This window comes from Leucobacter massiliensis (genome assembly GCF_002982315.1).
Lineage (GTDB): Bacteria > Actinomycetota > Actinomycetes > Actinomycetales > Microbacteriaceae > Leucobacter > Leucobacter massiliensis.
The window spans coordinates 283,878-341,548 of record NZ_MWZD01000017.1 but is presented as its reverse complement, the minus strand read 5'-3'; the positions used below and the strand labels follow the sequence as shown (position 1 = coordinate 341,548).

Sequence of the window (57,671 nt, the reverse complement as noted above, 5' to 3'; positions counted from 1 at the left end):
GCGTCACCCGCGACGAAGGCGTAGTCGTACGCCTTGTGCTGGTTGCTCGTCATGTACATCTTGTCGCTCTCGCCGTGGTTCACGAACACGTGCCACCGCCGGCCGTAGCGCATCATCTGGAAGTTGCGCGTGTTCTGGTTCACGTAGAGGATCACCTCGAGCGGCTGCTCCTCGAGCACCCGCTCGATGTCGGTGACCTTCTGCACGAAGGCGACGTCGAGTCCGCTCTCACGGCTCAGGCGGAGCGCACCGGCCGCATTGCGCGCCAGCACGAGCACCGGCAGTTCGCGTGAGAGCTCGCGCAGCGGCGCATACCACTGCCGCATCTGATAGATGTTCACGTCGCTGTCGGCGAAGTAGACGCCGACGCGGTAGCGGCCCTCCGGGAGGGGCCCGCGTTCCTCCAGCAGGGATCGCAGCTCGAAATAGGATCGTCTTCCCTTGAGCACCCGTCGCGTCAGGCGCACCGCCCGCTTCGCATCCTTCGCCAGTTGCATCCCCCCAGGGTAGCCCGCCGCAGCTGTGGGAGACTTGCTTATGGAGCGTCGTTTACGCGTTTTTAGAGATACTTTCCTGATTCAGCTCATGTATCAGCCCGCTGCCGGCCCAGCCGCCGGTCAGCTACGTGATGCCGGTCCTCAACGAGGAACCGTTCCTGGAGTCCGCGGTGCGCACCATCCTGGCTCAGGACTACGCCGGCGAGAAGGAGCTCGTGCTCGCCCTCGGCCCCTCGCGGGACCGCAGCGACGACATCGCGCGAAGACTCGCCGCCGAGGATCCGCGGGTGCGGCTCGTGCCCCACCCCGAGCGAGACATTCCGGCGGGGCTCAACCCCGCGGGGGCCGCGAGCCGCCACCCCATCGTGGTCAGGGTCGATGCGCACTCCGAGCTCACCCCCGACTACACGCGGCTCGGGATCGCCGCGCTCCAGCGCGAGGGGGCCGCGAACGTGGGCGGCATCATGCGCGCCGCCGGCCGCGGACCCGTGCAGCGGGCGATCGCTCGCGGCTACAACAGCCCCTTCGGGCTGGGTGGGGGGGCGTACCACGGCGACGGCCGCGCGGGCCCGGCGGAGTCCGCCTACCTCGGCATCTTCCGGCGGGAGGCCCTCGACGCGGTCGGCGGCTACGACCCGGCGATCCTGCGTGGCGAAGACTGGGAGCTGAACCTGCGATTGCGCCGGGCCGGCTACACCGTGTGGTTCGAGCCCGCACTGGGCGTGACCTACTGGCCGCGCGCCTCGCTCGGGGACCTCGCTCGCCAGTTCTTCGCCACCGGCACCTGGCGCGCCGTGCTCGTCCGCCGCTACGGCCGCGAGAACCCCTGGCGGTTCTTCGTGCCCGGGGCGCTCGTGCTCGGGATCGCGACGAGCCTGGTGGCGCTCGCGCTCGGCGCTCTCGGGTTCCTTCCGCTGGCCTCCGGCTGGGCCGTGCTGCTCGCGCCGCTCGCGCTGTACGCGCTCGGGATCGCGGTGGCCGTGCTCCGGATCCCCGGGCAGCGGGGGGCGCGGGACCGCGTCCTCACCGCCGCGGCGCTCGTCACGATGCACCTGAGCTGGGGCTCCGGTTTCCTCCGGGGGATCCTGCTGGGCGGCGGCCGGGTCGTCGACCGCTCGCGGATCTGAGCGGCGCGCGGCTCCCCGGCGGCAGGATCGCCCGCCCGGGCCGTCGCGCTTCCCGCACCTACTCGCGGGGCAGAGCACCCCGCTCCGCGAGTACCTCGACCACGCGCTCGGCGGCGTGGCCGTCGTCGTGGGGCGCATAGCGGGCGCGCCATTCCGCGGCGCGGCCGGCGCAGGCGCGGAGCCACTCGGCCTCGGCGCCCTCGGAGGCGAGTTCGTGCGCGCGCGCGACGAGGGCTTCGCGTTGCGTCAGGAGCGGCCCGGGAGCCTCCCGCTCGAAGTCGAGGGTGAAACCGCGTTCCCGATCGCGGTAGGCGGCCAGATCGGGCACGAAGAACGCCATCGGCACGCGCGCCACGGCGGCGTCGAACATGATCGAGGAGTAGTCGGTGACCAGGAGATCCGCGGCGAGGATGACGTCGTTGACGTCCGGGTGACGAGAGGCGTCGATCACGCGCGCTCCGCCGTAGGCACCGAAGGCGTGCGTGCGCGTGTGACCGCGGGCCACGACGACCCACTCGTCCCCCAGCTCCTCGGCGAGGCGGCGGACGTCGAGCTCGTCCACGAGCGTCAGGCCGCCGTCGCGCCACGTCGGCGCGTAGGCGAGGACCCGCGCGTCTGCGTCGATCCCGAGCGCCGCACGCGCAGCCCGGACGGCGACCGGGTTCGGCCGGTCCCCCGCCACGGAGCGGGCGAGCCGGTCGTCACGGGGGTAGCCGAGCTCGAGGATCTCCCCGCGATAGGCGTAGCTGCTGCGGAACTGGCCGCTCGAGTGGTCGTTCTGCGACAGCAGGAGGCTCCACCTGCGACTCTCGCGGCGGATCGCGATGCGCGTGCGCAGGCCGACATCGGGCCTGCCGAGAGCGAGGTGCTTGAGCATGGTGCCGTGCCACGTCTGCAGGACCGTCTGCCCCCGTGCCCTGCGAAAGCCGAAACGCAGCCAGTCGTTGACGACGAGGAGGCGGGCGGTGCGGCGCGCCGCAAGCCACTCGCGCCCGCCGACGAGCAGGGGGATCGCTCCCGGCGGGACCTGCTGCGTCTCGCTCGTGACGCTCCAGTAGCGCGTGACGCCGGGGAAGCGGCCGGCGATCTCCCGGTCGATGGCGAGCGGATTGCAGCCGATCTGGCGCCCGTAGAAACTCTCGAAGAAGACCGCTCCGGGGACGACGAGCTCGCGCGCGGGCCTCCGCAGCCGCCGGATCTCGGCGAGCACCCGTTCGGCCGCCCCTCCCTCGGGGTGCGCGTGGTAGCGGGCCGCCAGAGCTCGGGCTTCCGCCCCGGCGAGGCGCGCCTCCCGGGATCCCGGTGCGAGCTCGACGATCCGTGCCGCCACGGCTCCCCAGTCGCGCAGCACGCGCCCGGCGCTCGTCACTTCGAGGGGCTCGTAAAGGCCGCGGCTCGCACCGTAGCGTTCAAGGTCGGGGGCGAACCAGACGATCGGCCGGCCGAGCAGCGCGAAGTCCAGCGCGATCGATGAGTAGTCGGTGATCACCGCGTCGACGCCTCCCAGCAGCGGCGTCGGGTCGCGCAGGAGATCGCTGCCGAGGGCGTGGATGCGATCGCCCAGGAGCCCGTCGCTCGTGCCTCGCCCGAGCGGGTGACGGCGCACGAGCAGGTGGGCGCCGCTCTGTTCGAGTGCGGCACGCAGCAGCTCCGCCTCCGCCTCGTCGGGTACGGCCGGGTCGGGTTCGCCGTCGCGCCACGTCGGGGCGTACAGCAGCAGGGTGGCGTCAGCGGGGATCTCGGTGCCCGCCTCCGCCAGGATCCGGCGCAACTCCCCCCGGGCGCGCTCAGCGAGCATCGGCTCGCGCGCCTGGGCCGCGAGCGCGTCGTCGCGCGGATCGCCGAGCACGCGCACCTTGCCCGGTACGACGCGGAAGGCGGAGCGGAGGCGCTCCGCGGCGATCGGCGAGCCTGCCACGAAGAGGTCGACCTCGCGGGATCCCGCAAGGTACATGCGCCGGAGGACGGCGCGGATGGGCGCCGGTGCGCGCAGCTCCGTGGTGACGGGCGAGTCGAGGTGGAGCCGCTTGAGGGGCGCACCATGCCAGAGCTGCACCACCGTGGCGCCGGTGACGCCGAAGCGGTTGACGTCGCCGAGTCCGTGCGTGACCACGATCTGCCCGGCACGCAGCGTCGCCCAGAAGCCGGCGCGAGATCGCCGGTGCACCGGCTCGAAGCCTTCGGCGCGGGCGGCATCCGCCTCGGCCTCGTCGGCGACGAGCCACACAATGGCGGCCTCGGGATCGTCGCGGCGCAGGACACGCGCGACGGCGAGGGCGCCTTCCCCCACGCCCACTCCGCTCCCGAACGCCCAGCGACGGGGGTCCCTGGGGACGAACCAGGACAGCAGGGCGGCGAGCAGGTAACGGGGAATGGCGAGGAGCTTGCTGAGGTTTCCACTCGCGAAGGTGAATCCTGGGCTGCTCACCCCACCACTGTAAGCCATTTCGGCAGCGGTCCCGCCGCGGCAGAGGGGACTCGCGAGCGGTGTGAATCCGGCGCGGAGCTCCGTGCGACGGCGGGCGCCGCGGATGCCCCGAGGGGTCCGCGGCGCCCGCGCGCGAAGGGGTCAGCGGCTTCTGAGACTCACCACTCCAGCGTGCCGAGCGTGGCCTCCGTCTGCCCGGCCCTGCCGTCGCGGCTGTAGTCGATCGTCACCTTGCTGTCGCCGGGATGCAGGCGGATCAGCGCGGAGACCGAGGTGCCGTCGACTGCGGGGACCCCGTCGACCGCGGTGATCACGTCGCCCGCGCGCAGGCCGGCCTTGTCGGCCGCGCCGCCTCGGGTCACGTCGACCAGCAGGCCGCCGGCCACGTTCGCGTCAGCGTCCGTATCCTGCGAGGAATCGCCGACCGAGGCACCGAGCAGCCCGTGCGAGGGCTGCTCCCCTGCGATGATCTGCTCGGCAACGCGGCTCGCGAGGTTCGACGGGATGGCGAAGCCGAGGCCGACGCTGCCCGCCGTCTCCCCCGAGGCCGCCGTCGAGGCGATGGCGACGTTGATCCCGATCAACTCGCCGTTGCCGTTGAGGAGCGCGCCTCCGGAGTTGCCGGGGTTGATCGAGGCGTCGGTCTGGATGACGGGGAGGGTGACGGTGCCGCCCGTGCTCTGCTGAGGCTGCTGCTGCTCGTCGGGCAGGCCGAAGCGGAAGTCCCAGGGGAACCCGTTGCCGCCGTCGCCTCCTTCGCCTCCGTCGCCGCCCTGGCCACCGTCGTCGGGTGTGGAGGGGTTCTGTGGGATGAGCGGGCTGCCCACGGAAATGCCGCGGTTGAGCGCGCTCACGACGCCGCTGGTGACCGTGTTGGGCAGGTTGAGCGGCGCACCGATCGCGACCGTCAGGTCTCCCACGTCGAGCTTGTCGGAGTCGGCGACCTTGATGGGCGTCAGCCCATCCGCGTCGATCTTGACCACGGCGAGGTCGGCGTACGGGTCGACACCGACGAGCTCGCCGTCGAAGATGCGGCCGTCGCTCAGCTTGACGCGTATGGTCGCGCCCTCCTCGGCTGCCCCGTCGAGGGTGACCACGTGCGCATTCGTGACGATGTATCCGTCCTCGCTGAAGATCACACCAGAGCCGGAACCCGCTGCGGAGCTGCTCGACACCTCAAGCGTGACGACGCTCGGTGTGGCGACCGCGGCGACCCCGGAGATCGCCGTCGCGTTCTCGGCGTTGTTGAGCGTGATCGACCCTCCGCCACCCGCGGCGTTGCTCTGGGGTCCGATGTTGGAGGCCACGACCGCAGCGACCCCGCCACCGACCACCCCGCCGATCAGGGCACCGGCCGCGAGGCCGGCGAGGAGCGCGCCTGCACGGCTCTTCGGCTGGGCCTGGTGACGATGGTCCTGCTCATGCGCGCCGGCGCCGAGGCCGTGGGGAACGGTGTGCGGGTGCTCCGCTCCGAGCGGCTGCTGGGACGCAGAGGCGAACTGGTGCTGCGGGAGGTGCGAGCCGGAGTCGTGCCCTGGCGCCTGCTGCTGCGGATGGCCGTGCGGCGCCGGCTGCGAAACCGGGTACGGCTGCTGTTCCGTCTGCGGATACCCGGAGTGCTGGGCCGGGTCGGGGTGGTGGGGCTGCTGGGCGGCGGCCGGCCTGGTGAGATCGTGCGCCGCGCCCGCGCCGGGGAGCGGAACCGTGGGCTGCGTCGGCTGCTGACCTGGAACCGCGGCCTGCGGCCAGGTGCCGTCCGTGCTCTGGGGCGCGGCACCCCCGGCCGCGGGCGGGAACGACGCGGTGGCGTCGGCGCCGCCCGCGGACGCGGAGGCGCCCTGCGAGCCCTGCTGGTCGTATTCGGGGGTGTTGGTCATCGGAGACTCCCTTCCTGTACGTCCAGCATGAACCCTCAGCCTATGAATTCGGTTTGCGGGTGCTGCATTCCCACTGCACGTCTGCGCTTCCCGATTGATCATCTCGTCGCTTCGCCTGTCACCGGTCACGCTCCTCGCCGGAGAGGCGAAACTCCGCCTTCGCTCGCAAAGCTCGGGCGTGGCACGGACAGAGCTGAGGCCCCGGCCGCGGGGCGGCCGGGGCCTCAGCTCATGCTTGCTCACCTAGACGAAGTCTTTGGCGTCGGCGCACTCGCGCACGGTGTCCGCGGCGTGGCGGCGGCGTGTTACGAGCAGCACCGTGGCTGCGCCTGCGGTCAGCAGTGCGATGCCTGCGAGCATCGGTGCGGCCAGGCCGCTCCCGCCGGTGGTGGCCAGGGGCTGACGGGACGGGACGGGCGGAATCGGCTCCGGGGTGGCCTGGGCGTCGTCCTCGTTGGACCGCACCTCAGGGTTTTCCGGGTCGCCCGGGTTGCCGGTCGCGACGGCGACGTTGACCAGGGCGTCGAGGTTGCCCTGGTCTTCAAGGCTCGGCGTGTAGCTCGCGGTGCAGCTCACCGAGGCGCCCGGAGCGAGCGCCTGCGTCTCCTCGGCGGGGCAGGCGATCTCACTGATGGTGCCGGACCCGTTGAAGGACACCTCCTCGACCGTGACGTTGTACTCAGTCACGGTGCCGGTGTTCGTCACGGTGAAGGTGTACGTGAGCGTGTCACCGGCCTGGTACGTGGGCTGGTCGATGCTCTTCTCGAGGACGAGCTGCGATTCCCAGACGGTCGGCACCTCGGCGGGGTCTTCGTTGGAGTCCACTGGCGTGTCGCCGGGGTCTGTGCCGTGGGCGATCGCGAGGTTGTCGATCCCTCCGGCGTCCACGTCCGCCTGCGTCGCCGTGTAGGTGGCGGTGCATACAGTCGACTCGCCGGGGGCGAGAACCACGTCGGCCGGGCACGCGACCGGGCTCATCTCGCCAGCGCCGGTGAAGTCGAGCTCCTCCACGCTGACCTCGTCGACCGTGACGTTGCCGTCGTTGGTGACTGTGAAGGAGTAGTTCAGCACATCGCCGACGCGGTAGCTGTCGCGGTCAACGGTCTTGTCGAGGGCGAGGCGCGGGGTCTGGATGCCGGGCACTTCGACCTCGCTGGGTGGCGTCTCCACCGGCGGCCCGTCCGGCGGGGTGCCGCTTGCGGTTGCCGCGTTCGTGATCTCGCCGCGGTCGAGGTCCGCCTGCTGCACCGTGTAGCTGGCAGTGCACTCGGTGGACTCGGCCGGTGCGAGGACGACGTCGGCGGGGCACGCGACCGGGGTCATCTCGCCGGCGCCCGAGAACTGCGTCTCGGTGACGGCGATGTCGCGCATGGTCAGGTTGCCCACGTTCGTCACGGTGAAGGTGTAGGTGATGACCTCGCCGGGTGCCGTGTATTCGGTCTTGTCGGCGGTCTTCACGAGTTGCAGCGCCGGTGCGTGCGGTGCGACCGCGACCGCAGACGACGGGTCAGAGGTCACGTCCGGATGCCGGACCGCGTCGCCGTGCGCGACTGCCGTGTTGTCGATCGTGCCCCGGTCCACGTCCTCCTGCGACGCCGGCGTGTAGGTGGCGGTGCACACGGTCGCCTCGCCCGGTGGGAGCACGAGATCGGCGGGGCACGCGAGCGCGAAGAGGCTGCCCGATCCGTTCCACGCGGCCTCCTCGACCGCGATGTTCGTGAGCGTGAGATTCCCCGTGTTCTTCACCGTGAAGCGGTATTCCAGGGTCTGGTCCTTCTCGAAGCTCGTCGACGATGACCAGCCGGGGCTCCCGGCTGCGGGGTTCGCGATCTCTTTCAGCAGGGAGATCACGGGCCGGTCGGCCGCGGGGATCTCCACGTCATCCGGTCGCGAGGCGACGGGGTCCTCGCCGGGCGGAGTGCCCGTTGCGAGGGCCGCGTTGGTGATCGTGCCCCGCTCCACGTCTGCCTGCTGCACCGTGTAGGTGGCGGTGCAGTCCATCCAGGCGCCCGCGCCGAGCGTCGTCGCCGGGCACACCACCGGCGACAGCTCGCCGGCGCCCGAGAACTCGGTCTCGGTCACCGCGACGTTCTCAAGATCGAGGTTCCCGGTGTTCGTCACACGGAAGGTGTACGTCACGACCTCCCCCGCCGCGGAATAGCTGCTGCGGTCCGCGGTCTTCTCCAGCGCGATCGACGGATCACCACCAAACGCCTGCACCTCCGCTTTGGCGTCGACCGCGTTCACCACCCAGTCGTCGATCGACCGGTTATTACCCCACGCCCCGCATCGATCCTCCATCTCGTGGCAGCCTGCGGAGTAGTCGTAGTCCCACCCATGCACGACACCGGACGAGTCCACGCCGTCGCCGGCATCCAGCACGGCCGTGACCGTCGAACGGTTGCTCTTGGACAGGCTGGAATCATCCCACGAAACGGTCTGGTCCCCCGGTTTGTCACCGTTCATGCGCGTGACACGGATGCCGTCACGGCCCTCCACGTCGCGCTGAATGATGTGCATCTCGCCGACCTTGCTGAACAGGATGCGGGCGTTCATCTTCTTTCCCGACACCGGGACCGCCTTCCCGGACTTGTCCTTCCCGTCCCACACGAACGGGTAGGAGCCCGACCCATCGGCGCTCCGGGGGAAGGAGAGGTCGCCGGGATCCCCGTAGGAGTCGTTCCCGTTCGTGTCGATCTGGAGCACGTAGTTGCCCTCGAAACGCGGCGGGATCTTCGCCGTGAACGTCCCGGCGAAGGACCCCGGCTTGGCCTTCACATAGCTGAGCTCCGACTCGTCCTCGAGTCCCTGCTTCGTCAGGGGCGGCGGCGCGACGTACACGGTCTTGCCGGCCATGTTCGCCGTGGCTGGGAGGTCGGCCGCGGGCTGTGCGAAGAAGATGCGGTAGAGGTCGCCGCAGTTCATCGTGGCTTCCTGACCCGAACGGTACTCGACGGACTCATAGGCCGAGATGCAGGAGCCGGCCTCGGTCATGTTCCCGATCGCATCCGCCTGGATCACCGAGTTCATGCCACGGAAGCCCCTGAGCTCCACCCGGTACTGGTAGCCGGTGTCGTTCACCATCCAGAAGTCCAGGTTCGCCTGCGCCGGGTTCTCGCCGTCGGTCTGGCGCGTGTAGTACCGGTTCGTCCACACCCGCCCGTCGACCGCGGTCGACGCGGACGAGCCGGTGCGGGCCTCGATCTCCCAGGAACCCTCCGGGTTGTCGGGGTCTCCGGTGGCGAGGTACACCTGCCACACGCCGTCCTCCGCTGCCGGCCCGTACAGGCGACCTCCGGCGGACCAGGAGTACTCCGTGCCCGTCTGGGACTTGATGTAGTCGGTCTCCTGGTCCGTCTTCACCCACAGGTACTCGCCCGCCTTCACATACGCGAAGAAGGGGCGAGCGCCCTGCCCGAGAATCGACGACGAGGAGTACCCCGTCTCCGCGCGTGCCGGGGTCGCCGCGGTGACGCCGACAGCGGGGATCGTACCGGCCAGCATCAGCCCGGCCAGCAGAGAGGCGGCGAAGCGCCGGCTGCGGCCGCGCTTCGCTCGTGCAGACCGGGGCGGCCCGTCTGCAGTGTGGTGGGTCGATCGCATCGACATCCTCCTTCATGGGGTATCCGTTTGCCTCGGCGAACGACTCCCCTCGGATCGCAGGGAGCCGCTCACCTATGAAGAAGGAGCCCTGCGCGCAGTCACGAAGAACAGCGGCACCTCGGGAACGGAACGCCCGGGGTGCCGCTGAAGAGGAGGGTGTAGCTCAGGGGCGATTCTCAAAGATCTGCGAGGAGGTGACGCACATGAGGCCGTCCCTGAACGTCCGCACGTCGACACCGACGCCAGTGGTATCCCAACTCGAAGTCGTGATGTTGCGAAGATGATCGCTTGAAGCGATCCACCTCTTCACCGCTCCGTTTGCGGCCGAGGCAACCGTGCTGGAACCCGAACCGCAGAAGCGGCCGATGTTCTCCCCGGTGCCCCAGGTGGTGGAGGCGTACTGCTTGCGCCACTCGGTGGTCGAGTGGGTGAAGGTCTCGGTGGCGTTGAGCTGCTGCACCCACGTCCGCGCACCCAACGCGAGGCGGTCGTCCCACACCATCGCCTGCAGCCCCTGCGACACCCGGTACTCGTTGACGAGCCGATGGATCTCCTTCTCGACCGCGGCCGTGTCCAAGCCCAGCACCGTGTACGTGTCGCTGACCATCACCAAGCGCCCGTAGCCCGGCGCGTCAGCTACGGCGATGACCGTGATGGTCGTTCCTTCGTCCCAGAGCGTAAACGTACTCGACGGGCGGTAGAGGTTGCCGACGAAGTCCTCGTCATCGGGGTCGAGACTGCCGCCCGTATCGAGCGCTTTCTGCAGATTGGGAACCCAGTATGTCTTCGGCTGTACCGACCAGGCCCCCGCGTCCACGGACACCGTCTCCGCGGCGCGGATCGACCCGACGATCTTCGGCTTGGTCCCCGTGATCTTCCCGAGCGCGACCGTGACCGGACTGCTCTGCAGCGTGGTCGCCACGTACCCCGGTGCTTGCGCCGTCGCCCGCACCGCGAGCGTCTTCCCGCCGTGCTCGGGAGCGAGCACGAGCGAGGCGCCCGTGCCCACGGTCTTCCCGTCGATCAGCCACGACACGGACGGGGGCACCGCCCACGAGCCCAGCCGAACGGTGACGGTCTTCCCGACCTGCGCCGTCCCCGAGATCGTCGGCCGCGTCCCAGGCGTCGGATCAAGCTGCTTCGGAGCCACCAGGCTCGGCGGCGACGTCATCGACACCGCGACCGCCCCTGGCACGCTCGCCCGCACCCGGACCTGCACCCGCTTCCCCTCGGCCGAGGCATCCAGCACGAGCGAGCGGCCAATCGCCCCCGCAATCGATGCGCCGTCGAGGAACCACTGGTACGTGAACAACACCCCTTCCGGCTGCCAGCCGTCCGTCTGCGCGGTCACGGTCTCCCCCACCGCGGGCGTGCCAGCAATCGTCAGCGAACCGGAATCGATGACCGCCGGCTCACCTGCCAGCCGGTAGAGGAACGCTGCCATCGCCTCACGAGACACCCGCGCCTTCGGCGCGTACTTCGGCTTCCCCGACTTCTGCTTGATCCCGGTAGACAGGCCCTCGGCGTACATCCACGCGATCTCGCGGTAGAACGGATCGCCCCGCCGTAAATCAGCGAATGGCGACACCGCGGGCACGCCGGCGCGAGCGCCTTCGAGGCGGTAGATGAACGCGGCCATCGCCTCGCGCGACACCGTCGCCTTCGGCGCGTACTTCGGCTTCCCCGACGCCTGCTTGATGCCGGTCGACAAGCCCTCCGCGTACATCCACGCGATCTCGTCATAGAACTTATCCCCCGGGCGCACATCCACGAACGGCGACCGAGCAGGACCACGATACGTGGCACCCTCCATCCGGTACAGGAACACAGCCATCGCCTCCCGCGACACGCCGTCCTTCGGCGCATACCGCACCCCCGCGGCCGACTTGATCCCCGTGGACAGGCCCTCCGCATACATCCACGTGATCGGCCGGTAGAACTGATGCGAGCGCGGCACGTCCGCGAACCGCCTGGTCCCCCCGGATACCGGCAAGGTGGCTCCCGCAGTCGCGACACGGGCATCAGCCGCGGACGGCGCTGGAGGGCCTGCGATCGGCGGTGCACCGGGACCGCCCGGGAACAGCCCGCACAGTAACATGACGGCTAAAACTTTGGTTACACCGCGGAGTCCCATTGCTCCTCCTTGCCTGTTTCTGTGAGTATACGACAGCTCCGGGGAGCGTCACGGAACACGGTGCGCACCAGGGCACCTCCTCATCCGGCCCGGCGCCCGCGGTGTCGGCGCCCGAGCGGCCCCGGATCCGCCCCCGATCCGCGGAGCGGATCTCACCTCGCGCTCCCTGCCGCTCGCGTCCGCAAGGTCGCAGCGCCGGCACGGAACTCGCGCCTGAAGCGCGTCAGCGCCCGGGCATGCGACCCCGACTGCGACGGCCGGAAGCCGGGGTCGAGGAGGAACTGGCCCATCAAGCTGGTCGCCGCCGTGTTCGGGCGGGCGCCGCGGGCGATCTTCATCACGGCGACGACCTGCTCGGCCGTGAGCTTCGGGCAGCGACGGTGCGCCGCGATCCGGTCCTCGGCCTCGTACGAGAGGCGCTGCGGCGGGTTCAGCGCAAGCCACCTCAGCAGTTCGTACACCGCCCCGCGCTCCTCCTCGCCCATCGCCTCCGCCAGGACTGCGAACGTCAGCCGAACCACCTCCTCGAGGGGCGTGTACGGCGATTCGCGTTCCGGCACCTCGAATGAGGTCCCCGCGTCCGCCGCCCGCTCCAAGGGGGCGGCCCGCGTCCCCCACTGGCGACGCACCCAGTCGACTGCGCACGCCCACAGGTAGCCGAAGGGGCTCTCGGCAGCAGCCGCCCGCCGCGCCGCACCCTTCTCGCCCCGCCGCCGCGAGGACAGGAGCCGCTCCAGGATCACGTTCGCCGCCTCATCTCGATCCAGCGCATAACCGTAGCTGGCAGCGAGAGCCATGAGCTTGGGCACGAAGAACACGTACAGCTGTTCGATGAACGCGAGCCCCTCCGACTTGCGGAGGAACGCCGCGCCATCCGCCGCGAACTCCGCGAGCGCGGCTCGCTGGCGACGCGCATCGAAGCGGCTGACTCCCGCCGCTCGCGCCGGGAACGGCTCGAACTCGTGCCCGTCACCGGACATCGTCGGCCTCCAGCTCCAGCCCCGTGATGGACTGCTCCGACAGCATCCGTGTCACCTCTCCGCCGACGCGGGACAGCCGGCTCACGGGAATAGGATCCAGCTGGCACTCGCGGACCACCGTCGATGCGAGCGCTCGGGTCAACGCGACGCGTACCGCCCGCAGGGATTCTGCGGCGCCTCGCCCGAGTCTCGCCGCGGCAGCCAGTTCCTCTCCCCAGGAGCCGGCGAACCGCTCGGCGAGTAGCGTCGTCTCCCTCACCGCTTGGTCCAGGATCCTCTCAAGCTCCTGACGTCGCAGCTCCGCCGGATGCAGCGCAGCGCGACGCGCCCGCTCCTGCCGCAGCAGCAAGGCCCTGTGCACCGCATCCACTGGCGCTCCCGGCCTCGTGAGCTTCTCCAGCCCTCGTCGAGCAGCCTCACGCAACTCCTCCGGAACGGACTCCGACTCCGAGAGCGCACGGATTTCCGTGATCTTGTTCAGCGTCTCGATCGACAGGCCCGTCGCTTCCTTCGCCGCCCGCGGCAGCGACACGCGCCCGGCGGGATCCGTGCCCGTCGTCGAGATCCAGTTACTGGAACTTCCAGTAACTGACGACGAATGCGCGGCCGCGCCGATGACACCGCGGGTGAGGAGCCCCCGCGTTCCGCCCTCGGCCTGCCGCCTCCTCGCTCGCGCGCGGAATGCGGGTTCGTAAACGTTCTTCCACGCCTCCTCGAGCTCTACCGGGCTCAGCTGGAGCCGCACTCGGTTCGCTTCCACCTCCAGCAGACGCCGGTCCTCGTCACTCACTCCGTCGAGCACAAGCGCCGAGATGTGCGTCCACCCGGCTTCCTTCGCAGCCTGTAGCCGATGAGCACCGTCGACGAGGACCATGCACGAGTCGACCACGATCGGCTGGAGCTGCAGCTGCCCGCCCAGCGCGTCGAAAGATTCCCTCAACTGACGCACATGCTCGGAGTTCAGCTTCCGCTGCCGCTTCCGCACGATCACCTCATCCACCGAGAGCGGACGCCAGCGCTGACGGAACTCGTGCCGGTTCACCCCCTCGCTCACGCCGCGGCCCCCGGCTGCGCCAGCTCCGCGGCCGCCGCGGCCGGCAGCTGCCTCGCGGTCCACACCAGCCCCTCGGCATCGCCGTGCGCCGCACAGAGGTGCGAGCGATCCGGGTGGGTGCGGCAGGTACAGTCACGCACGCGGTCGGCGTGCGTGCTGCAGTAGCAGCGCAATGAGGCGCAGAGCACGAACGCCCATCCTGCGTCGACCAGGCGAGCCAGTTCCGTCACCTGCTCCTCCCAGCCGCATCCCGCGGGCCTGGGAGTCAGCGGCGCCACCGCAGCGCAGCTCGGTGCGCCGCGTCGCCGTGTCGCGAGTTCGCACCGCACCGCGACCACCTCGCGCCGAACCACGCGCCCCATCAGCGCTCACCCCCGCGCATCACCCGCTCCCCCTCGGCCCGGTGCCACCGCACCGACCGCGCGGACACCGCCCTGACCGGGGCCTTGCCCGCGGCAAGCCGGCGGGCGAGGCCGCCGGCGCGGGCGGAGCGCACCGCGCCCGTGGGCTCGGGGACGGCGCGCGGTCTTCGGGGATCGGTTCTGGACATGGAGTTCCTCCTGAGCGTGCGGATCGTGAACGCGCGATCGCGCGTCACCGTCGATGCTGCGCTTCCGCGCGAGCGTCGCGACACGCCCGCCCACAGCGCTCGGCCGCCCCCGATTCGCACCTCGGCGGGATCCGTGCTACTGTTAATTCTTGTGCCGCGGGGTGGAGCAGTTCGGTAGCTCGCCGGGCTCATAACCCGGAGGTCGTAGGTTCAAATCCTGCCCCCGCAACGAAAAACAGCCCCTGATCAGGTGAAAACCAGGTCAGGGGCTGTTGGCTTTTCTCGTGAAGGTGTCGAAGTACCCGCAAAAGTACCCGCATGATGTTCTGGCGGTAGACAGCGGTAGTCTCAGCGAAGATCGGCGATCCAGCCGCAACGGCGCGAGCTGAGAAGTCGGCGCGGGCCCGGCACGGGTCTGTGACATGTGCCCTGCCCCCGCTTCGCGGGCGCAGGGCACCGTCGTGCCGCCGGTGCTGCGCCGGGTCGGGCATTGAGAGCTCCGCAAAAGGGTGTACGCAGGAATCGGGGCAGTTCGGCGGCGGAGAACCGCAGAATCACGCGGCTAACCGGGCCGCAGGGCTGCCCTAGCGTGCGTACACCCTTTTGCTACTGGGTAACGCAAAAGGGTGTACGCAGGTTCTGCGGCGGATCAGCGGTCAGAAGTGGCGGAGTCACGCGGCAGAACGAGGTCGCGGCGCTGCCGAGAGCGCGTACACCCTTTTGGAGCGCGAGAGGCAAAAGGGTGTACGCACTTTGGTACATGGCTGCGGCGGTCACGCGACTAACTCGCGTGCGTGCGCGTGCGCAGAACGTTGGTAAACCAGGGAAACTGCTCGCCCGGTCGATTGCTCGGGTTTCGGTGGGGCCTGCTGTGCGTACACCCTTTTGCTCGAATCTCGATCTTCTGGCCATCGCCTGAAGTTCCGCGAAAGTGGTACGTGGCACGTTCCTGCGACTGGATATTGGCCGCTCCGGCAGTGCGCCTATTCGTCGTCGTCCTCGGGCGGCGGCTCGTGACCGGTCAGCAGGTCGAACGGGTGCACGCCGATGCTGTCAGCGATCCTGCCGACCGTCGAGAACTGAAGGTTCCGCTGGCCCCGCTCGATGGAGCCGTAGTAGGCCGGACTCAGACCCAGCTCGTTCGCGAGAGCCAGCTGCGAGATGCCGCGCTCCCGACGGTACGCCCGCAGATTCGACGCGAAGATCTGCTTCAGGATCTCTTCGGCCTCGATCTCGGGGTCTTGCTCGGCGGGCATATCCATCAACGCAATCGCGTTTTCCGCTCGAATACGAGACTATTTGAATGGTCTTGACGCGATAAGGTTGGATATGTAGGCGGTCTCGTTCCGCCTCGGCAGAGACGGGAACAACCGCCCGCGCACCTCGCCAGTGCCGGTGTCCTCAGCCCCCTAACGGCCCGACCTGTCGGCGATCACGTCACTACGACAGGAAATGAGGCCCCGTCATGCGCGCCTTGACGAAGAAGTCCATCACGATGAAGGCAGCGGTGGGGGTAGCGCTGCTGATCGCCCTCACCGGCTGCTCGACCCCGAGCGAGCCCGAGCCCAGCGCACCCACCGAGGCAGAAGCCCCGGCACCAAAGGAATGCTCAGGACTCACCGGTCTCGAAGCGCTTGAGAAGTGGGCGAACAAGGTCGAGACCACCCGTGCGTGGGATACCGCAGGCGAGTACAGCGATGTGAGCGGATACGACGAGTGCGCCGAGCTGTCCTACATCGTGCTGCGCCCTGCGGAATGCTGCACCGCGTTCGAGATCACGCCCGTGATGTTCTTCAACCGGGGCCAGTTCATCCCGGCAGCGACCGTAACCGAACGCGCCCAGGCCAGAACACCTGACGCTGTCACGGAGCGCATCGACGACAGCGCCATAGCACTCACCTTCGCAGTGCCAGGAGGCGCGAACACGCCCCCGATCCTCACCACGACTACCTACACCTGGGATGAAGACTCAGGCGCAGTGATCGCCGAAGATCAAGCGCCCGCTACTGAGGAAACAGTGGGCGGCGACGCCAACGGTCACTGGTGCCCTACCGCCGAGAGCAATGATCAGAACGGGTGCGTGACCATCGCCCTGCCGACGGCCACCTACGACAGCGGCGCCACCAAGGAACTCGTTGATCGAGGCGACCTGAACGGCGACGGCGGCATCGCCTACATCGCACCGGGCGCACCGTTCGGCACGTTCTACCCGGCAGGCACCCCCATCGCGCTGCCCGATTACTACGCAGGCACAGACCTGCCTGACCAAGACCGCATTTGGAACGGCCAGACCGCCGTCATGCTGGTGCGCCAGTAGCTCGCGAAAGGAACAGAAGACATGAACACCCAGCCACGAGCACAACTCGAACAGCGAATCGCTGGCCTATTCCACCTGTTGCAGCGCTTCGAGAGCCTGCAACAGCAGAAGGAAGCGGCCTACCAACGTCACGCGCATCTCTACACCCCGTACATCTCGAAGTGGCGCGCCGGAATGTACTGGCTCTGGGTACTGATCGGCACCATCGCACTGACGATCATCGTCACGATGATCTTCTTCGGCGCGATGTCGGCATGGAGCAACGCCTACCAGAGCGACAGCAGCGCCCAGCCGCCTGTCGGTGTGGCCGCGCTCTTCCTCACCCCTCTGCCGGTGGCCTTGATTCTGGCGGGTGTGCTCGTCGCCGTCCGCAATGGGCGAGTGCCCGCGAAGAACGCGCAGATCGAAGCCGCGAACCAGGCTGCCGCGCAGCAGATCGCTCAGCTTGCCGCACCCGAGGTTGGCCCCATCGACGCACAGCTCGCCGCAGCCCGCAAAGAATACCGCGAGAACTACAACGGATGGTTCCCGGAGAAGTACCGCAACTCCGTGGACGTGGGCGCGTGCTGGCACATCGTTCACGATGGCCGCGCATCCACCGTGCAAGAGGCCGTGAACGCGCTCATCGAAGATCAACGCCACCAGGCGATTCTGGACATGCACGCAGCCCAGATCGCTGAGCAGCAGCGGGCCACCCGGGTGGCCCAGGTCAACGGCGTCATCAACGCGAGCATGCAGGGCGCGATGATCGGCACGATGATCGACCAGGGCAACAAGACCCGCGCAGCGATGAACGTACCAGTGACCGTGAGGCTCAAGAAGTGACGCCCGATGCGGCCCCGAGGCGCAAACGCACGCGCTTCTGGGTGCCGCTCATCGCAGCGGCGCTCGTCGCCGGTGGCGGGATCGCCGCCGTTGTCAGCGTGAACACCTACAAGGCCGAGACCGCGCGCCTGTGCGACGTCGCGCTCGAGAACGCCGAGACGGCTCACAACGCTGCCCAGGAGGCGGCTGCATCTGCCACCGATGCGCTGACCGCCGTGGAGAACACCGAGCTACCAGCCGGAGGCACCAGCACCGCCTACGCCGACCGCAAGGCCGTCGAAGAGGTGAAGGCCCAGAAGGCCGAGGGCGACAAGCCCGAGGTCAAGGCCGTGCCCGCTCGCCAGAGCGGCGCGGACTTCGTCAAGGACGTCACCGACGCCAAGGCGGGGCTCGCCGAGGCCGAGGAGGCGCTCGCCGAAGCCTGCGAGACCCGCGACGACGCCGAGCAGGCCACTGCTCAGGCGAAGGCCGTGACCGACGCGGCCAAGGCCCTGGACACCGCGTCCACCGCGCTCACCGAGGACTTCGCCCTCTTCCAGGCCGATGAGGCCGCTCGCCTCGCCGCGGAGAAGAAGGCCGCCGAGGAAGCCGCAGCAGCAGAAGCCGCGCGCCAGGCCGCCGAGCAGGCGGCTGCCGAGGAGGCCGTTCGCCAGGCCGCCGAGCAGCAGAGCTGGGACAGCGGCAACTCCGGCAACAGCGGCAACTGGGGCGGCGACGGCGGGGGCAACCCCGGCGGAGGCGGCGGCAGCAACGGCGGCGGCACGCAGATCGCGCCCCCTCCCGGCCAGAGTGGCGGCGGATGCCCGCCCGACAAGCCCATCTGCTACGGCTGACACCGATCAGATATTTGAGGGCTCAGGAGGTCATCCTGAGCCCTCAAATCTTTCTGGCTGCCGCCGGTGCTGCGCACCGTTGCCCTCAGAAGGGGGGTCACTCCCCGAAGCCGTACTGCTCGGCAGGGGTCTGCGGGCGAGGCTGCTGCCGTTCCTCGCGCATCTCCCTGGCCAGCCGCTCGCGGTCAGTCTCGACCACGAACGGCGCGGGCCTGCGCCGAGGCTTCACAGGCGGCCCGCTGACAGCCTTTGTCGCCTTCGGCGGGGCCGTGCTCACCTCGGGCGCTTCCACAGCCTCAGAAGGGCTCTCGTATGCCGCCACGCGCTCTACCGTCTGCGCCTCGTGCTCTTCCTCGTCTCGCTGGCGGCGGAGTCCCGCGAGCCCACTGCTGAACGACGGTGCCGCCTGCTGCAGCGCGGGGGTCGGTGCGGGCAGAGACTGCGGCTGCGGCTGCGGCTGCGGCTGCGGAGCGATGTTTTGCTCGATACGCGCGAGCGTTGCCGCCGATCCCAACTCGTCGCCGATGCCGTCACGGCCACCGGCGCGAGCGTTGCGCTGCTTGCCGAGCGCGTCGGTGAGCCGGTAGCTGAAGTTCACCGGCACCCCGTCGCCGAAGTCGGTTCCCGTCTTGCTCTTGCGCGTCTTCAGCTCGATGCCGCGAGCGCTGAGCAGATCGCGGTACTCGTCCAGGCTCGTCGCCTCGGCCTGCGCGTCGGCAACCACCGCCCGCAGATGCGCGCGCCAGTCGTTGCCCGCGTGCTGATCCTCAAGCTCGGCAGCGGTCGCGCGGTCGGCCATGCCGACGCGGCGCTCTTCCATTAGCGCCTCGTTGTCGTAGGCCGTGAGCCCGATGGACTGCATGAACTCCTCGTCGGCGAGCACGCTGTCTACCGTGTGCTGCAACCGCCACGCGTTCGTCATCGCGGAGCTGACCGCACGCCCGGCGGCGCGGGCATCCTGCTGCTCGATGAGGCCGTCGGGCTCAGGCTGCTCGCCCTTGCGGGGCTTGCGCCGGTAGATGTGCACCGCGTCGCGGTCGCTGACCGCCGACACGAGGAAGTGCACATGCCACAGGCCACCCACCCCGTCGCGCTGCACCGCGAGCAGGGCAGGGTGACCGGGGTACTGCTTGTTGACAAGGCGCTGCCCGATGCGCAGCGCCTTGAGACCCGCGTCGGGGTCGTCGGGGTCAAGCTCCTCGCGGCTGAACGAGATGTAGCCCATGATGCCCTGGCGCTTGGCACCCTCATTCCCGAACCGGCGGCGGATCGCCGCGAACTGTCCCGGCGCGACCGCCGGGATGATGCCGCCGACACCGCCGACGTAGACGGCGCGGGGCTCTCCCGAACCGTCGTGCGCGGTGCCGCGCACCATGTAGTTGCAGCCGCGACCCGTGCTCGTGGTCGGGCTCATCGCACTCGATGCCATCAGGCAGCCTCGCTCTCGATCATCAGCTCGTGCAGGCCGAGCCACCGGAGCATCTTCTCCGGGTCGCGGCCCAGGTAGAGCCTCGTGTCGCGCAGCGCACGCCGCGTCTGATCGAACACGGCGATCACCTCGTGATCGTGTGCACGCTCCCCAGAGTTGAGGTGCCGCGCGATCTGGTTGAGGTTTGCTCCCACCCGGTCGAGCGCGACCGCGTGCAGCTCGTGCGCTCGTGCGAACCGCTCGAGCGCGTCGCGCACATCGTCGAGCACCGGGGCCGCAGCGACCGCCGCCGCACCGCCGTCGAGCCGACGCAGCATCAGCCGCAGCGCCTTGCTCTGCGTCACGCCCAACGCCTCGGCGACACCGCGCACCAGGCGCATGTCGTCTTCCGTGAGGCGCAGATGCACGTCGTGCACCAACTCCTCGCGCGTCGTCTTCGTCTCTTCACTGTCGTTCATCGTCTCGTCTCCTCGCTCGTCGTCGGCGCACTCCGTGCGGTCACGGGCACCTCACCGCTGCTGTTGCTGGCAGAGTGAGGCGCCCGTGACCCGGCCAGCAACGCATTTGTGGTCGGTTTCGCTGCGCTCACCTCCCACAAATACGGCTGGCAAGGGGCCGGGGCTAAGCCCCGCCCCTTGACCCCAACCCCGGCGTTCGGCATCGGCTCACGCGATCCCGAACGACTCAGCCAACGCGTCGATCAGCGCCGTGCGCTTCATCGACTTCTTGGCCTCGGCACCGTGCTGCGCCGCGTAGGCGGCGCGCAGCACGGCAAGCTCGCGCTCCTCGGCGAGCTGCGCCTCAAGCCTCGCCAGCGCAGCCGCAGCCTCCTCGACGCGCTCAGCGGTGCTCTTCACCGCCGCCCGCACCCTCGGCGAACTCTTCGGCGTCTGGTCACGGTCGGCGGCGTCCAGAGCCGCGTAGTCGATCTCGCTCATCGGTGTACTTCCTTCGTCGTTGTCGTCAGCTCGCACCCGGTCGGGTGCTCGCAGCCGCCACTCGTGGGCAGCTCGGGTCTACATGGGAACGAGGGCATTCAGCTCGGCGTCGTACTGGTTCAAGGTCTCGTCATCGAGCAGCAGGTCTTCGAGCGCTTCGGCGTCGAGCCCGTCATGCTCTGCCTGCATTCGCAGCTCGACCTCGCGGGCGTCCATCAGCTTCCGCAGCTCCTGGCGGCGGTCGAGCTGACGCACGCGCGCGTCGATCCGGGCATCGTGCTCGCGGTCACGCGCTTCGCGCTCACGATCCTCACGAGCGCGCCGCTCAGCCGACTCGGCCAGCGCGCGATCCTCGGTCTCGCGACGCTCACAGGCGCGATGCTCACGGGCCTCGTCATCGACAGGAACGGCGGGCACAGCGGGCCCGTCAGCGGCAGCCTTTCGCGCCTGCTCCCGGCGCTGATACTCGCGCAGCTCCTCGGCCTCCTCGCGCAGCTTGCGGGCATTCTCGCGCACGTTCTCAAGGCCGCTGAACCTGCCCCGATAGGCAGCCCACAGCTTCGGGTAGTCGAGCTGGACATCGTGGAGCGCAATCTCGCCGTCCATGAGTCGCTGGCGCAGACGCTCGACCAGCGCCTCGGTGTCGCTCTTCTCGTCGGCACGCGCCTTGCGCCCGAGCCAGGCATCGACACGTGCCCAGATGCCCTCGGGATCGCTCGCGAAGAACTCCTCGCGGTGGTACCGGGCTTGCAGCATCTCGTCGACGTGCGTCAGGTAGTGGGCGAACGCCTCCACCGCATTGCGCCCCGCCAAGGGCACCACGCGGATCAGCTCGGGAGGGATGCCACCGGCGGCGATGCGGGCTACAGCCTCGCGCTCGGTGAGCTTCGAGCCGCGCGCCGTGCGCAGGTAACCCTGCACATGCCGCTCGGTGTCGTCGCGGTAGTGGCCGGTGAACAGGTGCTCCTCGACCGTGCCGGAGACGCGGAGGGCGGCATGCAGCCGCTCACGCGACACGAAGGCAGAGCGCACCTCGAACTTGTAGGCGCGGTGGCGGCGTCCGCGATAGCGCGAGACCCGCTTCTGTGAGGTATTCTTGGTCATGGATTCTTTCCGACGACCCTCGCCCGGTGCGCTGTCAACGCCCGGATACCGCGAGGGTCGTCTCATTGTTGAGACGGCTCTTGCGGGGGTCAGACGGCAGAGTTCGACCGCACGGCTTGTTCGTCAAGCCAAGCGTCAAGGTCGGAGACCCGGTAGAAGACCCGGCTGCCCGGCTTGCCGTCGCGGGTGAAGCGGGGCCCCTTGCCGAGGTTCCGCCAGTTGGTGAGCGTCTGAGGCTCAAGACCGAGGTAGCGCGCGGCGGCATCGCTCGACACACGCGCGGGGGTCAGCGCGACGACGGTCGCGGTGGAAGTCTTCATGGCCATGTCGGCACCTCATTCAGATGAGGTGCGACCGAGCCCGTTTCCAGATAAACGAGCATTTCCCGGGTGCGTACTCCCGAGTACTTCTGGCCGACCTGGAGGTGATCTCTCACCCTCGGTCACGAGCCGAGTGTCCACAGCCACCCCGCACGCACCGCGCGAGGTATTTACCACCCTACCGGGCCATACCGACGAATGGGCCGATGTCTACTTCGGCGTGTCGTGCAGCTTGGCGTAGGCCGCCAACATCGCGTCCGCGTTCGTGTGGTCGAGGTACGCGCCCCGGTTCGTCTCGGCATCATGCCCGAAGTTCGCAGACCTGATCTCCTCCGGCACACCGAGCGCCGCCGTCACCGTGTTGAGCGTCGCGCGCCAGATATGCGAGCGCCCTGCCTCGGTGCCCATGATCTCGATGCCCAGAGCCTCCGCCACCTCGTCGTAGAGCGCACTCGTCGCACCCGAGCAATTCCGACGATCCCAGACCACCGTCTGATTGGTTGGCGAGCCGATGACGAGAGCGCCGGCGGCCCGGCGCTCATTCAGCCGCTCGACCACACGGGGATCGAGCACCGGCACAGTGCGCGGCTTCTTGTTCTTCGCGATGTGCTTGGGCACGTAGATCAGCATTTTGCCGTCCTTGGTCATACTGACGAGCGACCAGTCGATGCGGTTCGCCTCGCTCTGACGCAGCCCCGTCGTCGCCTGCAACAGCGCGAGATCGATGGTCGCACGGCGCTTCGCCACGGCATCCTCGCGAGTCCAACGGCCGCGACGCGGCTTCTCAACATCCTCAGGGTCGAGCGCGAGCAGGTACTCAAGTACGGCGAGCCACTGCTCGCGGCTGAGCGACTGGCTGCCGCCCCGGCGGTTCGTGTTCTCACGGGCCCCCGTCTTGAGGTCGATGCTCATACCCGCGAGCGGGTTGCTTTCGAGCAGGCCCTCGCGGATGAGCTGCTGCACGACGTACTTGCCGAGCACCGTACGCGCCTGCCTGGCGCTCTCAGAGCCGTGCAGAGCGGCGATCTCCTGCAAGCATGCCTCCAATACGCGGAAACGCGCCCCAGACGCGATGCTGTGGCCCTTGAGCGAGTTCTCGTGCTTGTGGTCGTCGCAGCCGCCGACGAGCTGCTTCAGAGCCAGGCGGTAGCGGGCCAGCGTGTTCGCGTTGGTGTTCTTCTCGACTTCGGGCATCGAGACCTGCGCGATGTAGTCGGCGAGGCCCGAGGTGCCCCTCCACGCGCCGTGCATGCCGCCCGTCTTCAGGAGTTCCTCGGCGGCCTCGCGAGCGCGCTGCCGCACCTGCGCCTTCGTCGCGCCCTGGGCGCGCTTTCCGGCGATCAGACGGCCATCCTTGAGCCGCACGCTCCACTTCATCGTCCATGCCCCACGGTCGTCGTTCCAGACGGGCGTGACGCGATCCACGGAGTGCTGGCCGGGTTCGAGGCGGGTAGAGGGCGCGCGGTGCAGGGTCTTGCTCATGTCTTGAGGGTACTTTATGCAGTGGTTCAAAGCAATATAAGTACCCGCACAAGTACCCGCATAGTCCGGTAGACACGTATCAAACTCCGGTAGACAAAAGTGCCCTCTGTGTAGGTAGATGCCTGTGTTTTCTAAGGCAAGGTGACCTGTTCGAGGATAGGTCAAGAATAGAACAGTCGTAACCCGGAGGTCGTAGGTTCAAATCCTGCCCCCGCAACCACGAGAAGGCCCCTGACCTGGGATTCATCCCAGGCCAGGGGCCTTCGCCTTTCCCTCGGGGCAGCGCGGCGAACGCCCCGCGCTCAGCCGGTGCCCTCCGCGTCCAGCTCCCCCGTCCGTCTCGGACCGCGCCTCTCCGACGCTCGTCTCAGCGCGAAGAGAATCCCCGCCCAGTGCGTTGAGGTCTCATGTGAGCGGAGGAGGCCGGAGCACCTCCCGCACACGCTCGACGGCCCGGCCCCTCGGCGGGACCGGGCCGTCAGAGCGGTTCCGGGTTACTCGGCCGCGAGGGCCGCCTCCAGCGCCTTCCGCAGTCGCTCGTCCGCCTTGCCGTACGCCGCCCAGTCTCCCGACTGCATCGCCGCGTCGCGGTCCTTGATCGCCTGCTGCATCTCGCGCAGCGACTCGTCGAGGGAGGCATCCCCGCCCGAGGAGCCCGCGCCCGAGTCCTTGCTCGGCTCCCCGGCGTCCGAGGGCTGCTCCGCCTCATCGCCCGTCCCTGCGTCGGTCACCGGATCGGAGACCTCCACGCCGCCGTCTCCGGCGTTGGCGCCGGAGTCGCCACCGAAGAGGGAGTCGAGCGCCTCGTCGAGGGTGTCCTCGAAGGCGATCTTGTCACCGAAGGCGACGAGCACCTTCTGCAGGATCGGGAAGCTCGTCCCGGACGAGGCCTGGACATAGACGGGCTGCACGTAGAGCAGGCCGCCGCCCACCGGCAGCGTCAGCAGATTCCCGCTGATGACCTGGCTCTCGCCCTGCCGCAGGATGTTGAGCAGGCGGGAGACCTCGGAGTCGGTCGTGAAGCTGTTCTGCACCTGCCCCGGTCCGGGAATCGGGTCCCCCTTCGGGAGCGTCAGCAGCTTCAGGGTGCCGTACTCCTCCGAGACCTTGCCCGCCTCGGAACCGGCGTTCGAGTTGGCGGCGAGGTACCCCGTGAGGATGTCTCGCGAGCCCTCGCCCTGCTGGTCCGGAATGTAGGTCGAGTAGATCGAGTAGTTGGGCTCCGCATCGGCTCCGGCCGCCAGCGTGAGGTAGTACGGCGGCTGGGCGAGCTTGTCGGCTCCCGCCGCGGCACCCGACACCGGGTCGTCGGGCGTCCGCCAGCGATCCTCCGCCGAGTAGAAGGCGTCCGCGTCGGTCACGTGGTACTGGCCGAGCACCGAGCGCTGCACTTTGAAGAGGTCGCTCGGATACCGCACGTGGCTGAGCAGTTCGCCGCTCATGTCCGAGACGCCCTTGAGCGTCCCCGGGAAGATCTTGCCCCAGGACTGCAGCAGCGGATCCTCCGTGTCCCAGGCGTACAGCGTCACCTTCCCGTCGTAGGCGTCCACGGTCGCCTTCACGGAGTTGCGGATGTAGTTGATCGTGTTGGGCATCGGGTTCGTGCGCCGGTTGTCGGCGTCGACCGTCATGGCGTTCATGTCACCCAGCTGCGAGTAGGGGTAGTTGGCGGAGGTGGTGTATCCGTCGATGATCCACACGATGCGCCCGTCGACCACCGAAGCGTAGGGCGACTCGTCGATGGTGAGGTACGGGGCCACCTTCTGCACGCGCTGGACGGGGTCGCGGTCGTAGAGGATCTGCGAGCCGTCGACCACCGCGCCCGAGAGGAGGATCTCCATGTCCTGGAACTTCAGCGCGTAGATCAGCTTCGCGAAGAGGTTGTCGAGCGACGGCCCGCCCTCGCCGGAGAAGGTGGTCATGTTCTGGCGCCCGGAGGGCTCCTCGACGACCTCGGTCTTCTGCTCGCCGCCGCCGGCCTGCTCGTCGCTCGCGGCCGGGTCGGCGGGTTCCGGATCCTCCGCGGTCGCCTCGGCCGCGCTCTCGGCGTCGGCCGGGAAATCGAGCTCGATCGGCTTGTCGCGCTCACCGCCTACGATCGAGTACTCGGGTGAGTTCGTGCCGAAGTACACGCGCGGCTCGAAGGTGCCGAGCTTGCCGCTCGTCGGGATGCCGTTCTCGAGGAACACGGGCTCGCCGCCGGGTGAGCGCTGGTTGCCGTAGGCGGCGACCAGGCCGTAGCCGTGGGTGTAGACGAGCGTGCGGTTGTACCAGCCGCTCTGGTCGCTGATGTCGATGTCGCGGATCGCCGACACCGTGTCCTCGACGCGGCCGTCGATGTCGTAGCGATCGACGCTGAGCGTCGACGGGAACTGGTAGTACTGCCTGATCTGCTCCAGCTGGGCGAAGGTGGGCGAGACCACCTCAGGGTCGATGATGCGGATGTTCGCCGTCGTCTCGGCATCGTTGCGCAGGGCTCCGGGCTCGGCGTCCGTCTTCGCGTCGTAGCGCTCCGTCTCGACCGCGTCCAGACCGTAGGCCGCGCGCGTCGCCTCGATGTTGCGCTCGATGTACTCGGCCTCGAGGCTCTTCTCATCGGGCTGCACCTGGAACTGCTGAACGGCCCAGGGGTAACCGATGCCGAGCACGATGCTCGACACGAGGAACAGCGCCGTGCCGATCACGGGCAGCCGCCACTTTCCGGTGAAGGCGGTAACGAGGAAGAGCACGGCGACGATGGCCGCGATGCCCGCGAGGATCTGCTTGCCCGGGATCACGGCGTGGACGTCCTGGAAGAGAGCGCCCGTCCACTGGCCGCCGTTCCCCGTGAGGCTCGCATACTGATCGAGCCAGAGGCTCACGGCCTGCAGCAGGAGGTAGACGGTGGCGAGCACGGCGGCCTGGATCCGCGTTGCCTTCGAGACCCGCACGTCACGGCCCGCGAAGGAGATCCCCCCGTAGAGGTAGCTGGTCGCGACGCCGGCGATCAGGGCGAGGAGCACCACCGCGGAGGCGAAGGCGACGATGCCGCGCAGCACCGGCAGATCGAAGAGGAAGAAGGAGATGTCGAGGCCGAACTGGGCGTCCTTCGTGCCCGCCGGGGAGCCGTTGAGCCAGAGCAGCACGGTCTGCCACTGCGTCGCCGTGCTGAAGCCGGCGAAGAGGCCCACCACGATGGGAAGCGCCCACTTCACGAGCCGGCGCAGCGGCTCGAAGAGCTCCTGGTAACGGTCGAGCTGCGCCGTGAGCCGCGCGTAGACGGGGCGTTTGCGATACGCGATGTCGATCGACAGGAAGAGCGGCACCGCCATGCCCAGGAAGCCGATGAGGAACATGGTCCCCGCGGCGATCCACTGCGTGGTGAGCACCGGCAGATAGCCGATCTGGCGGTACCACAGCACCTCGGTCAGCACCGCGGCCACGGCGAGGAAGCCGAGGATCAGCACCACCACGAGGATGACGGTGATGGCGAGCGGCGATAGCCGGCGCCGACGGGCCGGCGCGCTTGCGTTCTGGTCGGTCACGTCTCTGTAGCTCTTCCTGTCCAGAGTGCACCCGTGAGGGTGCCGGGCGAGGTCCGTACCACCCTATCGTCCACCGCTGACAGGAAACCCGGCGCGGCGCCTCCGCCGGACCTCTTGCGGGCGCGGCGCTCGTGTCCCCGTGCACCGACTCCTTCGCGATGGTGTACCGTTCTCGCGAGCGTGTCGCTTGGTCGCGGTGATTTCGGCACACACTCGAGAGAACGGTGCACGCCCACCGCACGGCATCTACGACGCAGCGGCGCAGCGCTCCACGCCCCGCGGCTCCTCCCCCGCATTCACGGCCTCGATCGCCTGCACGGCCTCGTCGAGAGTGGCGACCGGAGCGATCCGCAGGCCCGGCGGCCGCCGATCCGGCAGATCCGCGCAGTTGGCGAGCGGCATGAGGAACAGCTCGCTGCCCGCGCGATCCGCCGCCCACATCTTCTGCGCGAGACCGCCGATGGCGCCGACCTCGCCGGCATCCGTGATCGTCCCGGTGCCGCTCACGGTGTGCCCCTCCAGCAGCTCGCCCGGCGTCAGCCGGTCCAGCACCGCGAGCGCGAAGACCAGCCCCGCGCTCGGCCCGCCGATGCGGGTGAGCGAGAAGTCGACCTCGGCCGGCAGCTCGTAGCGGGCAGCGACCGTGATCCCGAGCATCGGTTCCTCACCCTCGCGGGGGGCACGCGGCGTCAGCTCGAGCTCCTGCGGCTCGCCGTCCCGTTCGATCCCGAGGCGCACGGCCGCTCGGTCTTCCGAGGCCGCGACGCCGCGTCGCAGCTCCGTGAAGTCGGCCAGCTTCCGGCCGTTGAGGCTCACGATCCGGTCCCCCGCTTCCAGCTCGCCTGCGGCCGGACCGCTCTCGGCGACGCCGGCGACCGTCAGCACGGTCCGCACCTCCTGCCCGAGCGCGCGGAACGCCGCCGCCGCTGCCTGCATCTGCGAGGAGTCCATGAGCACGGCGTTCTCGGTGTCCCGCTCTTCCACCGTCACTCCCTCCGGGAAGAACTCGTCGACCGGGGCGATGCGCTGCGTGGGGTCGAGCAGTGCGGGCACGAGCGCGAGCCAGCTCCGCGGCTGCTCCCGGTTGCCGAGGATCGAGACGGTGAGCAGGTTGAGGCTGCCACTGGTCGGGTAGGTCTCCGCTCCCTCGATCGAGATGACGGGGACGCTCTTCCCGTCGTCCTCAGCCTCCCCGAGCGTGTCCACCACCGGCCCCGGCTGCTCGACCACATAGGGCGAGGGGGTCACCGCCGCGAGCAGCAGCGCGCCGGCCACCGCGGTTGCGCCGAGCAGGGTGCGAGTGCGCCGCCGCTCGCCCGAATCCTGATCCACCCGCGACGTCCTTTCCGGCCCGGTGCCGCTGTTCGCAGTGGGCGCAACGGAATCGCCGAGCGACGGTCAATCTAGCAGGCGGATCTGACCGCCGTGCCGTAGCGTGGTGGGCAACGGACGACCGGAGGAACGGGAATGAGCGCGAACGACCGGAACGAGGCGGGCGACCAGGGGCGGGGCGACGACTTCGAGGAGCTGCAGCGCATGCTGCGCAGCATGCTCTCGGGCGGGGGGCCCGGCGCCGGCATGGATCCCGAGCAGTTCGCGAAAGCCGCGGGTCTCCCCATCGACCCGCAGGCGCTGCAGGGGCTCTTCGCCACGCTCCAGGGTGCGATGCAGCACCCCGGCGAGGGGATCGACTGGTCCGCCGCGCGGCGCACCGCCATCGAGGTCGCGGGTGACGGCTCGGCCGGGGCGGACCCGGCGCCGGCCGAGCGTGCCTTCCCCGTGGCGACGCTCTGGCTGGACGAGGCCACGGAGCTCGGAACCACCCCCGACGCTCCGCGCACGATGAGCCGCATCGAGTGGGTGCAGCAGTCCTTCGACACCTGGGTGGGGCTCGCGGAGCCCGTGGCGGAGTCGATCACCCGCGCACTCACGGACGCGCTGCAGACGCAGATGCCCGAGGAACTCAGCGAGGCGATGCGCGGGGCCACCCCGATGCTCCGCAGCGTGGGCGGGGCGCTCTTCGCCGTGCAGCTGGGCACCATCGTCGGGCGGCTCTCCGGCGAAGTGGTCTCTGCGGGCGACATCGGCATCCCGCTGCTCTCGGGTCCCGGCCGCGAGGGCGGGGCCCTGCTCCCCTCCGGCGTCGCGGCCTTCGCGGAGGGCCTCGACCAGGACCCCGAGGCCGTCACCCTCTACCTCGCCGTGCGCGAGCTCGCGCATGCCAGGCTGTTCCGGCACACGAAGTGGCTGCGGCTGCACCTGCTCACCGCCATCACCGAGTACGCGCGCGGGATCCGGATCGATACCGAGCGCATCGAGGAGCTCGCTCGCGAGCTGGATCCCGAGCGCCCCGAGCAGATCCAGGAGCTCATCGCGGGCGGGGCCCTCATCCCGCCGAAGACGGAGGCGCAGGAGTCGGCGCACGCGCGACTGGAGACCATGCTCGCCCTCATCGAGGGCTGGGTGGACGTGGTGACCGCGGACGCCGCGAAGCGGCTGCCCGGCGCCGACGCGATCGCGGAGATGGTGCGCCGGCGACGTGCGACCGGCGGCCCCGCCGAGCACGCCTTCGGCTCGCTCGTGGGCCTGGAGCTGCGGCCGCGGCGGCTGCGCGAGGCGGCGGCGCTCTGGCGTCTCGTGGCGGAGCGCAGCGATGTGACCACGCGCGACGGACTGTGGGCGCACCCGGACCTGCTGCCCACCGCCGAGGAGCTCGACCATCCGGCTCGCCTGCTGGAGCGCCTCGGTCTCGCGGGCACCGCGCCGGACGCGGAGGCCGATGAGTTCGACACGGCGCTGGCTCAGCTGCTCGACGGCGAGCTTCCTCCGCACGAGGGGGGCGACGGCGGCACGGGCGACGGCGGCACGGGAGGCGACGCGCGCTGAGGTGCTGGCGCCGCTGCGGTCCGCGGGTGGGCGATGCGCGGCGCCCCGAGGTGGGTGAGGCTTCGCTCCCAGCCATCGAGAAGCGCGCGTCGAGGGTGGTTTCGCCATTCCCCTGTGCATAACTCCTCCGAAGGCGGAAAGAGCGCGCACACTCGTGCTATGAGCGCGCACCTCACCCGCATCGATCCCGACCTGCCCCTCTGCTGGGAGGACCCGTACACCCTGCGTGTCGGCTTCGAACGCGCGCACACCCGGCTCGTCGATCCGACCGCGCGCGAGCAGCGGCTGCTCGCGCGCCTGCTGCGCGGGATCGAACGCCCCCGGCTGGGCGAGGCGGTGCGCGCGCTCGGCGTGTCCCGTGGCGACGCCCAGCGCCTGTTCCAACAGCTGCGCGAGGTCCTCGTCTCGGAGCCGCCGCCCCGCCCCCGGCCGCTCTCGCGCCGGCTCAACGCGGTGCTCAGCGACGACGGCCGGGAAGTGCCCGGGCTGCGGGACGCGCTGCTCGGCACGGGTCTGTGCGGTCTCGACGGGCACGCCCCGCATGAGCTGGCGATTCACGTCGAGCGCTTCCTCGAACCCCTCGGGCGAGCGCAGCGCTGGCTCATCGCCGGCGTGCCGCACCTGCTCGTCCGCTTCACCGACGGCGCCGTCCACGTCGGCCCGCTCGTCGGGCCGAGAGGCTCACCCTGCCACAGCTGCGTCACGCTCGCGCTGCTGCGGCGCGACCCCGCCTATCCGGTCCTCGCATCGCAGCTCGCCGGCCGCACGCCGAGCAGTGAATCGGGTGCCGCCGCCCACATGGTCGCGGCCTTCGCGGGGCAACTGCTGCGCGCCTGGCAGGCCGGCGACGACACGGCGCACATCATCCGCTACGTGATCCCGGTGCGGCGCGGGCTCGTGAGCGGCGCCCCGCTGGTCGACGTGGTCGCACCCCATCAGGAGTGCGCGTGCACTCTGCCCGACGACGGCACGAGCCCGGCCGCAGCTGCAGCACGTCCCGCTGGCGCACCCTCCCTCAGGGCAGCAGGCCGGCCTCGCTGACGAAACGCGAGGGTCGCCGCGGCGAGCGCGCCCCGCCCTCCACCCCCGAGAGCCGCAGCACATCGCGGGCCCGCGTGAAGGCCACGTAGCAGAGCCGCCGCTCCTCCTCGATGCTCTCCTCGTCATCGGCGTGCGCGATCGGCAGGATGCCCTCGCTCAGGCCGACGACATGCACCAGCGACCACTCGAGTCCCTTCGCCGCGTGGATCGCGCTGAGCGTGACCGCCTCCAGCGTCGGCTCGTGCTGGCTGCGCTGACGAGCCAGCAGCTCCTCGCTGAACTCGCGGATCCCGGTGCCCGGCGGCATCTCGTCGACGAGCGACAGCAGCGCGCCCAGGGCCTCCCAGCGCTCTCGCTCCGCGGGGCCCTCGGGCGCCTTCGCGGTCCACCCGCTGGCCCGCAGCGCATCGCTGACGATCTGGAAGAGCGGACGCGAGTCGGCGACCTTCGCCTCGCCGCGGATGAGCATCACGGCCTTTCGTACATCGGCGCGCTCGAAGAACCGTTGCGCCCCGTGGACGCGCGTCCCGATGCCGCGCCGCGTCAGCGCCTCCTCGAAGCGGGCGGACTGGGCGTTGGTACGGTAGAGGATCGCGATCTCCGATGCGGGCGTTCCGGCGAGCATCGCCGCCGCGACGGAGCCGGCGACCGCCTCGGCCTCGTCCTGCTCGCGGGCGAACCACTGGAAGGAGGGGGCCAGATCCTCCGGGACCGCGCCCTCACGGGTGGCGTGCAGCGTCAGCGCGCCCGGCCGGTCGCGCATGAGTCGGTTGGCGAGGCGCACCACGGGCTCGACGGAGCGGTAGTTGCGCTCGAGACGGATCTGGCGGGCGTGCGGGTACTCTGCACCGAACCGCAGCAGGTAGCTGCTCGAGGCGCCCGCGAAGGAGTAGATGGTCTGACTCGCATCGCCCACCACGCACACGTCGTCCCGCCCGCCGAGCCAGACCCGCAGCAGGGCATGCTGCAGCGGCGAGACGTCCTGGAACTCGTCGACGGTGAAGAAGCGATAGCGCTCCCGCACCTGGAGCGCGGCACGGGGCTCCGACTCGAGCATCCCGGTGAGCAGCACGAGCACGTCCTCGAAGTCGATCTGCCGGCGTTCCTCCAGCAGCGCGGCGTAGCCACGATGCACCTCCACGAGCTGCTCGGCGCTCAGGCCGAGCGGCAAGGGCCGGGAGTCCACGCGCGCCGCATAGGCGTCGATGCCCAGCATCGAGGTCTTGCGCCACTCGATCTCGGAGGCGGTGTCGCGCAGGGCTTCGCCGCTGAGCCGCAGGCCGAGCCCCTCGACCACCTGCGAGAGCGCCGAGACCTTGCCGGGGAGCATCTTCGGAGCCTCGCCGCCCACCAGCTGGGGCCAGAAGTGGTTCAGCTGCGCGAGCGCCGCACCGTGGAAGGTCTGGGCTCGCACGCCCTCAGCGCCGAGCGCGCGCAGACGGCCCTGCAGCTCCCCCGCAGCCTTCCGCGTGAACGTCAACGCAAGCACGCGTTCGGGAGCGTACACCCCGCTCAGCACGCCGTGCGCGATGCGGTGGGTGATCGCGCGTGTCTTCCCGGTGCCCGCGCCCGCCAGCACGACCACCGGCCCGCGCAGCGATTCCGCGATCTCGCGCTGCTCGGGATCGAGGCCAGCGAGGATCGCCGCGGCGTCACTCCCCACGGGGCCCCTCCGCGATCCAGCGCTCGATCATCCACCGCGCGATCGACAGCCGGCCCGGCAGGAGGATCCCCGGGCCGGGGGCCCTGAGCTCCTCGCGCGTGAACCAGCGCAGCTCGGAGATCTCCTCGGGGTCCGGTCGCAGCGCCTCCGGGTCGGTCCCCGGGGCCAGGCGTGCCCGGAAACCGAGCATCAGCGAGCGGGGGAAGGGCCAGGGCTGAGAGGTCACGTACTCGACCTCGCCCAGGCGCACCCCCGACTCCTCGAAGACCTCGCGCACGACGGCCTGCTCCAGCGACTCCCCCGCCTCGACGAAGCCCGCGAGCAGCGAGAAGCGCCCCGTCTCCCAGAGCGCGTTCGAACCGAGCAGCACCCGCTCCTCATGCTCGACGAGGACGATCACCGCGGGGTCGGTGCGGGGGAAGAGCTCGGCCCCGTGCACGTCGCGGCGCGCCCAGCCACCCTGCTCAGGCAGGGTGAGCTCTCCGTCCCGGGGGGAGTAGCGCGCCTGCTCGTGCCAGCGGGCGAGCGCGGAGGCGACGGCCACGAGCTCGCGCTCCGGCTCGTCGAGCTCGGCGCCCACTTCGAGGATGGGACGCCACCGCTCGTTCTCGTCCCCGGCCCCGCGTCCCGGCGCGGCGGGTGCCTCCGTGCCGCGCGCTGCGGGCTCCTCGACGCGCGCGAAGACGGGCTCACCGTCGATCCGTCCCAGGAAGAGGTGCCCGGCCGCACCCGTCTCCGGCTCGGCGGCCACGAACTCGCCCGCCACGGGCAGGAGCGCGAGCCGAGTGCGCTCCGGGCCCTCCGCGACCGGGACCTCGGCGCCCCTGAGGCGCAGGAGCCGCGCCCCCGTCTCCGCCCACGCTGCGCGCAGTCGTTCCGGCTTCGCCCGGGTGGCTGCGTCGCGATCCAGCGTGGTGCTCGCGAAGGGCGGTCGGTCCGGGCTCATTGCTTCTCCTCTCGGGCCACTGCGCGGCGAGCCGACGGCGCGGCGCGGCGCTCGGGGCAGCACGACCGGATCGCCACCGCGTCTGAGCGGCGGTGCGCGTGGCGCGTGCGCGAGTGCCACGCAGCTGCATACCCTGAATACATGGCCAGCATTCCCTTCACTCTAGCCGCGCTCGCGACCTCGGCGGTGCCGGGCCTCGTCGTCTTCGGCGTGCGCGAGCTGCCGGACGAGGAGGACTTCGCCGCGGCGGTGGTGGTGACCGAGGAGGATGAGCTGCTGGTCCGCGTGCCCCGCACGCAGGCCGCCGAGGTGCAGCAGTCGGCGGAGCTGCTCGGCCTCGCCGCCCTCGGTGAGGGACCGCGCAGTCGTCTGCCCTTCGCCGTGCCCCGCACCCTCGGCATGACCCGCGCCGGTGAGACGCGGGCGGTCGTCTCGTCTCATCTCGACGGGGCCCGCTTCGAGGCGGGTGACCTCAGCGAGGATGCGCTGCTCCTGGACCCCCTGGCGACGGCGATCGCGGCCGTCCACGAGTTGCCGGTGACGGTCGCGCAGCAGGGCGGGCTGCCGGTGCGCACGGCCCAGGATCTGCGGCTGCGCGCCACACGGCTCATCGATCGTGCCGCTGCGAGCCGGCTGGTGCCAGAGACGGTGCTGCAGCGGTGGGAACGGGCCGTCGAGACGGCGGAGCTGTGGGATTTCGCGCCGGTGATGGTGCACGGCTCGCTCGATGCGGGGCAGCTGCGCGTTGACGAGGACCGGATCTCCGCAGTGCTCGGCTGGTCGGAGTTGTCGCTGGGTGATCCGGCCGCCGATCTCTCCTGGCTGCTGGGGGCGGGGTCCGAGGTGCTCGAGGTCGTGCTCTCGCGGTACGCGCGCCGGCGGAACGCGGGCCGCCTGGACCATCTGCGTACGCGAGCGGCCCTGTATCACGAGCTCGAGGTGGCGCGGTGGCTGCTCCACGGCACCGACGCCCACGAGCAGGACGTGATCGACGACGCCGTCGCCATGCTGGATCGCATGGTCAACGTGGCGAGCCCGCTGGGTCGCGCCCTGACCGCCGATGTCGCGCACATTCCGCTCGGGGAGGAGCAGGTGTCGGCGCTGCTCGATGAGACGCCCGAGGTGGTCGACCATCTCTCGGACACGGCGGCGTTCGAGGCTCTCGACGAGGATCGCATGTTCGGGGTCGACACGGACTTCGTCGAGCCGCTGAGCGAAGAGCCCGCCCCGGAGGGCGGTGAGCGCACGGCCGCCGGAGCGGCCTCGGGATCGGGGGGATCCGGCGAATCGGAGGACGCCGGGGGCCCGGCCGGGAGCGGCTCGCCGAGCGGGGGCCCGGCCGGGAGCGGCTCGCCGAAGGGGGCCGAGGCCGCCCGTTCCGGGGCGGGAGCGGGTGCTCGGGATGGGCGTGATCCCGAGCCCGCCGAGCACGATCCCTCGGAGCAGCTCACCGCGCCCCTCGATGACGAGGTGCTCCCCCGGTCCGAGGGGCGCTGATCCCGGTGCCCGCGCGCCTCGGCTCCGGGGAGGGGCGCACCCGGCACCCGTACCTGCATGAGCTGGGGCGGCCGCGGGTGCTCGCGCACCGGGGGCTGGTCACCGCGGAGCTCGCCGCACTCGGCGTGGCCGACAACAGCCGCGCCGCCGTGGCGGCCGCGGTCGCGGCGGGCGCCGACGCGGTGGAGACCGACTGCCGGGTGACGGCCGACGGCGAGGTGGTCCTGTTCCATGACGCCGGGCTGGAGCGGGTCGCGGGCCTGCGGGCGCGGGTCGCCGAGACGACGCTGGGCGAGCTGGCGGCGATCATGGCCGACCGTGGCGGGCTGCTCACCCTGCGCAGCGCACTGGAGGACTTCCCGGGGGTGCGCTTCAACGTCGATGTGAAGGCCCCGGCCGCCGCGGAGCCGACGGGCAGGATCGTGGCCCCGGAGGGCCACCGCGTGCTGCTCACGAGCTTCTCCGACGCGAGCCGCGCGAGGGCGCTGCGCGCCGCCCGATCCGCGGGGGCGACGCCGGTGCCGGCGACCTCGCCGGGGCGGAACCGCCTGCTGGGCATCCTGGCTGCGCTCGCGAGCGGTTCGGGTGCGCTCGCCGGCCGGGCGCTCGCCGGCCTGGACGCGCTGCAGATTCCGGAGCGTTCGGGTCCGGTGCCCGTGCTGAGCGGGAGGCTGCTCGCGGTGGCCGCCGGTCACGGCGTCGAGGTGCACGTGTGGACCGTCAACGACCCGGCGCGGATGCGCGAGCTCGTGGGCCGCGGCGTCTCGGGCGTCGTGACCGACCGCGCGGACGTGGCCCGCGCCGAGATGAGCTGATCCTTCCTAGCGCGCGTCTCGGAGGCGCTCGGAGGCCGCGCGCCAGATCCCTTCGAGTTCGGCGAGGCTGCGCGCGGTGCCGCCCCGCAGCTCGATTCCCTCTGCGACGTAGAACAGCGAGACGTCGATCACGGCGGGGTCGATGCCCGCCCACTGCGCGTAGGCGTGCCGGTACAGGTCGAGCTGGAAGAACCGGCTCTCGCGCTCGGCGTCGCTGCGCGGCGAACGCCCGGCTTTCCAGTCGACGATCTCGTAGCGCGCCTGTCCCTCGTGCGCGGCGCTCGCGCCCGAACCGGGGTCTGCGCGCCGTGGCGCCGCTTCCGCCGCGGAGGTACCGGACGCGGCGTCGACGGGGCCGGAGGCGGATCCGGAGGCACTGCCGTCCGCCTCGGCGGGGCCGATCCGGTAGACGGCGTCGAGTTTGCAGACGAGGGTGCGCCCGGCGAAGGGCAGGCTCACCTCCTGCTCCACCGCGATCGGCCGGCGTGCAGCCCATCGGGACCGCTCGAAGTTCTCGATGAGCCGGCGCAGCAGCTGTTCCTCGTCGGCCTCGAGCCGTTCGAACTCGGCCAGCTCGGGGTCTCCGAGTTCGAGTTCGAGGCCGCTGAGCGGAAGCGCGGTGCCGCGGGCGGTGGTGGCGCGGCGCTCGACCCACTCGTGGAAGCGGTTGCCGATGCGGGTGCGACGGTAGGGGCGCTGCGGCACGGGGCGAAGGCGGCGGCGTTCGGCGAGCACCGGGTCTTCGACGAACTCGTGGAAGGAGGAGGCGGTGATGCGCTCGGGCAGTTCGGCCCCGGGGAGCCCATCGCCGGTGGAACCGTGCGCCTCGCCCCGGCTGCGGTCGGGAGCGTCGACACTGGCTTCGCGGCGCTCCGCGAGCAGCAGGCGCACGGTCTCGTCGAGTTCGGGCTCGGTGAGCGGGTCGGTTCCCCGGGATTCGGCCGCGAGCGCTTCGCGGAGTCGCGCGGCGGCGCGCATGACGGCCGGCCGTCTCGTTCCGAGCGGGTCGAGGGGCCACTGCAGGGTGAGTTCGGCGAGCTCGCTGGGGTCGTGCTCGTGCGCGCTCTGCTCGGGGAGCCCGGTGATGAGCCCCGCGTCTCGCAGCTCGGTGAGGAACACGGAGGGCGTTCGGGGGCGGCTGTGGCCCGCCCAGAAGGAGCCGCTCAGCAGGAGCCGGCTCGCGGAGCGGGTGACGGCGACGTAGGCGAGCCTGCGCTCCTCTTCGGCGTGGCGTTCTTTCAGCGCCTCGCGGTACGCGGCGATGCGGTCGCGCAGTTCCTGCTGGGTGGTGGCGATCCGCCAGTTCAGCTCGGGACGTGCGGAGGCGTCGCCGCGGAGTTCGTCGGGGAGTTCGCCGGTGCGCAGCCAGCCGGCGCCGCTGCGCGCGGAGCCCGGGAACTCGCCGGTCACGAGCCGCGGGACGGCGACCAGATCCCACTCGAGACCTTTCGAGCCGTGGGCGGTGATGAGCTGCACGGTGCCCGGGGCGGGGGCGGCGACGTGTTCGGCCGCCTCGTCGGACTCGGTGGCGCGCTCGATCCACTCCAGCACGCTGGCGAGCGTGCCGCGGGTGTCGATCGCGGCGAAGTTCTCGACGAGCTCGGTGAAGAGGTCGAGGTTGGCGTGCGCGGCCGAGCTGCCCGCGTGCTCGCGGGACTCGTTCGCATCGAGTTCGATATCGAGACGCAGCGCCTGCACGGTTGCGCCGATGAGCTCGGCGAGGTCGCCGCCGACCCCCTGCCGCAGCGTCGCGAGCATGCGCCCGGCCTCGCGCAGCCGTTCGCGTCCGATCGTGCTGATGCCGCGGAGCGCGGCGTGATCGAGGCTGCGCATGCCGGCGATCTGGTCGAGCGCGTCGATCAGGGTGAAGCGCCGGTCCGGATCGGGCAGCACGCGGTCCGCCTCGCGGTCGGCCTCGCTGAGCGGCTGCTGCGAGATGTCGCGGCGCTCGAACCAGCGGGCCGCCTCACGCAGGCCGGCGAGATCGGCGACGCCGATGCCGAAACGGGGGCCGGCGAGCAGGCGGATCAGCTCACTTCCTGCGTCCGCGTACCACAGGCAGCGCAGCGTACTGACGACGTCGGTCACCTCGGGCGTGGTGAGGAGGCCGCCGAGTCCGATGATGCGGTTGGGCACTCCTGCTTCGGTGAGCGCGGCGGAGAAGGCGGCCATGGGACCGCGGGTGCGGAAGATGACGGCAGCGGTGGGGGCTTCGCCGTGCTCGGCGAGGTGGGCCTCCCGGGCTTCGCGCATCCACTCGGCGACGGCTGTCCGCTCCTCGTGCACGGTTTCCGGGTAGCACCACTCGACGGTCCCGTCCGCGGCGCTGGGCCGGGGTGCGAGCGCGGGCACCTCGAGGGCGGAATCCGCGGCGAGCGGTCCGGCAATGATGTTCGCTGCGTCGAGTACACGCTGCGGGTTGCGCCAGCTCGTCGAGAGCGTGAGCGTCGCGGGCGGCACGGACGCCGGTGACCACGCTCCCGAAGCGGTGGCACGCGCCGCACGGCCGCCACGGAAGTCGGCGTGGAAGGAGCGCAGTCCTTCGGCGGAGGCGCCGCGCCAGCCGTAGATCGACTGGTGCGGGTCGCCCACGGCCATGACGCTGCCGCCGGCGAAGATGCGGGAGAGGAACCGGGTCTGGCCCACCGAGGTGTCCTGCACCTCGTCGAGCAGCACGGCTCGGTAGCGGCGACGCAGCGCGGGGATCGCGTCGGCGGCTCGTTCGAGCGCGAGGGTGGCGAGGGCGAGCTGGTCGGAGAACTCGATGACGCCGCGGCGCTGCTTCTCGGCGGCGTACTCGCGGGCGAGACGGGTGATGAGGGGGGTTTCCGAGAGACTGGCGACGGCGTCGCGGACGGGGGCGTAGACCTTGCCGCTCGGCGGGCCGTCGAGCTCCTTCTCGTTGTAGGGCAGCCGGCTCACCCGCGCGAACTCTTCGATGACCTGGTCGACGCGGTCGAGCGTGGTGAGGTGGTCTGAGACGGCGTGGTCGAGCCCGAGCACGTGACGCACGAGCTGCGGCAGGCTGAGCTCGCTGTCGGCGAGTTCGGGGTCGCGGCTGGCGAGGATCGTCTCCCGCGCGATACGCCAGGCGGTCGCCTCGTCGATGACGACCGCGCCGGGGGCGATGCCCGCGGCGGCGCCGTACTCCTGCAGTACGCCGGCGGCAAAGGAGTTGTAGGTGCTCACCTCGGGGAGTTCGAGCCCGTCTCCCAGGAGTTCGGTGAGTTGCTGGGACCGTTCGGCTTCAGGCGGGGTGAGCGCCCGCCGTTCGGCGGCGTCGCTCAGCCGCTCGGTGAAGCGGGCGAGCCGAGCGGTGATGCGCTCGCGCAGTTCGCCCGCGGCTTTGCGGGTGAAGGTGAGGCCGAGCACCTCGCTCGGCTCGAGGAGCCCGTTGGCGATGAGCCAGACGACTCGGTTCGCCATCGTCTCCGTCTTGCCGCTGCCGGCACCGGCGACGACGAGCGCGGTGCCGCCGAGGGGATGTTCGATGACGGCGCGCTGCTCGGCGGTGGGGATGAGCGCGGGCTTCGGTGGAACGGCGAGGATCTCCGCGATCCGCGCCGCCGAGAAGACGGGTGCGGACTGCGCGGCGGACACAGGGGCGACGGGAGTCATGCGCGGCTCACCGCCGGGATGATGTGGAGGCGGCACTCGCCGGGCTGGTGCGGGTCTGAGCAGTGGTGCTCGACGCGGGCGGTGAAGCCGGCCGAGGCCATGACCTCGGCGATGCCGTCGACCCGCTCGCGCAGTGATTCGAGCGCCTGCTCCGAGATGGGCTGCTGCACGCGCTCCGCGTAGTCGGAGCTCCCGGTGGCGTCGGGGTGCACGTAGAGCAGCCGGGCTCCGCCGCTGACGGTGCCCGGCGGGAGCTCGGTCCCCTCCGGCAGCGCGAAGGCGGCGCTGGACACGCCCATCTGGTACGCCTGCAGTTGCGCGTGCTCCTCGGCCGCTGCCTTGCTGGGCGGGGTGCGTCCGGTCTTGAGGTCGAGCACGGCGAGCTCGGCGGCGCCGTCCGAGCGCCGGGTCAGTTCGAGCCGGTCGGCCATGCCGCGGAGGACGGCGCGTGCGAGCGGGATCTCGAAGGGCGCCTCGCTGGCGATCAGCTCACGACCCGAGGCTTCGAAGGCACGCAGATAGGCGGCGAGGCTCTCGGTCATGGCGCGCGCGAGTCGCTCGGCGCGCACCGACTCCCACTCGGCGTCGAAGGGCAGTTTGCTCCACTCAGCGGTGACCGCAGCGAGCAGGGCCTCGGGGTCGGCCCTTCCCACGGTGTCGAGCGCGTGGTGGAGCAGCGTGCCGAGGCCGGCCTGCAGGCTGCCCCTGCCACCGCCGAGGTGCGCGATCGCCCAGTCGAGCGGGCAGGTCTCCGCGCGTTCGAGCTGCGAGGGGCTGACGGGGACCCGCGGATCCGGATCGGCCGTGAACAGCGGAATCTCACTGGAGGCGGGCGGCACCCCGTACCATTCCTCGGGCCGCGCCCCGGGCACCTCGGCGCGCGCGAGCGCCGTGAGCGCCGTCAGCGCGGCTTCGTCGCCGGCGTCGGTGGTGAGCCGGCGGCGCATCTGCGCGACGGCTCCGCGCAGGGTGAGGCGGCTGCTCGGCAGTCCCTCGCGCAGCTGCTCGCGTCCGAGGCCGAAGAAGGCGCTGGGGTACTGGTCTTCGTCGCTGACGGCGGCGACGAGGACCTCTTCCCGTGCGCGGGCGCAGCTGTGCGCGAAGAGCCGGAGTTCGTCGTGCACGGTGTCCTTGCGGGAGGGCGGGGACGCCGCTCCCCCGCGCAGCCAGCGTTCGAGGGCGGCGGTGCCGAGGAGGGAGCCGCGGGCGCGGAGATTGGGCCAGGCTCCGTCCTGCACGCCGATCACGGCGACGATGCCGAACTCGCGCCCGATGGCGCCCTGGGGCGTGGTCACGGTCACCGCTGCGCGCTCGCTGCGCTGCGCGAGCGTATCCTCGGGCACGGCGCTGAGTAGCAGCTCGTCGAGCAATTCGGCGATGGGCTGGCTGCTGGCCTGTTCCTCGTGTCGCTGCAGGGCGAAGAAGAGCCCCATCACGGCGTCGAGCGAGCGGTGTGCCTCGTCGGCGCGGGCTCCGCGCCCGTCGAGCGCTTCGTCCTGCCAGCGTCCGGCGAGCCGCGTGCCCTCCCAGAGCGCCCACAGCGTCTCTCGCGCGGTGCCGCCCGCCGCCCGCACCCGCTCGGCGGCCGCGGCGCAACGGCCCAGGCGGCGCAGCGCCCGCCCGCCGGCGCTGTCGATGACCGGGGCCGCCCCGGGGTGCTCGAAAGCGTCGAGGGCGATCTCGCCGATGTCGCCCGGGGGGCGTTCCTCGGTCTGCGCCTCGCGGCGCTCCTGCAGCAGCAGCGCCCCGCGCAGGCGGCGCAGCTGCACCGGGTCCAGGCCGCCGATCGTCCCGCCCGCCAGCGCCAGCACCTCCTGCCCGCTGAGGGGCGCGATCCCGAGCGCGTGCTGCAGCAGGCGGATCAGCTCGCGAACGATCTGATGTTCCCGCAGCACGGTACCTCCCGAGGCGATGCCGGTGGGGACCTGGTGCGCGGCGAGCGCCCGGGAGACACGCAGCGCCTCGGCGCGGCTGCGGCAGATCACCGCCATCTCGTTCCAGTCGACGCGCCGCCCGTGGTCCAGCCCGAGCCGCCGGGCGCGCAGCCGGTGCGCGATCACCCCGATCTGCTCGGCGGGCGAGCCGAGCGCGGTGAACTCGACCGAGCCCGGCGGACGGTCTTCACCACCGGCGGCTTCGGCCGAGCGCTGCCCGCCGGCCCCCGCCGCGCCGATGCGGTCGGTGAGCTGCCGCACGAAGCCACGCAGCCCGCTCCCGTGGCGGTGCACCGAGCGGAGCACCACGGACTGCTCGTCCGCTGCGCGAGGAGCGCCGCGCCGCGCGAGCTCCTCGGCGAGCCGGGTGAGCACCTCGGTGCGCTCGCCGCGGAAGGCGCCGGTCGCCATATCGGGGTCGCCGAAGACCCAGATCCGGCTCCCCGAGGAGGCGCAGGCGGCGAGCAGGGCGAGATCCCCCTCGCCGAGCTCCTGCGCGTCGTCGACGAGCAGGAGCCGGGGCATCGCGAAGCGCCCCTGCCCGGCTTCGCCGGCTGAGCCTGCCACGCCCCGCTCACGCACGGCCGCCGCGGCGGCCCGCAGCAGCGCGCTCGAACTGAGCTCTCCGGGCCGTTCGGATGCCAGCCGCGTCGCGACCAGTTCGATCAGCAGCAGCCCCGCGCACCACCGGTCGATCAGGCCTTCCTCGGGGGCGCGAGTGTGCGCCGCGGCTGCGGCCTCCCCGCGGATGCGGCGCAGCTCGGAGGCGAGCACACCCGGGTCGAGCCCGAAGTCGTCCACGACGCGCCACAGCTCACGCAACTCGGCTCGGAAGGCGGGGCTGCGCAGCACCTCGGGCGGCAGCACCGCGAGCGCCGCCGCAGCGGCCCGAGGCGATCCGTCACCGGAGCCCGATCCCGACCCCGTCCGCGGACCGCGCGATGCCGGCGCGCCGCCCCCGCCCGCCGCGTCCCCTCCGGCGCCGCCCGCAGCGGCGGCCTCCGCCGCTCCGCCCGCAGGACCGAGCAGCAGCTCCTCGACGGTCTCGGCGATCGCCTCGTCCTGCGCCGTGCCGGTGAGCAGTCGCGGGGCCTCCCGCCCCGCCACCGCGGCCGCGCGCGACAGCACCGCGAAGGCCAGCGAGGTCGTCGTGCGCACCGGCGTGCCGCCGATCGCGCGCCCGGCAGCCCGCTCCACGCGCCGACGCAGCGCGCTCGCCACCAGGCGGTTCGGCGCGAGCACGAGCGCGTCGCCCTCGGCCCACCCCGCACGCGCGATGGCGCGCGCATAGGCCTCGACCACGAGCACCGTCTTCCCGGTGCCCGGCGCACCGAGCACGCGCGCGTGCCGGCCCGGATCGAGGGCCAGAACCTCGAGCTGAGCGGGGTCGAAGGAGATCATGCGATCACCCTACCGAGCACCCCCGACACTGACGGGCGCCGACCGCCGGCGCCACCGCGGATGCGACCGCGGGCGCCACCGCGGATGCGCCCACGGCGAACGCCGGCGACGATCGGGGCCTTCCAGCCACCGCCACCCCTAGACTCGGAGACACTGCACACCGTCAGCACCGCGGTCCGGCCGCGGCACCCGAGGAGGTACCCCGTGGAAGTTCGCATCGGCATCAAGCACTCGCCCCGCGAGCTCTCGTTCGAGACCGAGTCGAGCGCCGAGGAGCTGCGCGCGCTCATCGAGAACGCGGTCGCGGGCGACGCCTCGCTCGTCGCGCTCGCCGACGCCAAGGGCCGTCAGTACCTCGTCGACACCGAGTCGATCGCCTACGTCGAGCTCGGCGGCGAGGGCGGCCGGAAGGTCGGCTTCATCAGCTAGGGCGCGACGAGCGCCGCGGCGCGGATGCGCGCCCTCAGTGGCGGAGCGCGCGCAGCTCGTCGCGGACGGCGTCGAGCAGGCGCTCGGCGACGGCCCGCTTGGTGCCGGTGGCCTCGCAGGCGACGCGGCCATCGGCGTCGAGCACGAGCAGGGCGTTCTCGGCGCTCTCGAAGCCCGCGTTCCAGCCGACCGCGTTGACGGCGAGCAGATCGACGCCCTTGCGGGCGAGCTTGCGGCGCCCGCGCTCCAGCAGTTCCTCGGCGGGGTCCTCCTCGCCGGGGCCGGGGAATGCCGCGTCCTCCGCGTCCGGCTCGGAATGCCCGCGGCCGGCACCCACCGTCTCGGCTGCGAAGCCCACGATCACCTGGCCGGGACGCCGCTCGCGGACGAGCCCGACGAGGATGTCGGGGTTCTCCACGAGCCTCAGCGTCGGCGCCTGGCCCGGCGCGTCCTCCTTGCGGATCTTGTGCTCGGCCACCTCGGCCACCCGGTAGTCGGCCACCGCGGCCGCCATGATCACCACTTCCGCGCCCCCCGCCGCGGCGCGCGCCGCCGATTCGAGTTCGGCGGCCGTGCCCACCGGCACCACGCGCACGCTCGGGCGATCCCGCAACTCGGCCAGCACCGACTCGTCGATATTGGCCGCGAGCAGCACGACCTTCGCGCCGCGATCCGCCGCCGCCGCCGCGACCGCGACCCCCTGGCGTCCGCTCGAACGGTTGCCGAGGTAGCGCACCGGATCGATCGGCTCGCGTGTGCCGCCGGCCGTCACGAGCACGCGCACCCCCTCGAAGTCGCCGGACGCGAGCGGGGACGCCGGAGCCTCCAGCTCGGAGAAGGTCTCGCTGCCGGTGAGCGGAGCCGCTTCGCGACCGGGATCCGGGTCCGGGTCCGCCACCGCAGCGCCGCTCGCCCCCGCCGATCCCGCAGCGCCGGATCCGCTTCCCGCGAGCAACTCGCGCGCCAGCTCGGCGATGCCCTCCGGCTCGCTCATCCGCCCGGGTCCGCTGTCGTCGCCCGTGAGCCGTCCGCTCTCCGGTCCCGCGAACACCACGCCCCGAGCGCGCAGGATCGCCACATTGTCCTGCGTGGAGGGGTGCTGCCACATCTCCGTGTGCATGGCCGGGGCGACGAGCACGGGTGCCCGGGTGGCGAGCAGCGTGGTGCCGAGCAGATCGTCGGCCAGGCCGGCGGTCATCCGCGCGAGCGTGTTGGCGGTGGCGGGGGCCACGATCACCAGATCGGCGCGCTGTCCGAGCGCCACGTGGCGCACCTCGGGCACGTCCTCGTGCACCGAGGTGGTGACGGGGTGGCGGCTGATCGCCTCCCAGGTGGGCGTGCCGACGAAGCGCAGCGCCTCCTCGGTGGGCACCACATGCAGCTCGTGGCCGTCCTCCACGAGCAGGCGTGCGAGCGCCACGGCCTTGTAGGCGGCGATCCCGCCGCTCACTCCCAGCACGATGTTCATGCGTTCATCCTCCCATGCACGCGCTCCGGGCGCGCCGGATCAGGCAGCCCGTTCCCGTTCGAGCAGCACCGCGAGCTCCAGGTGCCGGGTGTGCGGGAACATGTCGAAGATCCTTGCCTCCCGCACCCCATACGACGGCATCGCGGCGAGGTCGCGAGCCAGGCTCTCGGGGTTGCAGCTCGAATACACGAGGCAGCGCACGCCCGAAGCCTCCAGCCAGCCGCTCAGCTCGGGTCCGATGCCGCGGCGCGGCGGATTCACGATCACCGTCTCGGGCAGCGCTGCGGGATCCGCGGCGAGCGCGAAGGCCGTCGCATCGGCGGCGACGAAGCGCGCCGGGATCCCTCGCTCGCGCGCGCTGCGGCGGGCGGACCGCACCGCGGCCTCGCTGATCTCGACGCCGAGGACCTCGGGCCGGGTCGCCGGCGCCGCGGCACCCGCGCCGGAAGATCCCTCGCCCCCCGAGCCGTCGCGGCCCTGGGCGCCGTCAGGACCTGGGCCGCGCCCGCCCGCGGTCTCCTCCAGGGCCGCCGCGATGTGCAGCGCGAAACCGCCCACCCCGCAGTAGAGGTCCCACAGGCTCGCCGGCCGCTCGCGCGCCACCCACTCGGCCGCCTGAGCGTAGAGTGCCCGTGCGACGGCCGTGTTCGTCTGGAAGAAGCTCTGCGGCAGCAGGTGCAGCGGGGCGCCGTCCCCCAGGTCCATCGTGAGCGCGGAGCCGAGCAGCAGCTCCTCGCGCTCCCCCTCGAGCACGGCCTTGTGCTCGGGAAGCAGGTTGACCGAGACGACGACGGCCCGAGGGATCGCCTCGCGCAGCTCGGGCAGGCCACGGCGCAGCACGGCGAGGGCGCGCTCGGAGCGGACCACGAAGCGCAGCATCAGATCGCCGCCGGGCGACGCGGTGAGGTGTACGAACTTCAGCTCGCCGCGGCGGCGCGGCACGTCGTAGGGCGGCAGGCCGCTGCGCTCGATGAACGCGGCAAGGCTCGGGATCACGCCCCGGATCGCGGGCTCCTGGATGAGGCAGTCGCGCAGATCGACGCCCTCGCCGCCGGGGCCGAGGATCCCGAGCGTCACGGCTCCCGGCCGGCCGCCCACGACGAGCTTCGCCTTGTTGCGGAAGTCGCGCGCGCCGCCGCCGACGCTCGGCAGCCAGGCGTGCTCGGGCACCGTGGGCAGCAGTTCACGGCAGCGGGACTCCTTGTCTCGCAGCTGCTCGGCGACGGGCTGCTCGATGAGCGCGCAGCTGCGGCAGCGGCCGCTCGCGAAGTACTCGCAGTGCGGGGGCGGAGCGGACGTCGCGGCGACCGCGAGCGGGATCATGCGGTGAGCCCTAGACCATCCATCCGCCGGATGTGATCGGCGATCAGCTCGGTGAACACGGGTTCCACCTCGCTCGCGTCGAAGGCGCGGCGCTCGCTGAGCGAGAGCACGGCCCGCGAGACGAGCAGCGTGTCCCCCACGAGCCGCCGACCCCACAGCGCCAGCCAGCTCGACAGCGCCTCGTCCGCCGCCAGCGCATCGGCGAGCAGCTTCGCGAGGTCCTCACGGCCGCTGTCGCTGCTGAGGATCTCGATCGCCTCGCTCCGGTAGCCGTCGCGCAGCCCCTCGGCAAGGCTCGCGAAGAAGCCGTCGAAGAGGCCGCCGACCAGGTAGAGGGACAGCACGTGCTGGTGCCAGTCGGGCGTGTCGATCCGCTCCACGTACTCGTCGATCACCCGGGAGTAGGGGCCCATCACGAGGTGGGGCTGCTCACCGCGACGGCGGATCTCGTCGGCGAGGCGCTGATGCTTGGCGAGGGTCAGGCCGGCCACGCGGGCCAGCACCTCCTTCGCCTCGAGCGTCGAGGCACCCGAGACGGCGCGGGTCGCGGCCTCGTACAGCTCCAGCTGCAGGTAGGCGGTCAGGCCCAGGAACGGCAGTATCCCGGGGGCGAACTCCGCGAGTTCGACGCGCTCCGCATCGCTTCCCTCGCCTCGCCCGCGCAGCCTGCGCACCGGGGCGCTGGTCTTGCGCAGCCCGCGAATCCACTCGAACACCCTGTCAGCTTACCGTCCGCTGAGGCGGCGGCTTGGAATAGACTAGTGCGGTACGTATTGATCGCGGGGGACATCGGATTCCCCGCCGCTGCGCCCCTTGCGAACGCGCGCGCAGCACCCGGACGCCCGTGCGGCGCAGAATAGGACGCAACGTGACGACATTCCTCGAACTCGGTGTGGATCAGGACATGGTCGATGCTCTCGCGAATCGCGGCATCGTCGACGCCTTCCCCATCCAGGAGCAGACCATCCCACTGGCCCTCACCGGCCAGGACATCATCGGCCAGGCGAAGACGGGCACCGGCAAGACCTTCGGCTTCGGACTGCCGCTGCTGCAGCGCGTCGGCGCGGACCCGGAGCCGGGCGTGCAGGCGCTCGTCGTCGTGCCGACCCGAGAGCTCGCGGTGCAGGTGTACGAGGACCTGGAGCTTGCGGCGCAGAACCGCGGCGCAACCGTGGTGCCGATCTACGGCGGCAAGGCCTACGAGGGGCAGATCGAGCAGTTGAAGGCCGGGGCGCAGGTCGTGGTCGGCACGCCGGGCCGCCTGCTGGACCTCGCGAGCCAGCGCATCCTCAATCTGGGGAACGTGCGCGAGATGGTCCTCGACGAGGCAGACAAGATGCTCGACCTCGGCTTCCTGGCCGACATCGAGAAGCTCTTCGCGAAGACCCCGGCGACGCGGCACACGATGCTGTTCTCGGCGACCATGCCCGGCACGATCGTCACGCTCGCGCGGCGCTTCATGTCGAAGCCGATCCACATCCGCGCGAGCGACCCGGACGAGGGCGTGGCTCAGGCGAACATCGAGCACATCGTCTACCGCGCCCACTCGCTCGACAAGGACGAGGTGATCGGCCGCATCCTGCAGGCCGAGGGCCGGGGCAAGACGGTCGTGTTCATGCGCACCAAGCGCGCGGCGGCGAAGCTGCAGGAGGAGCTCAACGATCGCGGATTCAACGCCGCGGCGGTGCACGGCGATCTCAATCAGGATCAGCGCGAGCGGGCGATGGCGGCCTTCAAGGCCGGCAAGAAGGACATCCTGATCGCCACGGACGTCGCGGCGCGCGGCATCGACGTCGACGACGTCACGCACGTGATCAACCACACGGTGCCCGACGACGAGAAGACCTACCTGCACCGCGTCGGCCGCACGGGCCGCGCCGGACGCACCGGCATCGCGGTGACCTTCGTCGACTGGGACGATCTGCACAAGTGGGCGCTCATCGACAAGGCGCTCGACTTCGGCATCCCGGAGCCGGTGGAGACCTACTCCTCCTCGCCGCACCTCTTCGCGGATCTGAAGATCCCCGAGGGGACGAAGGGCCGCCTGAAGGCGACGCCGGTGAAGGAGCGGGCGCCGCGGGACCCGCGCTCCGGGGAGGGCTCGGGATCGCGCTCGGCTTCGGGATCCGGGGACGGTCCGGGATCCGGCGAGGGCCGCAAGCGCACCCGCCGCCGCACCCGCAGCGCCAATCCGCAGGGCCCCGGCCGCCACGAGGCGCACGGCCACGATCAGCACGGCCACGACACGGAGGGCGGCGGCGAGCCGGGCGCGCCGCTGCTGCAGGACGGCGCCGAGCCCGCCGCGCCGCGCCGCCGCCGGCGACGTCGCCGGGGTGGCTCGGGCGGATCCGCTGCCGCCGAGTCGGGCGCAGCCGACTCGGGAGCAGCCGACCCGGGTGCAGCCGACTCGGGAACGCAGGAGGACTCCGGCTCAGCGGCCTGAGCGCGCTGCGGGCTGAGGCTCAGCGCGGGTTCGCGACGGCGGCGCGCAGGCGCTCGACGAGCGCGGCGTCCGTGCTGCGCTCCCCCAGCCGGTTGGGCTTGCCCGCGCCGTGGTAGTCGCTCGCGCCGGTGACTGCGAGGCCGAGCGCGGCGGCGGCCTCGGCGAGGGGCGGCAGCCAGTCGGCGCGGTTCTCGGGGTGGTCGAGCTCGACGCCCCACAGCCCGGCCCCCGCGAGCTCGCGCAGTTCCTGCGGGGTGACGGCGCGGCGCTGCCGGGTCGCCGCCGGGTGGGCGAGCACCGCCACACCGCCCGCGGCGCGCACCATGCGGATCGCCTCCGCGGTGTCGATGGCGTGGGTGCCGAGGTAGTAGGGCGAGCCCGGGTGCAGCACCTCGGCGAAGGCGGTGCTGCGATCCGCGAAGTACCCCGCGGCGACCAGCGCGTCCGCGATGTGCGGGCGGCCCACCGTGCGCTCGTCCTCCTCGCCGAGCACCATCCCCCAGTCGATCGCGTAGTCGGCGGCGACGCGGCGCACCATCTCCCGCGCGCGCTCGCGGCGCGCGGTGCGCACCTCGGCGAGCGCCTCGAACAGCTCCCCGCTGCCGCGCTCGATGCCGTAGCCGAGGAGGTGGCGCGAGGATCCGGCGTGCTTCGTGGTGATCTCGATGCCCGGCACGAAGCCGATGCCCGCCGCCGCGGCCGCCTCGCGGGCCTCGTCCCAGCCGTCGACGGTGTCGTGGTCGGTGAGCGCGAATCCGGCGAGCCCGAGCCGCGCGGCCTCGCGCGCGATCTCGGCCGGACGGGTCGTGCCGTCCGAGTGGACCGAGTGGGTGTGCAGATCGAATCCGCCCCGCCCGCCAGCTCCGCTCATCCTCCCATCCTATGCGCAGCCCACCCGGCCGTCCCGCCCGCCCGAGTCCGCACACTTCCGCTGAGTCCGCACGTTTCGTGCGGGCACAACAGTGCGGACTCAGCGGAAACGTGCGGGTTCGAGAAGGTCGGCGCTCGCCAGCGCGCGAGCGGAGGCACCGCGCACGCGGGGGTGAGAGGATGGGAGCATGACCGAGACGGCGCAGTCCACCCACGAGGTGGAGATCGACAACAGCAACCGCAGCACCACCCCGCAGACGGATGCCTTCGGCAGCTACATCTCCGCGCACTGGGCGGCGCGGCCCGAGACGCTGCCAGCGGAGCGGCCCGTGGCCCCGCACGCGGCGCGCCGGCGCGCCGAGCTCGGCGCCCGCTTCCCGGGCGAGCGGCTCGTGATCGCCGCGGGCGCCATGAAGCAGCGCTCGAACGACACCTTTTACCAGTACCGCGCGCACAGCGCCTTCGCGCACCTCACCGGCTGGGGCTCCGACGCCGAGCCGGGCGCGATCCTCGTGCTCGATCCGGTAGCCGATCCCGCCGAGGGTCCCGGCGGCCACGGCGCCACCCACGAGGCGACGCTCTACTTCCGCGAGCGAGCCGGCCGTGACAGCGACGAGTTCTTCGCGAACCCCGAGATCGGGGAGTTCTGGATCGGCCCGCGACCCTCGCTCGCCCAGGTCGCCGCGAGCCTCGGGATCCGCACCGCCCACCTCGCCGACTTCGCCGCCGGCGAGCGCGACCGCACCCTCGACGACGAGGAGCTCGCGCGGGCAGCCTCCGAGCTGCGGCTCGTGAAGGACGCCTTCGAACTCGCCGAGATGCAGGCCGCCGTCGACGCGACCGCCACCGGCTTCGACGAGGTCCTCGCCGCGCTTCCGCGCGCGAGCACGCACCCGCGCGGGGAACGCATCGTCGAGGGCGTCTTCAATCAGCGCGCGCGGCTCGACGGCAACACGGTCGGATACGAGACGATCGCGGCGGCGGGCCCGCACGCCTGCACGCTGCACTGGATCCGCAACGACGGTCCGGTGCTCGAGGGAGACCTGCTGCTGCTCGACGCCGGGGTCGAGCTCGACAGCCTCTACACGGCCGACATCACCCGAACCGTGCCGGTCTCCGGCGTCTTCACCGAGGTGCAGCGCCGCGTCTACGACGCCGTGCTGGAGGCCGCGGACGCCGCCCGCGCGATCGTGCGGCCAGGGATCCGCTTCCGCGAGGTGCACGAGGCCGCGATGACGGTGATCGAGGCGCGCACCCGCGAGTGGGGGCTGCTGCCCGCCGACGACGGCACCGCCTACTACCGCCGCTACATGGTGCACGGCACGAGCCACCACCTCGGCATCGACGTGCACGACTGCGCGCAGGCGCGACGCGAGCTCTACCTCGACGGCGTACTCGAAGCCGGCATGGTGTTCACCATCGAGCCGGGACTCTACTTCCAGCCCGACGACCTCACCGTGCCGGAGGAGTACCGCGGCATCGGGGTGCGCATCGAGGACGACATCGTCGTGACCGAGGAGGGCTGCCTGAACCTCTCCGCCGCGATCCCCCGCACCGCCGACGAGGTCGAGGCCTGGGTGCAGCGCCTGCGCGCCCCGGAGGCGTGAGCTCGGCGGAAGCCTGATCCCACGGCGCGCACCTTCTCGCGGGCCGGCCGGGCCGCGTCCGGAGCGGCGTTCCCGGCGAGGTCGGATGCGGGGCGGTTAGAATCGGGCGCCATGACGGTTTCGAGTTCGGCGCGGGCGCGCGCTTCGCGGCGCGCAGGCCTCGTGCGGGCTGGCGCCGCAGGAGCGTCCCTCGTGCTGCTCGGCACTGCGGCCCTCGCGCCCCTGTCGATGGCCACGGCCTTCGCCGAGCCCGGGTCCGCCGCGTCGGTGTCCCCGAGCACGGCGCAGGCCCTGACGTCCGGCGCCTCGGAGGAGGCCGTGGTGGACACCGCCGTCGTCGCGAACGCTGAACCGGAGCGAGCGGGCCGCAGCGGCTCGGGCGAGGCGCTCTACACGCTGCAGCAGTTCATGTTCGCCGGAGCCGTCAACTGGAACGGCTACCGCTTCACCTACTACAGTCAGCAGGTGCTTCCCGGCTCGGGACTGCAGATCCCCGGCCGCCACGTCAACGAGGGCGGCTACGTCGCCGACGCGGACGGCTTCATCGTGCTCGCCGGCTCGGCGCCGAAGGGCACGGTGTTCGACACCCCCTTCGGCGCGCAGGGCAAGATCTACGACCGCGGCACCTTCGGCAACCACCTCGACGTGTACATCCGCTGAGGCCCGGAGATCAGCGCAGCGGTGACTCGCCATCCACGTAGACCCACCGCCCGGCGGCGTCGCGCGCGAAGCGGCTGCGCTCCCGCTGCTCGAAGCGGCCTTCGGGGCCGCGGCCGATGGCGGCGAAGGTGACGAAACCCTCGCGGTCGAAGGGACCGCCCTCCTCCGTGCGCTCCACGAGCAGCCGACGCCACACGATCGAGGCGTCGAGTTCCAGTGACGGCGGGCGGGTGGCCGCGTCCCAGCTGCGCAGCAGATACTCGGCGAGTCCGAGCGCGAACGCCGAATACCGTGAACGCATGAGGCGCTCCGCGGTCGGGGCGGGGGCCCCGGCGTGCAGCGGACCGCAGCACGCTCCGTAGGCCTCGCCGCGCCCGCAGGGGCACGGCAGCTCGGCGTTGATCTCGTCTCTGCCGGAGGCGCGCGCACTCATGCCACCACTCTATGCCGAAGCTGTGCGGCCCGCCGGTTCGCGAAGTCGCGTCGTTCAGTGCAGAATGGAGGGGTAGCGCGGCGCATCCCGCGCCGCTGCCTGCCGGTACGCGCCTCACGACGCCCCGGCGCAGAGCTTTCCGAGGAGACACCGTGAAGATCCGCACCCGCATCGCAGCCGCCGTGACCGCCGTGACCGCGGCGCTCGCCTCGATCTTCCTCGCCGCACCCGCCTTCGCGCACGACGGCGAGGACCACACCCAGTCGATGTTCTCGACCGCCGGCGATCCGCTCGACATCGTGGCGATCTCGATCGTGGGCGTCGTCCTGCTCGCGGTGGTGCTGATCGGCTCGACGCTCATCGGCAATCTCTTCGCGAAGAAGTAAGCAGAGGTCACGGGAACGGGGAGGCGATCCATCGCGGATCGCCTCCCCGTTCCCGTATCCCCGTGCGCCCGGCTCGCGTACCCCCTGCGGCGGCGAGACGGCGTCCCTCTCACTGGGAACGCGACGCCCCGGCCGCAGCCGGCGGATGTCCTAGCCCGCTACGACACGTACCGTCGCCACCGCGGCGTCCGCGGCCCCCCGCACATACCCCGTGGGCGACGCGGCGACCGCTTGCAGGAACGCGACGGTCTCAGCCGTGATCTCCTCGCCGGGAAGGAGATTGGGGATCCCGGGAGGGTAGGCGGCGAGCGTGTCGGCGGAGACCCGCCCGACCGCTTCCACGGCCGGCACCAGCTCGCTCTCGCCGAAGAAGGCGTCCCGGGGCAGCATGCGCAGCTCTCCCGGCTCCGGCAGCTCGGGGAACTCCGCGACGAGTTCCTCCGCTCCGGTCCGCAGTGCCTCGTCGGCGACCGCATCGAGGGCGGAGAAGAAGCGATCGACGTCGGGAGCACGCAGCGCGCCGATGACGAGCACCACGCTCGTCGCGGTCGACATCTCGAGGTAGACGCCGTGGTCGCGGATCATCCGCTCGCGCACCCAGTGGCCGCTGCGACCGAGCGCCGAGACGTCGATGGGAACGCGCAGCACATCCGTCTCGACGATGTCGGGGAAGGCGTCGAAGTCGTCACTGATCACCGCGAAGCGGGGGTCGCTCCGCAGCCGCTCCCGCACCTTCCCGGCGGCCCGGATCGCGGTCTCGATCCGCTCCTCCCCCGTCGCGAGCGCGCGCCGGGCGACGTCGAGGGAGGCCATGAGCACGCTGCTCATCGAGGTCGACGCCGTCATCGCGAAGGCCCGCGCCACGAGCGGCTCCAGGCGTTCCGCGAAGGGGCCATCGCCCAGGTGCAGCATCGCCGACTGGGTCAGCGATCCCGCGAGCTTGTGGGTGCTCGACACCACGAGATCGGCGCCCAGCCGCGCCGGGGACTCGGGAAGCTCGGGGTGGAAGCCGAAGTGGGCGCCCCAGGCGCCGTCGACGATGAGGGCGGCGCCGTGCGCGTGGGCGACCTCGGCGAGGCCGCGCACATCGGCCGTCGAACCGAAATAGCTCGGCGACACGAGGTACACGCTCGCGGCGGGCCGGCCCGCGGCGGCCTCACGATCGAGCGCCGCGTCGAGCGCTCCGGGGGTCAGTCCGTGTGCGATGCCGTGGCGCTCATCGACGGCGGGCCGAACGAAGGAGGGCACGAGACCGGCGAGCAGCACGCCGTCGGTGAAGCTCGAGTGCATGCTGCGCTGGATCAGCACTCGCTCACCCAGGCCGCGGACCGCGATCGCGGCGGTGCGGTTGGCCTGCGATGCGCCGTTGGTGAGGAACCAGCTACGGCGCGCGCCCCATGCCTCGGCTGCGAGGCGTTGAGCGCGCATGAGGGGCGAGTCGTCACCGAGGTCGATGCCCTCGAGCATGAGGGGAACGTCGAGGCCGGCGATGCGGGGGCCGAGAAGCTCCGCGATATGGGCGCCGCCCAGCTCGGGATCGTTGCCGTGGCCGGGCACCATGAACGACAGCGGGGCGGACTCTCCGAAGCGCTCGACCGCCTCGGCGTAGGGCGCGGTGCGCTGATCCGGCGAGAAGCGATCGCCGAAGCGGGCGCGGCGCGCGGGCAGGCCCGCCTCCGCCGAGGCACCGCCACCCGGCATCGTCACGTCCCTGGTTCCCGTCTCCCCGTGCAGCATGGAGCCATGATCCCGTGCCGCCGGCCTCGGGTGAACCCCGCAATCGACTCCCAGGCACCATATACTGTCTTGAACCAGCGCCCGCGGATACCGTGGTGCGCTCCAGAAGAATCGGGGTACCTCGTGATCGACCTGCGTCAGCTCCAGGCACTCAGCGCCGTCGCGGCCGAAGGATCCGTGGCCCGTGCCGCCACGCGGCTCGGCTGGAGCCAGCCGACCGTCGACTACCACCTGCGCAACCTCGACCGTCTCGTCGGCGCCGATCTCACGGTGCGCAGCACCCGGGGCAGCCGGCTCACCACGGCCGGCACGCTGATGCTCGAGCGGGGCGAGGAGATCCTCGGCCTCGCCGAGCGCGCGCTGACCGATGTGCGCGACCTGTCCCAGCTCGGGCGGGTGCGACTGCGCTTCGGCACCTTCCCCACGGCGGCCTCTCGGCTCCTGCCGGGCATCGCGAGCCGGGTCGCTGAGCTCGGGATCGAACTCGACGCCACCCTCGAGGAACTGGCGCCGCTCGTCACCCGCGTCAATCAGCACACCCTCGATGCAGCGCTCGTGTACGCGGCGGGCGGCTACCGCCTCCCCTTCCGCTCCGAGGTCCACACCACGCATCTCTTCTCGGAGCCGATGCTGGTCGCGCTCCCCGAGAGCCATCCGCTCGCCCGGCTGAGCAGCCTCGACGAGGCCGATCTCCTCTCCCTCGCCCACGAGAGCTGGGTGATGGGCTCGACGCCCGGAGACACGCTCGACGACCTCGTCCGCGAGGTGTTCCAGGCCGCCGGCCACCAGCTCCAGGTCGCGATCCGCACGGACGACTACTCCGTGGTGCTCGGGCTCGTCGCCGCCGGCATGGCCGTCGCGCTCGTGCCCAGCCTCGCCTCCAATCATCCGCCCGAGGGCGTCGCGCTGCGCCCGCTGACCGGCTCCCGCTTCACGCGCGAGCTGCTGCTCGCCGCCCCCGCCGGCCCCGGCGGCCCCTCGGCCGCGGTGCGCCAGCTGGCTGAAGCCGTTCGGCGCTCGATCAGCGCGCTCGACTGAGACGGCGCCGCGGCCGCGCCGCCCCCCGACGGCGGAGCGGCGGTCGCGCGGACCGGGAGCGGGGCCGTCGAGCCCGCGCTCCCCTCCCCGCCGTAAGCGCTCAGCGCCCCGCGTGGACCTCCTGGTCCGCGGGCTTGCGCACGAAGAACGACAGCGCGACCGGCACCACGGCGATGCACGCGGCGACGAGGAATGCGGCGTGCGTGCCCGGCTCCCCGGCCTGCGCGATCGGCAGCCCCCGCGCCTCGCCCGCATGCAGGAACGTCGAGTAGACCGAGATGAGCACCGCGGTGCCGGCCGCCCCGCCGACCTGCTGCAGCGTGTTCAGTGCAGCGGAGCCGTGCGAGTAGAGCGAGCGGTCGAGCGAACCGAGCGACGCCGAGAAGAGGGGCGTGAAGGAGGCGGCGAGTCCCAGTGACATGACGATCTGCACGATCACGAGCAGCCACACCGGCGTGTGCGCACCCACCGTGGCGTAGACGAACAGCGCGGCCGCGACGCCGATGGTGCCGGGAACGAGCAGCGTACGCGGTCCGCGCGCGTCGTAGATACGGCCCATGACGGGCCCGAGCACGCCCATCAGCACCGAACCGGGCAGCAGCACGAGGCCCGCCTCCGTCGGCTCCAGCCCCGCGACGTTCTGCAGGTAGAGCGGCAGCAGCGCGAAGGTGCCGAACATGGAGAGCGCGAGCACGCCCATGATGACCACCGACACGAGGTAGTTGCGCGAGGCGAACACCCGCAGATCGAGCAGTGCGTCGTCCTTCCGCTGCAGCACGAGCTGACGCCACACGAAGAACGCGAGCACCACGAGCCCAGCGCCCATCACCAGCCACGGCATCGCGCCGGCGCCCGCTGACGATCCGCCGCCGTGGCCCCCGCCGAGCATGCTCAGCCCGTAGACCACGCCGCCGAAGGCGAAGGCCGAGAGCGCGACCGAGAGCACGTCGATCGGGGCCTTGCGCGTCTCGCCGAGGTTCGTCATCCACTTCGCGCCGAGCAGCAGGGCGACCACCGCGATCGGCAGGATGATGCCGAACAGCCAGCGCCAGCCGAGGGTGTCGAGCACCACGCCCGAGAGCGTGGGGCCGAGCGCGGGAGCGAGGCTGATCACGAGACCGACCCGGCCCATCATGCGGCCGCGCGAGTGCGGCGGGACGACGTTCATCATCGTCGTCATGAGCAGCGGCATCATGATGCCGGTGCCCGCGGCCTGGACCACCCGGCCCAGCAGCAGCACGGCGAAGCCGGGGGCGAGCAGGCAGATCGCCGTGCCCGCCACGAAGGATCCGATCGCGGCGAGGAACACCTGCCGCGTCGTGAAGCGCTGCAGCAGGAAGCCGGTGGTCGGGATGACGACGGCCATCGTGAGCATGAAGCCGCTCGTCAGCCACTGCCCCTGCTCGGGCGGGATCCCGAGCGTCACGTTGAGCGACGGGATCGCGATCGCCATGGTGGTCTCGTTGAGGATCGCGACGAAGGCGGCGACGAGCAGCAGCCAGATCACGCGCATGCCGGCGGGGTCGATGTCGGGTGCGGGCTGCGCGGGCAGCCGGACGGGGGCGGTATCAGATGACACGAGAGGCACGCTTCCAGGAGAGGACGGAGGCCCCGGGGCGGGAGCGCGGCGAGCTCCGCGGGGCAGACTTTCGAGTATAACCCAGCCGCTCCGGGGCGCATTCCCGGACCTGGACGGGCGCCTCGCGCGCAGTCAGGCGAAGGGATCGCTCAGCCGGCGCAGGAACTCCCGCGTCTCGGGCCGCTCGGGGCGCTCGAAGATCTGCTCGGGCGGGCCGGCCTCGACGATCACCCCGTCCTTCAGGTACACCACGCGATCGGCGACGCGCCGCGCGAACGACATCTCGTGGGTGGCCATGACGATCGTGGATCCCGAGGCCTTCAGTTCCCGCACGAGATCGAGCACCTCGCCTACGAGCTGCGGGTCGAGCGCGCTCGTGATCTCGTCGAGCAGCAGCAGCTCGGGATCGGTCGCGATCGCGCGCGCGATCGCGACGCGTTGCTGCTGCCCGCCCGAAAGCCGGTCGGGATACTCGCGCGCCTTGTCGCCGAGTCCGATGCGCTGCAGCAGCGCGAGCCCCGTGCGCTCCGCCTCCGCCCGTGGCGTGCCGAAGACCCTGCGTGCCGCGAGCGTCACGTTCGCGAGGACCGTCAGGTGCGGGAAGAGGTTGTAGTGCTGGAACACGACGCCGATCCGTGCACGCACCCGGTCCGCATCCGCGCGCGGGTCGCTGATGTCCGCCCCCGAGAGGAAAATCTGCCCGTCATCGATCTGCTCCAGCAGGTTGACGGTTTTCAGCAGCGTCGACTTGCCCGACCCCGATGCGCCGATGAGCACCACCACCTCGTGCGGATGCACGGTGAGGTCGATGCCGCGCAGCACCGTGTGCTCGCCGAAGCGCTTCACCACTCCGCGCACCTCGAGCACCGGGGCGG

At 71.3% G+C, this 57,671-nt stretch carries 44 protein-coding genes and 1 tRNA gene (1 of these 45 only partly in view); 15 read left to right on the top strand and 30 right to left on the bottom strand.

The features are described 5' to 3' along the window. Positions 1-497: the 5' end (the start) of a hypothetical protein gene (locus B4915_RS08405; RefSeq protein ID WP_105805355.1), read on the bottom strand. It extends 727 nt beyond the left edge of the window; 497 of the gene's 1,224 nt are visible here — the first part of the coding sequence; its start codon is at positions 495-497; its stop codon lies off the left edge, out of view. Positions 498-589: 92 nt separating this feature from the next. Between B4915_RS08405 and B4915_RS08400 the strand changes: the two genes are divergently transcribed. After that, positions 590-1,624, top strand: a complete 1,035-nt coding sequence (locus B4915_RS08400) for a glycosyltransferase family 2 protein (RefSeq protein WP_281258209.1) — start codon at positions 590-592, stop codon at positions 1,622-1,624. 58 nt (positions 1,625-1,682) lie between these two features. On the opposite strand, the gene B4915_RS08395 is transcribed toward B4915_RS08400, so the two are convergent. From B4915_RS08395 to B4915_RS14430, 8 genes are all read right to left on the bottom strand, one after another. Further along, entirely contained in the window at positions 1,683-4,052 is a 2,370-nt protein-coding gene (locus B4915_RS08395) for a CDP-glycerol glycerophosphotransferase family protein (protein ID WP_105805353.1), read from the bottom strand. A gap of 158 nt (positions 4,053-4,210) precedes the next feature. Then, on the bottom strand, positions 4,211-5,929 hold the full coding sequence (locus B4915_RS08390; protein WP_105805352.1) for a S1C family serine protease: 1,719 nt from the start codon (positions 5,927-5,929) through the stop codon (positions 4,211-4,213). Positions 5,930-6,172: 243 nt separating this feature from the next. Further along, complete coding sequence (locus B4915_RS08385; RefSeq protein WP_105805351.1) at positions 6,173-9,532, bottom strand: DUF7507 domain-containing protein; 3,360 nt, start codon at positions 9,530-9,532, stop codon at positions 6,173-6,175. A gap of 163 nt (positions 9,533-9,695) precedes the next feature. Beyond that, positions 9,696-11,489: a CAP and S-layer homology domain-containing protein gene (locus tag B4915_RS08380; RefSeq protein ID WP_181158504.1), complete on the bottom strand. Its 1,794-nt coding sequence runs from the start codon at positions 11,487-11,489 to the stop codon at positions 9,696-9,698. 329 nt (positions 11,490-11,818) lie between these two features. After that, positions 11,819-12,646, bottom strand: a complete 828-nt coding sequence (locus B4915_RS08375; protein ID WP_105805349.1) for a hypothetical protein — start codon at positions 12,644-12,646, stop codon at positions 11,819-11,821. Further along, positions 12,636-13,646 carry a ParB N-terminal domain-containing protein gene (locus tag B4915_RS08370; protein ID WP_146120044.1) on the bottom strand — a complete coding sequence of 337 codons (1,011 nt, stop codon included), beginning with the start codon at positions 13,644-13,646 and terminating at the stop codon, positions 12,636-12,638. Before B4915_RS08370 ends, B4915_RS08375 begins: the two co-directional genes overlap by 11 nt. Before the next feature lie 50 nt (positions 13,647-13,696). Continuing rightward, positions 13,697-13,930, bottom strand: coding sequence for a hypothetical protein (locus B4915_RS08365; protein ID WP_105805347.1), 234 nt, complete (start codon positions 13,928-13,930; stop codon positions 13,697-13,699). 131 nt (positions 13,931-14,061) lie between these two features. Then, on the bottom strand, positions 14,062-14,250 hold the full coding sequence (locus tag B4915_RS14430) for a hypothetical protein (protein WP_146120043.1): 189 nt from the start codon (positions 14,248-14,250) through the stop codon (positions 14,062-14,064). 155 nt (positions 14,251-14,405) lie between these two features. On the opposite strand from B4915_RS14430, the gene B4915_RS08355 reads away from it, so the two are divergent. Beyond that, positions 14,406-14,479: transfer RNA gene (locus B4915_RS08355), tRNA-Met, on the top strand. A 754-nt stretch (positions 14,480-15,233) separates the two neighbouring features. On the opposite strand, the gene B4915_RS08350 is transcribed toward B4915_RS08355, so the two are convergent. Next, a complete protein-coding gene (locus tag B4915_RS08350) occupies positions 15,234-15,512 on the bottom strand; it encodes a helix-turn-helix domain-containing protein (protein WP_219845099.1) in 279 nt (92 codons plus the stop codon). Positions 15,513-15,715: 203 nt separating this feature from the next. Between B4915_RS08350 and B4915_RS08345 the strand changes: the two genes are divergently transcribed. The 3 genes from B4915_RS08345 to B4915_RS08335 are packed head-to-tail and all read left to right on the top strand — an operon-like array spanning position 15,716 to position 18,225. Continuing rightward, positions 15,716-16,567, top strand: a complete 852-nt coding sequence (locus tag B4915_RS08345; RefSeq protein ID WP_105805344.1) for an LppP/LprE family lipoprotein — start codon at positions 15,716-15,718, stop codon at positions 16,565-16,567. A 21-nt stretch (positions 16,568-16,588) separates the two neighbouring features. Further along, positions 16,589-17,392, top strand: a complete 804-nt coding sequence (locus B4915_RS08340) for a hypothetical protein (RefSeq protein WP_146120042.1) — start codon at positions 16,589-16,591, stop codon at positions 17,390-17,392. Further along, on the top strand, positions 17,389-18,225 hold the full coding sequence (locus tag B4915_RS08335; protein WP_105805342.1) for a hypothetical protein: 837 nt from the start codon (positions 17,389-17,391) through the stop codon (positions 18,223-18,225). The genes B4915_RS08340 and B4915_RS08335 overlap by 4 nt, the downstream gene beginning before the upstream one ends. Positions 18,226-18,322: 97 nt before the next feature. On the opposite strand, the gene B4915_RS08330 is transcribed toward B4915_RS08335, so the two are convergent. From B4915_RS08330 to B4915_RS08295, 8 genes are all read right to left on the bottom strand, one after another. Beyond that, entirely contained in the window at positions 18,323-19,600 is a 1,278-nt protein-coding gene (locus tag B4915_RS08330; protein ID WP_181158503.1) for a relaxase/mobilization nuclease domain-containing protein, read from the bottom strand. 53 nt (positions 19,601-19,653) lie between these two features. Beyond that, a complete protein-coding gene (mobC, locus tag B4915_RS08325) occupies positions 19,654-20,112 on the bottom strand; it encodes a plasmid mobilization relaxosome protein MobC (protein ID WP_105805340.1) in 459 nt (152 codons plus the stop codon). Between the two features lie 207 nt (positions 20,113-20,319). After that, positions 20,320-20,592, bottom strand: coding sequence for a hypothetical protein (locus B4915_RS08320; RefSeq protein WP_105805339.1), 273 nt, complete (start codon positions 20,590-20,592; stop codon positions 20,320-20,322). Between the two features lie 78 nt (positions 20,593-20,670). Continuing rightward, on the bottom strand, positions 20,671-21,696 hold the full coding sequence (locus B4915_RS08315; protein WP_105805338.1) for a hypothetical protein: 1,026 nt from the start codon (positions 21,694-21,696) through the stop codon (positions 20,671-20,673). An 89-nt stretch (positions 21,697-21,785) separates the two neighbouring features. Beyond that, entirely contained in the window at positions 21,786-22,022 is a 237-nt protein-coding gene (locus B4915_RS08310; RefSeq protein ID WP_105805337.1) for a helix-turn-helix domain-containing protein, read from the bottom strand. A gap of 204 nt (positions 22,023-22,226) precedes the next feature. Continuing rightward, the gene (locus tag B4915_RS08305) at positions 22,227-23,498 is read right to left on the bottom strand and encodes a site-specific integrase (protein ID WP_105805336.1); all 1,272 of its coding nucleotides are present in this window, start codon (positions 23,496-23,498) and stop codon (positions 22,227-22,229) included. Between the two features lie 494 nt (positions 23,499-23,992). Then, positions 23,993-27,022 (bottom strand): UPF0182 family membrane protein, encoded by a 3,030-nt coding sequence (locus tag B4915_RS08300; protein ID WP_105805335.1) that lies wholly within the window; start codon positions 27,020-27,022, stop codon positions 23,993-23,995. Positions 27,023-27,268: 246 nt separating this feature from the next. After that, positions 27,269-28,354, bottom strand: a complete 1,086-nt coding sequence (locus B4915_RS08295; RefSeq protein WP_105805334.1) for a YlbL family protein — start codon at positions 28,352-28,354, stop codon at positions 27,269-27,271. A gap of 135 nt (positions 28,355-28,489) precedes the next feature. Here B4915_RS08295 and B4915_RS08290 point away from each other — a divergent pair, with 135 nt between their 5' ends. After that, positions 28,490-29,908, top strand: a complete 1,419-nt coding sequence (locus B4915_RS08290; RefSeq protein WP_105805333.1) for a zinc-dependent metalloprotease — start codon at positions 28,490-28,492, stop codon at positions 29,906-29,908. Positions 29,909-30,067: 159 nt separating this feature from the next. Further along, positions 30,068-30,949 (top strand): hypothetical protein, encoded by an 882-nt coding sequence (locus B4915_RS08285; protein WP_105805332.1) that lies wholly within the window; start codon positions 30,068-30,070, stop codon positions 30,947-30,949. Here the strand turns inward: B4915_RS08285 and B4915_RS08280 are convergent. Together B4915_RS08280 and nudC are read right to left on the bottom strand one after the other, a co-directional pair. After that, positions 30,924-32,612, bottom strand: a complete 1,689-nt coding sequence (locus B4915_RS08280) for an ATP-dependent helicase (RefSeq protein WP_105805331.1) — start codon at positions 32,610-32,612, stop codon at positions 30,924-30,926. The two genes, B4915_RS08285 and B4915_RS08280, sit on opposite strands and share 26 nt — an antisense overlap. Then, entirely contained in the window at positions 32,602-33,558 is a 957-nt protein-coding gene (gene nudC / locus B4915_RS08275; RefSeq protein ID WP_105805330.1) for an NAD(+) diphosphatase, read from the bottom strand. The genes B4915_RS08280 and nudC overlap by 11 nt, the downstream gene beginning before the upstream one ends. Positions 33,559-33,699: 141 nt before the next feature. Between nudC and B4915_RS08270 the strand changes: the two genes are divergently transcribed. Continuing rightward, the gene (locus tag B4915_RS08270) at positions 33,700-35,055 is read left to right on the top strand and encodes a phosphotransferase (protein WP_105805329.1); all 1,356 of its coding nucleotides are present in this window, start codon (positions 33,700-33,702) and stop codon (positions 35,053-35,055) included. A 5-nt stretch (positions 35,056-35,060) separates the two neighbouring features. Continuing rightward, positions 35,061-35,870 (top strand): glycerophosphodiester phosphodiesterase family protein, encoded by an 810-nt coding sequence (locus B4915_RS08265; RefSeq protein ID WP_425436341.1) that lies wholly within the window; start codon positions 35,061-35,063, stop codon positions 35,868-35,870. Between the two features lie 6 nt (positions 35,871-35,876). On the opposite strand, the gene B4915_RS08260 is transcribed toward B4915_RS08265, so the two are convergent. Then, positions 35,877-39,488, bottom strand: a complete 3,612-nt coding sequence (locus B4915_RS08260; RefSeq protein ID WP_245907408.1) for an ATP-dependent helicase — start codon at positions 39,486-39,488, stop codon at positions 35,877-35,879. Further along, positions 39,485-42,823, bottom strand: a complete 3,339-nt coding sequence (locus B4915_RS08255; RefSeq protein ID WP_105805328.1) for a UrvD/REP family ATP-dependent DNA helicase — start codon at positions 42,821-42,823, stop codon at positions 39,485-39,487. Before B4915_RS08255 ends, B4915_RS08260 begins: the two co-directional genes overlap by 4 nt. A 204-nt stretch (positions 42,824-43,027) precedes the next feature. Here B4915_RS08255 and B4915_RS08250 point away from each other — a divergent pair, with 204 nt between their 5' ends. Beyond that, positions 43,028-43,252 (top strand): DUF3107 domain-containing protein, encoded by a 225-nt coding sequence (locus tag B4915_RS08250; protein WP_105805327.1) that lies wholly within the window; start codon positions 43,028-43,030, stop codon positions 43,250-43,252. Between the two features lie 34 nt (positions 43,253-43,286). Here the strand turns inward: B4915_RS08250 and B4915_RS08245 are convergent, their stop codons facing one another. The 3 genes from B4915_RS08245 to B4915_RS08235 are packed head-to-tail and all read right to left on the bottom strand — an operon-like array spanning position 43,287 to position 46,759. After that, a complete protein-coding gene (locus B4915_RS08245; protein ID WP_105805326.1) occupies positions 43,287-44,720 on the bottom strand; it encodes a bifunctional phosphopantothenoylcysteine decarboxylase/phosphopantothenate synthase in 1,434 nt (477 codons plus the stop codon). A gap of 39 nt (positions 44,721-44,759) precedes the next feature. After that, positions 44,760-46,043: a class I SAM-dependent methyltransferase gene (locus B4915_RS08240; protein WP_105805325.1), complete on the bottom strand. Its 1,284-nt coding sequence runs from the start codon at positions 46,041-46,043 to the stop codon at positions 44,760-44,762. Then, the gene (locus tag B4915_RS08235) at positions 46,040-46,759 is read right to left on the bottom strand and encodes a ferritin-like fold-containing protein (protein ID WP_105805324.1); all 720 of its coding nucleotides are present in this window, start codon (positions 46,757-46,759) and stop codon (positions 46,040-46,042) included. Before B4915_RS08235 ends, B4915_RS08240 begins: the two co-directional genes overlap by 4 nt. A 188-nt stretch (positions 46,760-46,947) precedes the next feature. On the opposite strand from B4915_RS08235, the gene B4915_RS08230 reads away from it, so the two are divergent. Then, a complete protein-coding gene (locus B4915_RS08230) occupies positions 46,948-48,486 on the top strand; it encodes a DEAD/DEAH box helicase (protein WP_105805787.1) in 1,539 nt (512 codons plus the stop codon). A gap of 19 nt (positions 48,487-48,505) precedes the next feature. Here B4915_RS08230 and B4915_RS08225 read toward each other — a convergent pair whose 3' ends face one another. Next, on the bottom strand, positions 48,506-49,357 hold the full coding sequence (locus B4915_RS08225; protein WP_105805323.1) for a PHP domain-containing protein: 852 nt from the start codon (positions 49,355-49,357) through the stop codon (positions 48,506-48,508). Between the two features lie 187 nt (positions 49,358-49,544). Between B4915_RS08225 and B4915_RS08220 the strand changes: the two genes are divergently transcribed. Both B4915_RS08220 and B4915_RS08215 read left to right on the top strand, forming a co-directional pair. After that, entirely contained in the window at positions 49,545-50,963 is a 1,419-nt protein-coding gene (locus B4915_RS08220; RefSeq protein WP_105805322.1) for an aminopeptidase P family protein, read from the top strand. A 111-nt stretch (positions 50,964-51,074) separates the two neighbouring features. Next, positions 51,075-51,623 (top strand): hypothetical protein, encoded by a 549-nt coding sequence (locus B4915_RS08215; RefSeq protein WP_146120041.1) that lies wholly within the window; start codon positions 51,075-51,077, stop codon positions 51,621-51,623. Between the two features lie 10 nt (positions 51,624-51,633). On the opposite strand, the gene B4915_RS08210 is transcribed toward B4915_RS08215, so the two are convergent. Further along, positions 51,634-52,056, bottom strand: a complete 423-nt coding sequence (locus tag B4915_RS08210) for a YchJ family protein (protein ID WP_105805320.1) — start codon at positions 52,054-52,056, stop codon at positions 51,634-51,636. A 152-nt stretch (positions 52,057-52,208) separates the two neighbouring features. Between B4915_RS08210 and B4915_RS08205 the strand changes: the two genes are divergently transcribed. After that, the gene (locus tag B4915_RS08205; protein WP_105805319.1) at positions 52,209-52,442 is read left to right on the top strand and encodes a hypothetical protein; all 234 of its coding nucleotides are present in this window, start codon (positions 52,209-52,211) and stop codon (positions 52,440-52,442) included. A 150-nt stretch (positions 52,443-52,592) separates the two neighbouring features. Here B4915_RS08205 and B4915_RS08200 read toward each other — a convergent pair whose 3' ends face one another. Further along, on the bottom strand, positions 52,593-54,179 hold the full coding sequence (locus B4915_RS08200) for an aminotransferase class I/II-fold pyridoxal phosphate-dependent enzyme (RefSeq protein WP_281258204.1): 1,587 nt from the start codon (positions 54,177-54,179) through the stop codon (positions 52,593-52,595). A gap of 123 nt (positions 54,180-54,302) precedes the next feature. Between B4915_RS08200 and B4915_RS08195 the strand changes: the two genes are divergently transcribed. Next, positions 54,303-55,217, top strand: a complete 915-nt coding sequence (locus tag B4915_RS08195) for a LysR family transcriptional regulator (protein WP_245907407.1) — start codon at positions 54,303-54,305, stop codon at positions 55,215-55,217. Positions 55,218-55,317: 100 nt separating this feature from the next. On the opposite strand, the gene B4915_RS08190 is transcribed toward B4915_RS08195, so the two are convergent. Then, positions 55,318-56,796 carry an MDR family MFS transporter gene (locus B4915_RS08190; RefSeq protein WP_105805317.1) on the bottom strand — a complete coding sequence of 493 codons (1,479 nt, stop codon included), beginning with the start codon at positions 56,794-56,796 and terminating at the stop codon, positions 55,318-55,320. A 132-nt stretch (positions 56,797-56,928) separates the two neighbouring features. Then, the gene (locus B4915_RS08185; protein ID WP_425436339.1) at positions 56,929-57,645 is read right to left on the bottom strand and encodes an amino acid ABC transporter ATP-binding protein; all 717 of its coding nucleotides are present in this window, start codon (positions 57,643-57,645) and stop codon (positions 56,929-56,931) included. Positions 57,646-57,671: the final 26 nt, after the last annotated feature.

What these genes read in the sequence shown, in the direction of transcription:
- B4915_RS08390 (WP_105805352.1), bottom strand. Translation starts at nt 5,929, where the DNA reads ATGACCAACACCCCCGAATACGACCAGCAGGGCTCGCAGGGCGCCTCC.
- B4915_RS08385 (WP_105805351.1), bottom strand. Translation starts at nt 9,532, where the DNA reads ATGCGATCGACCCACCACACTGCAGACGGGCCGCCCCGGTCTGCACGA.
- B4915_RS08375 (WP_105805349.1), bottom strand. Translation starts at nt 12,646, where the DNA reads ATGTCCGGTGACGGGCACGAGTTCGAGCCGTTCCCGGCGCGAGCGGCG.
- B4915_RS14430 (WP_146120043.1), bottom strand. Translation starts at nt 14,250, where the DNA reads ATGTCCAGAACCGATCCCCGAAGACCGCGCGCCGTCCCCGAGCCCACG.
- B4915_RS08350 (WP_219845099.1), bottom strand. Translation starts at nt 15,512, where the DNA reads ATGGATATGCCCGCCGAGCAAGACCCCGAGATCGAGGCCGAAGAGATC.
- B4915_RS08345 (WP_105805344.1), top strand. Translation starts at nt 15,716, where the DNA reads ATGCGCGCCTTGACGAAGAAGTCCATCACGATGAAGGCAGCGGTGGGG.
- B4915_RS08340 (WP_146120042.1), top strand. Translation starts at nt 16,589, where the DNA reads ATGAACACCCAGCCACGAGCACAACTCGAACAGCGAATCGCTGGCCTA.
- B4915_RS08330 (WP_181158503.1), bottom strand. Translation starts at nt 19,600, where the DNA reads ATGGTGCGCGGCACCGCGCACGACGGTTCGGGAGAGCCCCGCGCCGTC.
- mobC (WP_105805340.1), bottom strand. Translation starts at nt 20,112, where the DNA reads ATGAACGACAGTGAAGAGACGAAGACGACGCGCGAGGAGTTGGTGCAC.
- B4915_RS08320 (WP_105805339.1), bottom strand. Translation starts at nt 20,592, where the DNA reads ATGAGCGAGATCGACTACGCGGCTCTGGACGCCGCCGACCGTGACCAG.
- B4915_RS08315 (WP_105805338.1), bottom strand. Translation starts at nt 21,696, where the DNA reads ATGACCAAGAATACCTCACAGAAGCGGGTCTCGCGCTATCGCGGACGC.
- B4915_RS08310 (WP_105805337.1), bottom strand. Translation starts at nt 22,022, where the DNA reads ATGGCCATGAAGACTTCCACCGCGACCGTCGTCGCGCTGACCCCCGCG.
- B4915_RS08305 (WP_105805336.1), bottom strand. Translation starts at nt 23,498, where the DNA reads ATGAGCAAGACCCTGCACCGCGCGCCCTCTACCCGCCTCGAACCCGGC.
- B4915_RS08290 (WP_105805333.1), top strand. Translation starts at nt 28,490, where the DNA reads ATGAGCGCGAACGACCGGAACGAGGCGGGCGACCAGGGGCGGGGCGAC.
- B4915_RS08285 (WP_105805332.1), top strand. Translation starts at nt 30,068, where the DNA reads ATGAGCGCGCACCTCACCCGCATCGATCCCGACCTGCCCCTCTGCTGG.
- nudC (WP_105805330.1), bottom strand. Translation starts at nt 33,558, where the DNA reads ATGAGCCCGGACCGACCGCCCTTCGCGAGCACCACGCTGGATCGCGAC.
- B4915_RS08270 (WP_105805329.1), top strand. Translation starts at nt 33,700, where the DNA reads ATGGCCAGCATTCCCTTCACTCTAGCCGCGCTCGCGACCTCGGCGGTG.
- B4915_RS08260 (WP_245907408.1), bottom strand. Translation starts at nt 39,488, where the DNA reads ATGACTCCCGTCGCCCCTGTGTCCGCCGCGCAGTCCGCACCCGTCTTC.
- B4915_RS08255 (WP_105805328.1), bottom strand. Translation starts at nt 42,823, where the DNA reads ATGATCTCCTTCGACCCCGCTCAGCTCGAGGTTCTGGCCCTCGATCCG.
- B4915_RS08245 (WP_105805326.1), bottom strand. Translation starts at nt 44,720, where the DNA reads ATGAACATCGTGCTGGGAGTGAGCGGCGGGATCGCCGCCTACAAGGCC.
- B4915_RS08240 (WP_105805325.1), bottom strand. Translation starts at nt 46,043, where the DNA reads ATGATCCCGCTCGCGGTCGCCGCGACGTCCGCTCCGCCCCCGCACTGC.
- B4915_RS08230 (WP_105805787.1), top strand. Translation starts at nt 46,948, where the DNA reads ATGGTCGATGCTCTCGCGAATCGCGGCATCGTCGACGCCTTCCCCATC.
- B4915_RS08225 (WP_105805323.1), bottom strand. Translation starts at nt 49,357, where the DNA reads ATGAGCGGAGCTGGCGGGCGGGGCGGATTCGATCTGCACACCCACTCG.
- B4915_RS08220 (WP_105805322.1), top strand. Translation starts at nt 49,545, where the DNA reads ATGACCGAGACGGCGCAGTCCACCCACGAGGTGGAGATCGACAACAGC.
- B4915_RS08215 (WP_146120041.1), top strand. Translation starts at nt 51,075, where the DNA reads ATGACGGTTTCGAGTTCGGCGCGGGCGCGCGCTTCGCGGCGCGCAGGC.
- B4915_RS08210 (WP_105805320.1), bottom strand. Translation starts at nt 52,056, where the DNA reads ATGAGTGCGCGCGCCTCCGGCAGAGACGAGATCAACGCCGAGCTGCCG.
- B4915_RS08200 (WP_281258204.1), bottom strand. Translation starts at nt 54,179, where the DNA reads ATGCTGCACGGGGAGACGGGAACCAGGGACGTGACGATGCCGGGTGGC.